The 49,568-nt window shown below is 60.4% G+C and carries 42 protein-coding genes; 30 read left to right on the top strand and 12 right to left on the bottom strand.

Features of this window, described 5'->3' with window-relative positions; genetic code table 11:
- On the top strand, nucleotides 1-589 hold a 589-nt coding region (locus RCH93_RS16920), incomplete at its 5' end, for a nicotinate-nucleotide--dimethylbenzimidazole phosphoribosyltransferase (RefSeq protein WP_306549608.1).
- Entirely contained in the window at nucleotides 586-1,656 is a 1,071-nt protein-coding gene (locus tag RCH93_RS16915; RefSeq protein WP_306549607.1) for a class I SAM-dependent methyltransferase, read from the top strand. The genes RCH93_RS16920 and RCH93_RS16915, both read left to right, overlap by 4 nt.
- On the opposite strand, the gene pstB is transcribed toward RCH93_RS16915, so the two are convergent.
- From pstB to pstC, 4 genes are all read right to left on the bottom strand, one after another.
- Nucleotides 1,637-2,485 (bottom strand): phosphate ABC transporter ATP-binding protein PstB, encoded by an 849-nt coding sequence (gene pstB, locus RCH93_RS16910; protein ID WP_373693315.1) that lies wholly within the window; start codon nucleotides 2,483-2,485, stop codon nucleotides 1,637-1,639. The two genes, RCH93_RS16915 and pstB, sit on opposite strands and share 20 nt — an antisense overlap.
- 263 nt (nucleotides 2,486-2,748) lie before the next feature.
- On the bottom strand, nucleotides 2,749-3,807 hold the full coding sequence (locus RCH93_RS16905; RefSeq protein WP_306549606.1) for a PstS family phosphate ABC transporter substrate-binding protein: 1,059 nt from the start codon (nucleotides 3,805-3,807) through the stop codon (nucleotides 2,749-2,751).
- A 96-nt stretch (nucleotides 3,808-3,903) separates the two neighbouring features.
- Nucleotides 3,904-5,178: a phosphate ABC transporter permease PstA gene (pstA, locus tag RCH93_RS16900; protein WP_306549605.1), complete on the bottom strand. Its 1,275-nt coding sequence runs from the start codon at nucleotides 5,176-5,178 to the stop codon at nucleotides 3,904-3,906.
- A 36-nt stretch (nucleotides 5,179-5,214) separates the two neighbouring features.
- A complete protein-coding gene (gene pstC, locus RCH93_RS16895; RefSeq protein WP_306549604.1) occupies nucleotides 5,215-6,600 on the bottom strand; it encodes a phosphate ABC transporter permease subunit PstC in 1,386 nt (461 codons plus the stop codon).
- Between the two features lie 195 nt (nucleotides 6,601-6,795).
- Here pstC and RCH93_RS16890 point away from each other — a divergent pair, with 195 nt between their 5' ends.
- Nucleotides 6,796-7,929 (top strand): 6-phosphofructokinase, encoded by a 1,134-nt coding sequence (locus tag RCH93_RS16890; RefSeq protein ID WP_306549603.1) that lies wholly within the window; start codon nucleotides 6,796-6,798, stop codon nucleotides 7,927-7,929.
- A 221-nt stretch (nucleotides 7,930-8,150) separates the two neighbouring features.
- Here the strand turns inward: RCH93_RS16890 and radA are convergent, their stop codons facing one another.
- Nucleotides 8,151-9,518, bottom strand: a complete 1,368-nt coding sequence (gene radA / locus RCH93_RS16885) for a DNA repair protein RadA (RefSeq protein WP_306549602.1) — start codon at nucleotides 9,516-9,518, stop codon at nucleotides 8,151-8,153.
- 287 nt (nucleotides 9,519-9,805) lie between these two features.
- Between radA and RCH93_RS16880 the strand changes: the two genes are divergently transcribed.
- From RCH93_RS16880 to RCH93_RS16835, 10 genes are all read left to right on the top strand, one after another.
- Nucleotides 9,806-10,219 carry an acyl-CoA thioesterase gene (locus RCH93_RS16880; RefSeq protein WP_306549601.1) on the top strand — a complete coding sequence of 138 codons (414 nt, stop codon included), beginning with the start codon at nucleotides 9,806-9,808 and terminating at the stop codon, nucleotides 10,217-10,219.
- Nucleotides 10,220-10,260: 41 nt separating this feature from the next.
- Nucleotides 10,261-11,706: a pyruvate kinase gene (gene pyk / locus RCH93_RS16875; protein ID WP_306549600.1), complete on the top strand. Its 1,446-nt coding sequence runs from the start codon at nucleotides 10,261-10,263 to the stop codon at nucleotides 11,704-11,706.
- Nucleotides 11,707-12,049: 343 nt separating this feature from the next.
- Nucleotides 12,050-13,984: a phosphoenolpyruvate carboxykinase (GTP) gene (locus RCH93_RS16870; RefSeq protein ID WP_306549599.1), complete on the top strand. Its 1,935-nt coding sequence runs from the start codon at nucleotides 12,050-12,052 to the stop codon at nucleotides 13,982-13,984.
- A 569-nt stretch (nucleotides 13,985-14,553) separates the two neighbouring features.
- The gene (locus RCH93_RS16865; protein ID WP_306549598.1) at nucleotides 14,554-16,566 is read left to right on the top strand and encodes a CoB--CoM heterodisulfide reductase iron-sulfur subunit A family protein; all 2,013 of its coding nucleotides are present in this window, start codon (nucleotides 14,554-14,556) and stop codon (nucleotides 16,564-16,566) included.
- 13 nt (nucleotides 16,567-16,579) lie between these two features.
- Nucleotides 16,580-17,083 (top strand): 4Fe-4S dicluster domain-containing protein, encoded by a 504-nt coding sequence (locus tag RCH93_RS16860; protein WP_306549597.1) that lies wholly within the window; start codon nucleotides 16,580-16,582, stop codon nucleotides 17,081-17,083.
- 19 nt (nucleotides 17,084-17,102) lie between these two features.
- The gene (locus tag RCH93_RS16855) at nucleotides 17,103-18,020 is read left to right on the top strand and encodes a CoB--CoM heterodisulfide reductase iron-sulfur subunit B family protein (RefSeq protein WP_306549596.1); all 918 of its coding nucleotides are present in this window, start codon (nucleotides 17,103-17,105) and stop codon (nucleotides 18,018-18,020) included.
- Nucleotides 18,020-18,433, top strand: coding sequence for a hydrogenase iron-sulfur subunit (locus RCH93_RS16850; protein ID WP_306549595.1), 414 nt, complete (start codon nucleotides 18,020-18,022; stop codon nucleotides 18,431-18,433). Before RCH93_RS16855 ends, RCH93_RS16850 begins: the two co-directional genes overlap by 1 nt.
- A 2-nt stretch (nucleotides 18,434-18,435) precedes the next feature.
- Entirely contained in the window at nucleotides 18,436-19,437 is a 1,002-nt protein-coding gene (locus RCH93_RS16845) for a F420-nonreducing hydrogenase (RefSeq protein WP_306549594.1), read from the top strand.
- Nucleotides 19,424-20,890, top strand: coding sequence for a Ni/Fe hydrogenase subunit alpha (locus RCH93_RS16840; RefSeq protein ID WP_306549593.1), 1,467 nt, complete (start codon nucleotides 19,424-19,426; stop codon nucleotides 20,888-20,890). The genes RCH93_RS16845 and RCH93_RS16840 overlap by 14 nt, the downstream gene beginning before the upstream one ends.
- A 93-nt stretch (nucleotides 20,891-20,983) precedes the next feature.
- Nucleotides 20,984-21,454, top strand: coding sequence for a hydrogenase maturation protease (locus tag RCH93_RS16835; RefSeq protein ID WP_306549592.1), 471 nt, complete (start codon nucleotides 20,984-20,986; stop codon nucleotides 21,452-21,454).
- 149 nt (nucleotides 21,455-21,603) lie between these two features.
- On the opposite strand, the gene RCH93_RS16830 is transcribed toward RCH93_RS16835, so the two are convergent.
- Complete coding sequence (locus RCH93_RS16830) at nucleotides 21,604-22,434, bottom strand: hypothetical protein (protein WP_306549591.1); 831 nt, start codon at nucleotides 22,432-22,434, stop codon at nucleotides 21,604-21,606.
- A gap of 660 nt (nucleotides 22,435-23,094) precedes the next feature.
- Here RCH93_RS16830 and RCH93_RS16825 point away from each other — a divergent pair.
- Both RCH93_RS16825 and RCH93_RS16820 read left to right on the top strand, forming a co-directional pair.
- Nucleotides 23,095-23,439, top strand: a complete 345-nt coding sequence (locus RCH93_RS16825; protein WP_306549590.1) for a hypothetical protein — start codon at nucleotides 23,095-23,097, stop codon at nucleotides 23,437-23,439.
- A 63-nt stretch (nucleotides 23,440-23,502) separates the two neighbouring features.
- Nucleotides 23,503-24,975, top strand: a complete 1,473-nt coding sequence (locus tag RCH93_RS16820; RefSeq protein WP_306549589.1) for a DegQ family serine endoprotease — start codon at nucleotides 23,503-23,505, stop codon at nucleotides 24,973-24,975.
- Nucleotides 24,976-25,096: 121 nt separating this feature from the next.
- Here RCH93_RS16820 and RCH93_RS16815 read toward each other — a convergent pair whose 3' ends face one another.
- The gene (locus tag RCH93_RS16815; protein ID WP_306549588.1) at nucleotides 25,097-28,354 is read right to left on the bottom strand and encodes a PAS domain S-box protein; all 3,258 of its coding nucleotides are present in this window, start codon (nucleotides 28,352-28,354) and stop codon (nucleotides 25,097-25,099) included.
- A 239-nt stretch (nucleotides 28,355-28,593) separates the two neighbouring features.
- Between RCH93_RS16815 and RCH93_RS16810 the strand changes: the two genes are divergently transcribed.
- The gene (locus tag RCH93_RS16810) at nucleotides 28,594-29,292 is read left to right on the top strand and encodes a type 1 glutamine amidotransferase (protein WP_306549587.1); all 699 of its coding nucleotides are present in this window, start codon (nucleotides 28,594-28,596) and stop codon (nucleotides 29,290-29,292) included.
- Between the two features lie 21 nt (nucleotides 29,293-29,313).
- Here RCH93_RS16810 and RCH93_RS16805 read toward each other — a convergent pair whose 3' ends face one another.
- Nucleotides 29,314-30,258: a ketopantoate reductase family protein gene (locus RCH93_RS16805; protein WP_306549586.1), complete on the bottom strand. Its 945-nt coding sequence runs from the start codon at nucleotides 30,256-30,258 to the stop codon at nucleotides 29,314-29,316.
- Between the two features lie 139 nt (nucleotides 30,259-30,397).
- Between RCH93_RS16805 and RCH93_RS16800 the strand changes: the two genes are divergently transcribed.
- From RCH93_RS16800 to RCH93_RS16785, 4 genes are all read left to right on the top strand, one after another.
- Nucleotides 30,398-30,949 carry a dihydrofolate reductase gene (locus RCH93_RS16800; RefSeq protein ID WP_306549585.1) on the top strand — a complete coding sequence of 184 codons (552 nt, stop codon included), beginning with the start codon at nucleotides 30,398-30,400 and terminating at the stop codon, nucleotides 30,947-30,949.
- Between the two features lie 69 nt (nucleotides 30,950-31,018).
- A complete protein-coding gene (locus tag RCH93_RS16795) occupies nucleotides 31,019-31,783 on the top strand; it encodes a 16S rRNA (uracil(1498)-N(3))-methyltransferase (protein ID WP_306549584.1) in 765 nt (254 codons plus the stop codon).
- A 64-nt stretch (nucleotides 31,784-31,847) separates the two neighbouring features.
- A complete protein-coding gene (dtd, locus tag RCH93_RS16790) occupies nucleotides 31,848-32,297 on the top strand; it encodes a D-aminoacyl-tRNA deacylase (protein ID WP_306549583.1) in 450 nt (149 codons plus the stop codon).
- A gap of 12 nt (nucleotides 32,298-32,309) precedes the next feature.
- Nucleotides 32,310-35,234, top strand: a complete 2,925-nt coding sequence (locus RCH93_RS16785) for an insulinase family protein (RefSeq protein ID WP_306549582.1) — start codon at nucleotides 32,310-32,312, stop codon at nucleotides 35,232-35,234.
- A 14-nt stretch (nucleotides 35,235-35,248) separates the two neighbouring features.
- On the opposite strand, the gene RCH93_RS16780 is transcribed toward RCH93_RS16785, so the two are convergent.
- Nucleotides 35,249-35,635 carry a DUF1992 domain-containing protein gene (locus RCH93_RS16780; RefSeq protein ID WP_306549581.1) on the bottom strand — a complete coding sequence of 129 codons (387 nt, stop codon included), beginning with the start codon at nucleotides 35,633-35,635 and terminating at the stop codon, nucleotides 35,249-35,251.
- A 112-nt stretch (nucleotides 35,636-35,747) separates the two neighbouring features.
- Here RCH93_RS16780 and RCH93_RS16775 point away from each other — a divergent pair, with 112 nt between their 5' ends.
- Complete coding sequence (locus RCH93_RS16775) at nucleotides 35,748-36,620, top strand: hypothetical protein (RefSeq protein WP_306549580.1); 873 nt, start codon at nucleotides 35,748-35,750, stop codon at nucleotides 36,618-36,620.
- Nucleotides 36,621-36,668: 48 nt separating this feature from the next.
- Here RCH93_RS16775 and nadB read toward each other — a convergent pair whose 3' ends face one another.
- The gene (gene nadB, locus RCH93_RS16770) at nucleotides 36,669-38,270 is read right to left on the bottom strand and encodes an L-aspartate oxidase (RefSeq protein ID WP_306549579.1); all 1,602 of its coding nucleotides are present in this window, start codon (nucleotides 38,268-38,270) and stop codon (nucleotides 36,669-36,671) included.
- A 143-nt stretch (nucleotides 38,271-38,413) separates the two neighbouring features.
- Here nadB and RCH93_RS16765 point away from each other — a divergent pair, with 143 nt between their 5' ends.
- From RCH93_RS16765 to bioD, 7 genes are all read left to right on the top strand, one after another.
- Entirely contained in the window at nucleotides 38,414-39,190 is a 777-nt protein-coding gene (locus tag RCH93_RS16765) for a ParA family protein (RefSeq protein WP_306549578.1), read from the top strand.
- A 3-nt stretch (nucleotides 39,191-39,193) separates the two neighbouring features.
- Complete coding sequence (locus RCH93_RS16760) at nucleotides 39,194-40,063, top strand: ParB/RepB/Spo0J family partition protein (RefSeq protein WP_306549577.1); 870 nt, start codon at nucleotides 39,194-39,196, stop codon at nucleotides 40,061-40,063.
- 32 nt (nucleotides 40,064-40,095) lie between these two features.
- Nucleotides 40,096-40,257: a CD1871A family CXXC motif-containing protein gene (locus RCH93_RS16755; protein ID WP_306549576.1), complete on the top strand. Its 162-nt coding sequence runs from the start codon at nucleotides 40,096-40,098 to the stop codon at nucleotides 40,255-40,257.
- Between the two features lie 11 nt (nucleotides 40,258-40,268).
- Nucleotides 40,269-41,183, top strand: a complete 915-nt coding sequence (locus tag RCH93_RS16750; RefSeq protein WP_306549575.1) for a 4Fe-4S binding protein — start codon at nucleotides 40,269-40,271, stop codon at nucleotides 41,181-41,183.
- Nucleotides 41,180-41,641, top strand: coding sequence for an SH3 domain-containing protein (locus RCH93_RS16745; RefSeq protein ID WP_306549574.1), 462 nt, complete (start codon nucleotides 41,180-41,182; stop codon nucleotides 41,639-41,641). Before RCH93_RS16750 ends, RCH93_RS16745 begins: the two co-directional genes overlap by 4 nt.
- A 112-nt stretch (nucleotides 41,642-41,753) precedes the next feature.
- Nucleotides 41,754-42,551, top strand: coding sequence for a malonyl-ACP O-methyltransferase BioC (gene bioC, locus RCH93_RS16740; RefSeq protein ID WP_306549573.1), 798 nt, complete (start codon nucleotides 41,754-41,756; stop codon nucleotides 42,549-42,551).
- A 51-nt stretch (nucleotides 42,552-42,602) separates the two neighbouring features.
- A complete protein-coding gene (bioD, locus tag RCH93_RS16735) occupies nucleotides 42,603-43,304 on the top strand; it encodes a dethiobiotin synthase (protein ID WP_306549572.1) in 702 nt (233 codons plus the stop codon).
- A 113-nt stretch (nucleotides 43,305-43,417) separates the two neighbouring features.
- Here bioD and RCH93_RS16730 read toward each other — a convergent pair whose 3' ends face one another.
- Together RCH93_RS16730 and acnA are read right to left on the bottom strand one after the other, a co-directional pair.
- Entirely contained in the window at nucleotides 43,418-44,944 is a 1,527-nt protein-coding gene (locus RCH93_RS16730) for a B12-binding domain-containing radical SAM protein (protein ID WP_306549571.1), read from the bottom strand.
- Nucleotides 44,945-45,009: 65 nt separating this feature from the next.
- Complete coding sequence (acnA, locus tag RCH93_RS16725) at nucleotides 45,010-47,691, bottom strand: aconitate hydratase AcnA (protein ID WP_306549570.1); 2,682 nt, start codon at nucleotides 47,689-47,691, stop codon at nucleotides 45,010-45,012.
- A gap of 227 nt (nucleotides 47,692-47,918) precedes the next feature.
- On the opposite strand from acnA, the gene pilM reads away from it, so the two are divergent.
- Entirely contained in the window at nucleotides 47,919-48,968 is a 1,050-nt protein-coding gene (gene pilM, locus RCH93_RS16720; RefSeq protein WP_306549569.1) for a type IV pilus assembly protein PilM, read from the top strand.
- A 10-nt stretch (nucleotides 48,969-48,978) separates the two neighbouring features.
- The gene (locus RCH93_RS16715; RefSeq protein ID WP_306549568.1) at nucleotides 48,979-49,554 is read left to right on the top strand and encodes a PilN domain-containing protein; all 576 of its coding nucleotides are present in this window, start codon (nucleotides 48,979-48,981) and stop codon (nucleotides 49,552-49,554) included.
- Nucleotides 49,555-49,568: the final 14 nt, after the last annotated feature.

The raw sequence follows: 49,568 nt of genomic DNA, 5'->3' as shown, positions 1-49,568 counted from the left end.
CGTCAATCAGCTGGCGGATGAAGAAGGGCTGGATCTGCTCGGCGCCGGCGACATGGGCATCGGCAACACCACGCCTTCGTCGGCGATCATCGCCGCCTTCTCGGGGCTGCCGGTGCGCAGCGTCACCGGCCGGGGCACCGGCATCGACGACGCCATGCTGGCCAACAAAATCCGGGTGATCGAACAGGCTCTGGCGCTGCATCGCCCTGATCCCGCCGACGCCCTGGACGTGCTGGCCAAGGTCGGCGGCTTTGAAATCGGCGGTTTGGCCGGGCTGGTGATCGGCGCGGCCGCGCGCTCCATTCCGGTGCTCTGCGACGGGTTGATCTCCACCGCCGGCGCCTTGATCGCCTGCGAACTGGCCCCGGCGGCCAAGGCCTATCTTTTTGCCAGCCACAACTCGGTGGAAATCGGCCACCGCTGCATGCTCGAGCGGATGGGCCTCACGCCGCTGCTGAATCTCGATTTCCGCCTGGGCGAGGGCACCGGCGCGGCGGTGGCCATGCACCTGCTCGACGCCGCCACCCGGGTGCTGGCGGACATCAAGACCTTTGCCGAAGTGGGCATTCGCAACGCCCAGGAGGGATGATGCCCGACTCGGAGCCTGGCTCCGAGTTTCTCCGCTTCTCCGACCTGCTGACCGGCTACCGGATCTCGGCGGTGCTGATGACCGCGCATCGGTCGGGCTTGTTTGCCTGTATGGCGGAGCGGCCCGCCTCAAGCGCGGAGCTTTGCGCCCGACTTGGCTGGGATTCTGCCTACGGCCAACGCCTTCTCGACTGTTTGTGCGCCCTGGGACTGCTCGCCAAAAAGGGAAACCGCTACGACTTCAGCCGCTGCGCCCAACCCTATCTCCACAGCAGTTCACCCTGTCGCCAGCAACAGACCCTGGACTTCGAGCAACAGTTAATCGATTCCTGGAGTCAGCTGGAGACTACCTTGCAGGGGGGAAAACGGATTTTTGCGGCAGACGGTCTGCCTCCGGAAGAGCTGCACCGGGCTCGGCAGCGGTATCTTGGGGCCATGGATGAGGCGGCTGGGGTACGCGCCGGGGAGTTGTGGCAATGCTGCCCCAACCTGGCGGCCAGCGGCGTGATGCTTGATATCGGCGCAGGATCAGGCGCCTACCTGCGGGAATTTTTACAGCGCAGCCCGGGATGGTCCGCTCATTTTTGCGATTTGCCGGACATCGTCGCCGCCGAAGATCTCCACCCGCAACTGCATCCGCTGCGCGCGCGGATCAGCTGGTGCGGCTGCAATCTGCTGGACGACGGCCCCTCGGATTTTGACCGCATTGCCGAACAGAGCTGCGACATTGTCCTGCTGTCCAACGTCCTGCACTGTCAGAGCGCAGAGGAAAGTCTGCGGGCGCTGCGCAAGGCGGCGGCCAAAACCTCGGCCAACGGCGTCCTGCTTGTTCACGATTTCTTTGCCGACGCCGACTGGCGCGGCGCGCTCTACGACCTGCACATGATGCTCAACACCTACAACGGCACCGCCCCTCGCCAAAGCGAGATCGTTGCCGCCGCCTGCCGCTTCGGCTTGCCCCACCACAGCACGCGGCACTTGCCGTCGGGTTCGACCCTGTTGGCCTTTGCCCGCGCCGAAGAAGCCCTGCGGGCCTTTGACCCGCAGATCAGCCGAAACGGCCGGTGATGTAGTCTTCGGTCAGTTGGTGGCGAGGGTTGGTGAAGATGCGGTCGGTGGGGCCGACCTCAACCAGATCGCCAAGATGAAAGTAGGCGGTGCGCTGGGAAACCCGGGCCGCCTGCTGCATGTTGTGGGTGACGATGACGATGGTGTAGTGCTCTTTCAGTTCGGTGATCAGATCCTCGACCGTGGCGGTGGCGATGGGGTCAAGCGCTGAACAGGGCTCGTCCATAAGAATCACCTCCGGCCGCACCGCAATGGCCCGGGCAATGCACAGCCGCTGCTGCTGACCGCCGGAAAGGCCGGTGCCGGGCTGATCGAGCCGGTCGCTGACCTCGTTCCACAGACCCGCTTTTTTCAGTGAATCCTCCACCACGTCGTTCAGTTCGGTTTTGTTGTTGACCAAACCGTGGATTTTGGGCCCATAGGCGACGTTGTCGAAGATGGACTTGGGAAAGGGGTTGGGCTTCTGAAAGACCATGCCCACCTGGGCCCGCAACGGCACCACGTCGACCTTTTTGTCGTAGATGTTGAGCGCGTCGAGCAGGATTTCGCCGGTCACCCGGCAACTGGCCACGGTGTCGTTCATCCGATTGAGACAGCGAAGAAAGGTCGACTTGCCGCAGCCCGACGGCCCGATCATCGCCAAAACCTCGTTTTTGCCCACGTCGATGCTGACGTTGTTGATGGCGTGTTTGTCGCCGTAAAAAACGTTGACCTCGCGGCAGATCATGCGCGGCTCTTCAACAAAGGGCACGCCCACGGTTGTCCGCTGATCGCGGTCCACCTTGCGCGCCTTGGTCGCCACCGCAGCCTCTGCTTCATCCTTGCCCATTATCACGTCACGCATGTCTAAAATCGTGTCCATAGCTGGCGCCATCGTTGTACTCCGTTCGCCTGAACGCGGCCTTGCACGTTCATGCGACATAGTTTCTTCCATTATTCCACCCTCACGCCCCAAAGATCGGCAAGAGCGGGCGGCATGCACGCCGCCCGCTCTTTGGCGCATCTCAACCGCGCTCAACCGTGTTCGCCCGACGGCCGCAAATCGACCAATCCTTCGGGGCGTTCAGGCACGTCGCGCACGGTCCGCGTCGCTTAGAACTTGTTGTTGACGATCACGTTCAGGGCCTTAGCGTCGGCGGCAATGGTTTTCCGCTCATTCTTCGGCGAAGGAATCAGACCCTTCTCGGCCAGGTAGCCTTCCTCGCTCCAAGCCCGCTCGCTGGTGAACTCGGCCAGGTACTCGGCGATGCCCGGAATCACGCCGACATGCGCTTTTTTCACATAGATGAAAAGCGGACGAGAAACAGGGTATTTGCCGTCGGCGATGGTCTCAAAGGTGGGAGCCTGACCGTCGATGCTCGACGCCTGGATTTTGTCGGCGTTCTGATCCAGGAAGCTGAAGCCGAAGATGCCCAGGCTGTTGGGGTTGGCCTCAAGCTTCTGCACGATCAGGTTGTCGTTCTCGCCGGCCTCAATGAAGGCACCGTCTTCGCGCACGGTCTGGCAAACAGCCTTAAACTGTTTTTCATCCTTTGATTTCAAGGCCTTGATCGACTCAAAAGCGGTGCAGCCGTGATCCATGACCATTTCCACAAAGGCGTCGCGGGTGCCGGAGGTAGGCGGCGGGCCGAGCACCTCGATCTTGGCGGCAGGCAATTTGTCGTTGACTTCCTTCCAGGTTTTGTACGGGTTGGCGACCAACTTGTCGCCGCCTTCAGGGCTCGGCACTTCCTTGGCCAGGGCCATGAACAGATCCTTGCGGCTCAATTTGAACTGCTCGGATTTTTTGCTGTTGGCCAGGACAATGCCGTCATAGCCGACTTTGACTTCAACGATCTCGGTCACGCCGTTCTTGGCGCAGGTTTCAATCTCCGCCTTCTTGATCTGGCGGGAGGCGTTGGCGATGTCCGGGGTGTCGACGCCGCTGCCCGAGCAGAACAGCTTGATGCCGCCGCCGGTGCCGGTGGATTCGATCTTCGGAGTTTTGAATTTGGTGGCCTTGCCGAACTGCTCGGCTACGGCGGTGGAAAAGGGGTAGACCGTGGAAGAGCCGACAACGGAAATGTAATCGCGGCCGTCTGCGGCCATTGAAGTGGCGGCGGCTCCGATCAGCATGGTGGCGGTGGCCAGGGAAAGAGCGAATTTCTGCATGGGTGAATCTCCTTTGTAAGAATGAGGTAAAAGGTCAACGAAAGAAAAAATAGCGTGTCATTGTTGGTGTTGTGTTAGCGAATCGTTCTGGTTGCGTTACCAGCGACGCTCAAATTTGTTGCGCAGGAAGACCGCGGCAGCGTTCATGGCCAGCAGTAGGAGGAGCAGGATCATGATCGCCGCCGAGGTCCGTTCGACAAAGGCCCGTTCCGGGGAATCGGCCCAAAGAAAGATTTGCACCGGCAGCACCGTGGCCGGATCGCTGAAGCTGTTGGGCACGTCGACAATAAAGGCCACCATGCCGATCATCAACAGCGGCGCAGTCTCGCCCAGGGCTCTTGCCATGCCAATGATGGCACCGGTCATCATCCCCGGCATGGCCAGGGGCAGGATGTGATGGCTGATGGTCTGCATCTTCGAGGCCCCGACGCCCAAGGCCGCCTCGCGGATCGACGGCGGCACCGATTTCAGGGAAGCCCGGCTGGCGATGATGATGGTCGGCAGGGTCATCAGGGTCAGCACCAGGCCGCCGACCAGGGAGGCCGAACGCGGCAGGTTCATGAAGTTGAGGAACACCGCCAGGCCCAGCAAGCCAAAGACAATCGACGGAATGGCGGCCAGATTGTTGATGTTGACCTCGATCAGATCGGTCCAGCGGTTCTTGGGCGCGAACTCCTCCAGATACACGGCGGCGGCCACGCCGACGGGAAAACTGAGCAGCAGGGTAATCGCCAAGGTGAACATCGAGCCGGCCGCCGCGCCGCGGATGCCCGCCAGTTCGGGTTCGCGCGAGTCGCCGGCCTGGAAAAAGGCGGTGTTGAATTTCAGCTTCAAACGATCGGCGGCGACCAACTGATCGATCCAGGACGCCTGTTTGTCGCTGACCCGCCGTTCGGCTTCAGGGACGTCGCGGGGGATGTGCCCCTTGACGAACATGTCGACCTCGTCGTCGGCCGGGACCCAGATCGGTCTGGTGGAACCGATCAGTTCCGGCTTGCTCGTCACCAGGTCCTGGAGCCGGTACGCGGCGCCGGTGCTGATCAGCTTGCCGATAATGCGCTTGTCCTGCCGGCTTTCGACCTGCGAGAAAAGCGCCAGAGCGGCGTCCCGCACCAGGGCGGCGTAATTGGCGGTGGCCAGGTTGTGGACGTCGAGCACGGCCGGGTCGAGATACACGTCGAGCAGAACTTCGGTTTGGCGGAAGGCGGTGTAGCCCTTGGCGGTGATCGAGGCCAGGAGCAGCGCCAGAAAGAGCAGGCTGGCGACGATGGCGGAGATGCCAAACAACCGGAACCGTCGTTCCTTGCGGTAGCGGGCGGCCAGGCCGACGCTGACCCGGTCCATGGTGGAGATTTGGTGATTTTCGCTCATTGGGGCTTTCCTTGACAGCGTGATGGACGCCGGCGGTTATTCGTATTCTTCACGGTATTTGCGCACCACATAGAGGGCGACGACGTTGAGCGCCAGGGTGACGACAAACAGCAGCATGCCCAGGGCAAAGGCGGCCAGGGTCTTGGGGCTGTCGAACTCCTGATCGCCGACCAGCAGGGTGACGATCTGCACGGTCACAGTGGTCACCGCCTGCAGGGGATTGACGGTCAGGTTGGCGGCCAGGCCGGCGGCCATGACCACGATCATGGTTTCGCCGATGGCCCGCGACACCGCCAGCAGGATCGAGCCGACAATGCCCGGCAGGGCGGCGGGCAGGATCACCAGCTTGATGGTCTCGCTCTTGGTGGCGCCCAGACCGTAGGAGCCGTCGCGCATGGCCTGGGGCACGGCGTTGATCACGTCGTCGGAGAGCGAGCTGACAAAGGGAATGATCATGATGCCCATGACTAGGCCTGCGGCCAGGGCGCTTTCCGAAGAAACCGAAAGGCCGGTCATCACCCCCAGGTCGCGGATGAACGGGGCCACCACCAGGGCGGCGAAAAAACCATAGACCACGGTGGGCACGCCGGCTAAGATCTCCAGTAGGGGCTTGACGGTGGCGCGGAATTTCGGGCCGGCGTATTCGGAGAGATAAATGGCCGACATCAGGCCAAAAGGCACGGCAATGGCCATGGCAATGCCGGAGATGAGAAAGGTGCCCATCAGCACTGGGACCGCCCCGAAACTGCCGGAGCTGCCGGCCTGATCGGCCCGGATGGCCATCTGCGGGCTCCATTTGAGGCCGAAGAGGAAATCAAAAAACGGAATCTGCTGAAAAAAACGGATCGACTCAAACAGCACCGACAAGACGATGCCGATGGTGATGAACACCGCAAAGGTGGAGCAGAGGGTGAGGATCACCTCAATCACCAGTTCCACCTGATTGCGGGCCCGCAGGCTGGGCTTGATCCGCGCATGGACAAGATAGGCGCCTACCGCGGCCGTAACCAGCGCCACCACCGCCAGGGCCATGTGGCTGATGCGGAGCATGCCGGAGTAGCGGTCGGCGGCGGCCTGCAACAGGGGATCAATCTGACTGTCGACCACGCTGCCGGTCACCAGATTGCGCATGTCGTTGACCAGCAGATTCACCTGATCCGGGGTGAGCGCGCCCTTGGCGGCGGCAACGCCGTCCATGGCCATCCGGGTGAGCAGGGAATCGGCGGCCAACTGCCAGACCACCACAATGGTCAGCGCCGGCAGGGCGCACCACAGGGCGGCGAGCATGCCGTAATAGCCGGGCCGGGAGTGCATTTTCACACTGGAGGCCTGGGTGGACAGGGCAAAGGCCCGTCGTTTTCCCTGCCAGAAGGCCAGGGTCGACAGGGCGAGAACAAGGGAAACAAGCAACAAGGGCGGCATGAACACTCCACAAATTGGCGGCGAGACCATCTCGCCTGCACATGTGGGTACGTTACCGGCGCTCTGTTAAGGGCGGGTTCGACGTTTGTTAGGGTTTGATGAGGATTATTGCGCCCTTGGTTTTGTTATGGTTAAGAACAGGTCAGGAGCCGGTTGCATGCGGCGACCGTAAAATTGCACCTATAAGGAGAGCACATGGGAAAATGCATTGGCGTGCTGACGGCGGGCGGCGACAGCCCCGGCTTGAACGCGGCCATCCGGGCCATCGGCAAGAGCGCCCTGAACGCCTACAACATGCAGGCGATTGGCTTTCGCGACGGCTTTCGCGGCCTGATGGAAAACCGCACCGTGCACCTGGAGGGCGAGATTCTCTCCGGCATCCTTACCCTGGGCGGCACCATCCTCGGCACCAGCCGCGACAAACCTCACAAGATGCCGGTGGGCTCCAAGGTCCAGGACATGACCGAAGTGATGCTCGACAACTACCATCGCCACAACCTGGAGGCCCTGATCTGCATCGGCGGCGGCGGCACCCAGAAAAACGCCTATCGCTTGGCCCAGGCCGGGATGAACGTGCTCACCCTACCCAAGACCATCGACAACGACGTGGCCATGACCGACATCACCTTCGGCTTCGACACCGCCCTGTCCATTGCCACCGACGCCATCGACCGCCTCCATTCCACCGCCCACAGCCACCACCGGATCATCGTGGTCGAGATCATGGGCCATAACACCGGCTGGCTGGGACTGGGCGCAGGCGTGGCCAGCGGCGCCGACGTCATCCTCATTCCGGAGATTCCCTACGACGTCAATCAGGTGGCCGAAGCCATCCGCAGACGCCGCCACCGGGGCAAAAATTTCAGTATTGTCGCGGTTTCGGAAGGGGCGCTGTCGCAGGAGGACGCCAAGGAACTGGCGCAATTGAAAGAGAAAAAACTGGCGACCAAGGACGAGAAAAAGCAGAAGAAAGTCATCGCCGCCCTGGAGGCCTTCCAGACCAACCACACCACCAACACCCTGCGGTTGTCGGGTCAACTGGAGGCCCTGACCGGGCTGGAAAGCCGGGTCACCATCCTGGGCCATCTGCAACGCGGCGGCACGCCCACCGCCACCGACCGCATCCTCGCCACCCGCTTGGGCGCCGCCTGCGTCGCGGCCATTGAAGAACGGCGCTTTGGCTGCATGGTGGCGGTCAAGGGCGAGTCCACCGAGTTGGTGGACCTCGCCGACGTGGTCGGCAAACGCAAGGTGGTGCCGCTCGATCATCCCTGGATTCGCGCCGCCCTGGAAACCGGCGCCTGCCTGGGCAACAACCTGGCGGTTTAGGTTGCGGTGGATTTGTTGAAATTGTTTATTCCGCAGTCGCCATCCGGCAACAGAAGGTTGAAAGTGGAAACGATGAAGGATTAAATTTGCGACAGCGACAGCTAAAGGCGCGGAGATTTCCGGGCTGATCACCTATCTGCTCCTGGCAAGGTACTGCCACGAGGAACACAGCGAGCCGGTGTCCATTGTTGGCGCGCGGCAACTCCTCCCTGCGCTCTGCGTCACGGCTTGAACAACCGATCAGCCAGTTCCGCCACTGTCCGCACCGGCAGGATTTTCATCCCTTCCTTGGCCTTGCCCTGGACCTGACGGGTCGAGGATTCGGGCATGAGGAAGGTCTTGAAGCCAAGCCGGCCGGCCTCGCGTAACCGCATCTCCATCTGCCCCACGGCCCGGACCTCGCCGGCTAGGCCGATCTCGCCGCAGACCACGGTGAAGGGATCTATGGGTTTTTCAAAAAAGCTCGACAACAGGGCTGCGACCACCCCCAGATCCAAGGCCGGCTCGTCGATGCGAATGCCGCCGGCAATATTCAAAAAAATATCGTGATCAAACAGGGTCACCCCCAGTTTTTTCTCCAAAACAGCGGTGAGCAGGGCCAGGCGCTGGGGGTCGGCGCCAATGGCGGTGCGCCGCGCCGTACCCAGGCTTGAACGACTGACCAGGGCCTGCACCTCCACCAGGATGGGCCGGGTGCCCTCGACGCTGGGCATGACCACCGATCCCGGCACGTTGACCGGCCGCTCGGCAAGAAACAGCGCCGAGGGGTTGTCGACCCCGGCCAGGCCGCTCTCCTTCATCTCAAACACCCCGATTTCATTGGTGGAACCGAATCGGTTTTTCACCGTGCGCAGGATGCGAAAAACCTGGCCCCGATCCCCCTCGAAATAGAGCACGGTGTCCACCATGTGTTCCAGCACCCGGGGGCCGGCAATGGCCCCGTCCTTGGTGACGTGGCCCACCAGGAGGATCGGCAGATGGCTGGACTTGGCCAGCGCCAGCAGGCGGGCCGTGGCCTCCCGCACCTGGGTGACCGAACCAGGCGCCGAACCCACCTCCTCGCTGAACACCGTCTGAATCGAATCCACCGCCAGCAGGGCCGGCTGCATCTTCGCGGCCAGATCGACAATCGCCTCGACGCAGTTTTCAGTGGAGATGTAGATTGCCTCGTCCTTGATGTTGAGCCGGCTGGCCCGCATGCGGATCTGGCGCACCGATTCCTCGCCGGTGACGTACAACACCTTCATCTGCTTGGCCGCCAGCGAGGAGAGCAGCTGCAGGATCAGGGTCGATTTGCCGATGCCCGGATCGCCGCCGATCAGCACCAGGGAGCCGGGCACGATGCCGCCGCCCAGCACCCGGTCCATCTCGCCGATGGCGGTCACCAGGCGAACGCACTCCTCCTCGCCCGTCGCGGTGAGCGGTTGGGCGGTGGCCGCCTTGCGGCCGTGGCGGACGCTGATCTGTTTTTTCTGTTCGGTGAGGCTGTCCCAGGCCCCGCAATCGGGGCAGCGTCCCAGCCATTTGCGGCTTTCAAAGCCGCATTGGCCGCAGACAAAGAGCAGGGCGTCTTTTTTCGGTGGTTGCATGTTGGTTCCGCAGTGACCAGTGTCTGGCAAAGGTTCAGGGCAAGAGGGGCGGCGCCGGCAAGGCGGCGTGGCCTGTTTTTCCGTGGATTTTTTCCTTGGCGCTCGTATCATGGCCTTATACTCCGCGACGCCGGGCGGCGCAAGGCGTTCGCCGGGGCGGGGCGCGGCCGCTTGCCGGTTCGTTCCGCCGGATCTTTCCCTGACCAAAAACAAACCGTTTCCCAATCTCGACCGCGTAGTGTTGCCGGGTTGGCAAACGGTCGAATACTTTCCCCCACGGAGTTCCCATGCACTACGTTGCAACCAAGATTTGTCGCACCAGCGAGATCGGCCTCAACGGCAACCTGTTCGGCGGCACCATGCTCTCCTGGCTGGACGAGGCCGGGGCGGCCTTTGCCGGCTATCTCTGCCGCGCGCCGGCCATGGTCACCCTGAAAATGGAGGAGGTTCTATTCCGGCGGCCGGTCAAAATCAGCCATCATGTCCGCATCTACGCCCGGGTGTACAAGATCGGCAACACCTCGCTGACCATTGATGTGGAGGCCCGGCGGTTTGATTTTGAAAAGGAGCTGGAGGAGCTGGTCTGCTCAACCCGCATCGTCTACGTCAAGATTGACGCCGACGGCAACGCCGTGCCCATTGAGGAGCGGTTGCGCGCCTCCATGGATCAGTCCCTGGGCGACATGACGCAGCGGGTCTGAGGCAACGCTTTACAGTGACAGCACACATGCAAGGAGATCCCATGTTCAACGCCCCCGCCCTGCCGATCAACAAAACCAAGCTGGTCTGCACCATCGGCCCTGCCTCGGATTCGCCCGAGATGCTGGCGCAGATGCTCGAAGCCGGGATGACCATTGCCCGGCTCAACTTTTCCCACGGCGAATTCCAGGCCCACGGCGAGGTGATCCGCCGCATCCGGCAGGCTGCGGAAAAGACAGGCCTGCCGGTGGCGATCATGGCCGACCTGCCTGGCCCCAAGATCCGCATTGGAACCCTGGCCGTGGAGCCGATTGAACTGATGATCGGCAACCGCTTCACCCTGACCACCGATCAGGTGGCGGGCACGAGCGAGCGGGTTTCCGTAACCCTCAAGGAGCTGCCGCGCGCCGTGCGGCCCGGCGACGTGGTGTTCATCAACGATGGCCTGATCCAGGTGCAGGTGGAAGAGGTCGAGGGGGAGCAGGTGCACTGCCGGGTGATGGTCGGCGGCAAGCTGCGCTCAAGAAAGGGGCTCAACCTGCCGGGGATCGATCTGGGCATCTCCGCCTTCACCGAGCACGACCGGGCCTGCATGCAGTTTGCCCTGGAGCACGGCGTGGACGCGATCAGCCAGTCCTTTGTCAACGACGCCGCCGACATTCGGGCGGTGCGCGAGGCGGCGGCCGCCATGGGCTTCCAGCCGTTCATCATTGCCAAAATCGAACGGGCCTCTATTCTCGACAAGCTCGACGAGATCATGGAGGTCGCCGACGGGGTGATGGTGGCGCGCGGCGATCTGGGGGTGGAAATCCCGATTGAGCAAATCGCCGTGACCCAGAAACTGATCACCGCCCGCGCCAACCTCTTTGGCAAGCCGGTGATCACCGCCACTCAGATGCTCGAATCGATGATCAACAACCGGAGGCCAACCCGCGCCGAATCCACCGACGTGGCCAACGCCATCCTCGACGGCACGGATTGCGTCATGCTTTCCGAAGAGTCGGCCCTGGGCCGCTATCCGCTGGAGGCGGTGCGCATGTTGGTGCAGATCGCGGTGGCCACCGAACCGCACCGCACCAAACACAGCTACCGCAAAACGCCCGAGCACCCCATTTTCTGTGAGATTCGCGAAGTGGACTACATTGCCTCCAGCGTCAACAGCATTGTCAGTCACAACGACACCGTGGCCGGCATTCTCACCCCCACCGACAGCGGACTCACCGCCCGGCGGCTGTCGCGCTACAAACTGCCCAACTGGATTCTGGCGGTGAGTGCGAACACCAGAACCTGCCGGGAACTGCTCTTTTCCTACGGGGTGTTTCCCTTGTTTGAAGTCAATCATCCGCCCGACTGGACCGATTTTGCCCGCGACTGCGCGGTGCGCTACGATCTCAAGGGCAGCTGCATCATCCAGACCGAAGGCCCTTCGCCCGAAAATCCGACCCGCAATCACAAGATGGAAATCATCGATCTCCGGGAGATCGGCTGAGGCCCCGAAGCGTCGCCGTTTCTTCTCCTCTTTGGCAAGGCAAAGCCAGGCAATAACGTGGCGCCGCAGCGCTTGAATTGCGCCATACAACGCTTTAAAATCGCTGCACATCCCCTGCCTTTTCCCTCGCCTTTCCCTCGCCTTTCCCTCGCTTTTTTCGCCGCGTTCCTCCCGCCCTGCGCCGACTGACCTCGGGCGTGCCGGGAAAAACTCAAAAAAAGTGCATTCCTGTTTGCGTATTCTAAAAAATCGAGCTAAATATCGAGGTTTACAAACTTGTAAGCAACTGTTGCACAACAGTTCCCCTATACCCATTCAGAGCGGAAAATCCCACGGAGGCAGGATGTTGGAGTTTAAGAAGGGCGTTGATATTTTATCAGCGGTTGGCGGCGTTACGACCATCGGAGAGGCAAAAAGTCTGTTTGAGCGGCGGCTCGACGGCGAGCATTTCAACCGGCTTGCCACAATCAAGAACGAAGAGGCGCTGTTAAAGGTTGCAAACGCCATTGCCATGTGTGACCCCGATCAGGTGTATGTTCACACCGGCAGCGAAGAGGATCGCGCGAACGTCCGTCGGATGAGTCTGGAGAAAGGCGAGGAAAAAACGCTGGCCATGTCTAACCACACCATCCATTTCGACCTGCCCGAGGATCAGGGCCGCATGGTTGATCAGACCTTTTACATTGTCAACGAGGATGAAAAGGTCTCGTCGCTGGCCAAGAAAGAGTTGCGGGACGTTTCCCACGCCTACATGCGCGACAACATGCGCGGCATCATGCGCGGCAAAACCATGTTCATCGGCTTTTACAGCCGCGGTCCGGTGGGCGCCAAGGCCTCCATACCGGCCATCGAGATCTCCAGCTCCACCTATGTCATGCATTCGGCGGAGCTGCTCTATCGCAACTGTTTTGCCGATTTTGACGCCGAGGTGGCCCGACGCGGCGAATTTTTCACCAATGTGCACTCCGAAGGCCCCAACCGTTCAGAAGACGTGCCCAAGGCGCGCATCTATATGGATCGCAGCTGGCAGACTACCTTCTCAACCTTCTGCACCTACGCCGGCAACACCCTACTGATGAAGAAGGGCAACCACCGGTTCGCCTCCGACTGCGCCATGTACAAGTACAACGGCGACGAACTTTCGGAGCACATGTTCATCACCGGCATGACCGGCCCCGACGGCCGCAAGACCTATTTTGCCGGCGCGGCGCCTTCGGGTTGCGGCAAAACCACCACCGCCATGGTCGGCAGCGACTTTATCGGCGACGATCTTGCCCAGATGTGGATCGAGGCGGACGGCACCCTGCGGGCGGTCAACCCGGAAATTGGCATCTTTGGCATCATTGAGGACGTCAACCTGGAGGGCGACCCCTACCTGATGAAGTGCTTGCGGCAGCCCGGCGCCGAGGTGATTTTCTCCAACGTGCTGGTCGATGAGCAGGGCAAACCGCGCTGGGTCGGCGACGGCGAACCGGCTCCGGCCAGGGGCGTCAACTACCAGGGCGAGTGGACCCCGGACATGACCAAGGTGGCCATGTCCCATCCCAACTCGCGCTGCACCCTACGGGCCGAGGCGGTGGGCAACCACAACAAGGCGGTCAACGCCGACCCGAACGGCATCGTGATCAAGGTCATCACCTATTCCGGTCGCGACGCCAACACCATGCCGCCGATCTGGGTGGCCAAGACCATGGACGCGGGCGTGGCCATCGGGGCCTCGATTGTTTCCAAGGCCACCGCCGCCGAGATCGGGGCCAGCGGCGTCAACCGTCAGCCCTGGGCCAACACGCCCTTTGTCGCCGGCAATCTGGTGGATTACCTCGAGGCCCAGCTCAATTTTTACGGCAACAACCGCATGACGCACAAGCCGGTCATGGCCGGGTTGAATTATTTCCTCACCCACGAGGCGCGCGGCGGCAGCGGCAAGGGTTTGCTCGGCGAAAAGCGGGACGTCCACGTCTGGCTGGGCTGGCTTGAGCTGTTCACCCACGGCGACGTCCAGGCCATCGAGACCCCGATTGGCTGGATTCCCAAGTACGAAGACCTGAAAAAGCTGTTCACGGAGCGGATCAACAAGGAATATCCCGAGTCGCTCTACACCATGCAGTTTTCCCTCTATATCGACAACGTGGTGGCTCGCATCGATCTGCAGGACGCCGCCTGGCGCAAGGAGCAGGGCGCGTCCGAACGGCTGTTTGCGGTCTATGCCGAGCAAAAGGCGGCCCTGTTGGCGCTTAAAGCCGCCAAGGGCGAGATCGTCAAACCGCAGGACCTGTAACCCGCGTCGTTTTTTCCAGTTTCACCGCCCATCCAGCCCCTTGCTTTCCGAGCAAGGGGCTTTTTTTATTTCCGCTCTCCGTCCAGCCGTCCTGTCTTCTCTGTCGCCGCCGGTTGCGCCGCCTTGATTCGTTTTTAGTGCGCTGAAGAGCCTACGAAACACAATTTGTGCCAATTGGGCAATTGTTGATTTGTCGCCCAAGGGCATTGAAAGATAAAAAAATGAGGCGCAATTCAGCGCCGTTTGCCGGCTGCATGCTGTGCCGCCAGTGCGTGTGGAATAAAATGAAAAATAATAATTTCGTGTTTTTGCGCAATCTATCACGGGTGCTTGAAAAAAATTCGAGCCGGCAAACTGTGCAAGCTGTGCAAAATAGAAAATGATTGCAGGGGCAAGGAACCTTCTCTATAGAACGTGCAACCTCAGCGGGTGCCGAACCATTGATCAGTCAATGAGGCGGCAAGCATCAGGAAAATCACACCTTGAGGCTGTCAAAGCAAGAAGCGCGTGGTCGGCGCAGGTTGTGCGCGATCTCTTGGAGCCCTGTCATTTTAGAGAAGGAGGCCTGTATGGCGAAAGTCGGAGTGTACGTCTGTCATTGCGGTTCAAACATTGCCGGCGTCATCGACGTTGCAGCGGTCCGCGACTTTGCGGCAACGCTCCCGGATGTGGTTATCGCCCGCAAAGATCTGTTCATGTGTTCGGATTCAGGGCAGGAAATGGTCAAGCAAGACGTCCGCGACGGCCTGGTTGACCGGGTGGTGGTGGCCGCATGCACCCCGCGCACCCATGAGCCGATCTTCCGAGCGGCGGTTGAAAAGGCCGGGCTCAACAAGTATCTGTTTGAAATGGCCAATATCCGCGATCAGGCCAGCTGGGTGCATGGTCACGACCATGAAGGCGCCACCGAAAAGGCGAAGTTGGTGGTGGCCTCTGCAGTGGGCAAGGCCCGCAACCTCGAGCCACTGGAAGACAAGTTCGTGCCGGTCACCGATGCGGCCCTGGTCATCGGCGGCGGCATTGGCGGCATCAGCGCCGCCCTGGAACTGGCCAACATGGGCCACAAGACCTATCTGGTCGAAAAAAGGCCCTCCATCGGCGGCGTCATGGCCCAGTTGGACAAAACCTTTCCCACCAACGACTGTTCGGCCTGCATCCTCACCCCGATGATGGTCGAGGCCTTCAATCATCCCAACATCGAAACCCTGACCTACTCCGAAGTCGACGACGTCGAAGGCTACATCGGCAACTTCAAGGTCAAGGTGCGGCGCAAGCAGACCTATGTCGACTGGAACAAGTGCACCGGCTGCGGCGACTGCGCCAGCAAGTGTCCGTCCAAGACTCCCGACGAGTTCAACGCCGGCCTGTCCGACCGGCGGGCGGCCTACATCATGTTTCCCCAGGCGGTGCCGAAAAAGGCGGTGATCGACCTTGACCACTGCATCAACTGCGCCGGCCGGGAAATCGGCACAGCCCCCAAGATCAACCAAAAAACCGGCAAGCCGATCCTCGCGCCCTGCGAGCGCGCCTGTCCGGCCGAGGCAATTGACCGCTCCCTGGTCCACGACCCCCAGGGTGCGATCAAAGAGATCGAGGTCGGCTCGATTGTGGTCGCCACCGGCTATCAGGTGATGGAAAAGGATTGGTTCAAGGAGATGGCCCCGGCCTCGCCCAACGTCGTCACCGCCCTGCAGCTGGAGCGGATCATCTCCGCCACCGGGCCGACCGAAGGCAAGCTGCTGCGTCCCTCGGACCGGGAAAAGCCGCACACCATCACCTTTGTCTCCTGCATGGGCTCGCGCGACGAGCATTTCCACAGCTATTGCTCGCGTTTCTGCTGCATGTACATGATCAAACAGGCCCGGCTGATCAAGGAGAAGTATCCGGACATGGTGATCAACATGCACTTCATCGACGTCCGCGCCGCCGGCAAAGGCTACGACGAGTACTACACCGGCGCCCGCAAGATGGGGATCAACTTCTTCAAGGGCAAGGTCGGCGGCCTGGAAATGCTGCCGGGCGACAAACTGCGGGTGCTGGCCTACGACATGGAGTCCGCAACCAGCATTGATTACGCATCCGATCTGGTGGTGCTGGCCACGGCGGTCGAACTGCCGCAAGACGCCGTGAGTCTGGCGCAGAAGCTGGGACTGCAGTTCTGCGGCTCCAACTTCTTCCGCGAGCTGCATCCCAAACTCGGGCCGGTCGAAACCGCCACCGAAGGCTTGTTCCTGGCCGGCTGCTGCCAGGGTCCCAAGGACATCCCGGACACCGTCAGCCAGGCCAAGGGCGCTGCGGCCGCCGCCGCCGTGCCGCTGGCCCAGGGCCGGGTCAAAATCGAGCCGATTATTTCCGAAGTTCGCGCCGAGGTGTGCAGCGGGTGCGGCATCTGTGCGCCGCTCTGCCCCTACCACGCCATCAGCATGAAGCGCGCCGGCGAAGAGCGGCCCCGGGCCGTGATCGAGATGTCGGCCTGCAAGGGCTGCGGCGTCTGCACCTCGGCCTGTCCGTCCGGGGCGATTGTCCTCCACGGCTATGAAGAAACGCAGATTTTTGCGCAAATCGAGGCCCTGACGGCCTAAGGAGCACAGCACCATGATCATCGACCAGCAAAAAATCGACGAGGCCGTCAACACCATCATTGGCTACGGCGGCCATGGCATCCTCAACTGCGTCCAGTGCGGAGCCTGTTCCGCGATCTGCCCTGGCGTCCGGGCCGGCTTTCCGCTCCTGTGCCGCAATCTGATCCGCCATCTGCTCAACGGCGAACTCGAGGAAATCATCGAGGATTCGTCCAGTTGGGGCTGCCAGGCCTGCAACCGCTGCACCGAGGTCTGCCCGCGCGACGTGCGGCCCCAGGAGGTGGTGTTTGCCTTCCGCCGCTATCAGGCCAACGAACTGGCCTTTTCGACCAGTTCCATCACCAGCCAGATGAACCTGTACGAAACCGGGCACGCGGTCTACACCGACCCACGGGCGGCGCGCAAACGGGTGGGGCTGCCGGAGGAAACGCCGACCTCGGCCTTTGACGAGCAGGCCAAACAGGAAATCCAGACCCTGATCAACAACAGCCCTATGGGCGAGTTGGGACTTTTTTAGAGCACAGGAGACACAACGCATGGAAAAAATTGGCTTATATCTCGGATGCAACATCCCGCTCAAAGCCCCGGACATCGAGCAGTCGTTCCGCAAGATCCTGCCGGCTTTGGGGATCGAGCCGGTGGATCTGCAGGGCGCTTCCTGCTGCCCGGCCTGGGGCACCGCGCCCTCGTTTGACCTCAACACCTGGTGCGCCCTCTCCAGCCGCAACCTCACCATTGCCGAGGCCCTGGGCGTGGACGTCATGACCGGCTGCAACTCCTGCTTTGGCGTGCTCTCGGAGGCCAAGCATTTCCTTGAAGACGCGGATCGGCGCAAGGCGGTCAACGCCAGCCTGGCGACCATCAACCGCGAATTCAAGGGCACCTCGGACATCTATCATGTCGCCCATGTGCTCCATCGCAAGGTCGGGGCAGAGAAGATCCGGGAAAACCTCAAGTATTCTCTCGACGGGCTGAAGATCGCGGTGCAGCCCGGCTGCCACACCCTCTGGCCTTCGGACGTCTACAAGGTCAAGGAACAGAACCCGTATTACCCGACCATCCTGCGCGAACTGTGCGAGGCCACCGGCGCGACCGTGCCCCACTATTCCCGCCTGGAGAGCTGTTGCGGCATGGGGGGCATGCGCTCCACCGACGTGGAAAAATCGCTGCGGCTGTTCAAGGACAAACTGCAGTCGATCAAGGACGAGACCGACGCCGACCTGATCGTCACCACCTGTTCGTCCTGCTTCCTGCAATTCGACATGTCCCAGCCGATTCTCAAGGAGCGGGGCTTGATCGATTTTGAACCCATTCCGACCCTCTACTACACCCAACTGCTGGCCCTGGCCATGGGCTTTGATCCCTCCCAGGTGGCCGCCGTCTCGCAGATTGACCGCAGTGCGATCATCGCCGAGATCCAAAGCGAAAAACGTCTGATCAAGGAGGTGGCCTGATGTCCTTTCTTCCCAATATCGTCGGCTTTGCCTGCCAATGGTGCACCTATGCCGGGGCGGATCTTGCCGGCAACCTGCGGGCCAAATACCCACCCTCGATCAAGCTGATCAAGGTGCCCTGTTCCGGCCGGGTCGAGCCCGAGCACGTCATGGAGGCCTTTGCCAAAGGGGCGGACGGGGTGATGATCGGCGGCTGTCACTTCGGCGACTGCCACTACAAAACCGGCAATTATAAAACCGCCAACCGGATGAAAATCCTGGCCAAATTGCTCGAAGACAGCGGCTTTGACGCCCGCCGTTTCCGTCTGGAATGGATATCCGGGGCTGAAGGATATCGTTTTGCCGAGGTGGTCGAGGAATTTACCAAAGAGTTGCAGCAACTCGGTCCCAACCCGCTCAAGGGAGGAGAATAATCATGGCCGATAAAGTAAAAACCGCCTTTCTGCTCGCCGGCGGCTGCGCGGGCTGTGAAATGAGCGTGGTCGATCTTTCGGAGAAACTGGTCGACGCCCTGGAGCATCTGGAAATCGTGTTCTGGGCGCCCACTGTGGCTGACGTCAAGTATGCCGATCTGGAAGAGATGCCGGACAAATCGATTGATCTGGCCTTTGTCGACGGCATGATCCGCAACACCGAGAACCTGCACACGGTCAAGGTGCTGCGCCAGAAATCCAAGGTGCTGGTGGCCTTCGGGGCCTGCGCCAGCCTGGGCGGCATCGCCGCCATGGGCGACCTGCACACCAAGGAGGAACTGTTCAGCCAGGCCTACAAGACCTCGTTTTCCACCGACAATCCGGACGGCGTCTACCCCACCCCGGAATACCTCCTGGACGGCAAGTACGACCTGACCATTCCCGCCATCCTCGACCACTGCTCGACCATTGATCAGGTGGTGGACGTGGAGTACTATGTCGGCGGTTGTCCGCCCCACCCGTCCTTTGTCGGCAAGCTGGTCGGCGCCATCCTGGCCGGCGACCTGCCCCCGGTCGGTTCCTGGCTGACCAGCGGCAAGGCGGTCTGCGACAGCTGCACGCGCAACCCGGCCCTCACCGGTCAGGAGCGTTTGCCGGTGGGCGAGATCAAACGCACCATCGATGGCCGCCCCGATCCCAACGCATGCCTGCTCCAGCAGGGCTACATGTGTTTTGGCCCGGTCACCCAGGGCGACTGCGGCGGCTCCTGCCTCAACGTCAACATCCCCTGTCGCGGCTGCGGCGGCCCGATTCCCGGCATCAAGGATTTCGGGGCCCGCTGCGTGTCCACCCTGGCCTCGAGCATGGCCAGCGAAGAGGTTGCGGCCCAGTTCATCGAAAAATACAACGACATGGCGAAGATGTTCTATCGCTACAGCCACACGGCCTCGAAGCTCAACCACCGGGTTGCCGAAATGAAGGAGACGCAGCATGCGAAAAATTGAAATCAGCCCGATCACCCGCCTGGAAGGGCACGGCAAGATCGCCATTTTCCTTGACGATGCCGGCAATGTCGACGACGCCTTTTTCCAGACCGTGGAATTCCGCGGCTTTGAAAAATTCCTCCAGGGCATGCCCATGGAAGAGGTGCCCCGGACCGTGTCCACGGTCTGCGGCGTCTGTCGCGGGGTGCATTTCACCGCCTCAATGAAGGCCTCGGACGGCGTTTTCGGAGTCACCCCGCCGCCGGCCGGACGCAAACTGCGCGAACTGTTTTTCAACGCCCACTATGTCGAGGATCACTCGGTCATCCTCTACGCCCTGGGGCTGCCCGATTTCGTGGTTGGCCCGGAATCAAATCCGGCCGAGCGCAACGTGGTCGGCCTGATCAACGCGGTCGGCAAAGAGGTCGGCCGCGACGTCCTGCGTCGGCGCGGTCTGGCGGTCAAGATCTTCGAGCTGCTCGGCGGCAAGCCCAACCACCCGGTGGCGGCGGTTCCCGGCGGCTGGTCCAAGCAACTCTGCGAAGACGAGCGCAAGCAGATCGAGGAGTGGTCCAAGGAGTTGGTGGGGTTGGGCGAACTGACCCTGAAGGTGTTTGACGACGTTGTGCTGAAAAACGACAAGTATATGGAGCTGGTCACCGGCGACATGTACCGGGTCGAGGTGGGCTACATGGGCTCGGTGGACGAGCAGGAGCGCATCACCTATTACGACGGCACCCAGAAGATCATCGACAGCGACGGCAAGCTGGTGGGGACCTTCAAGGGCAAGGAATACCTGGATTTCATCTCCGAACGGGTCCAGCCCTGGACCTACCTCAAATTTCCCTATCAGAAGAAGATCGGGCCGTGGAAGGGCATCGTCGAGGGGCCAGGGACCAACATCTACGCCGTTGGCCCCCTGGCGCGGATGAACATCGTCAAAGGCATGGACACGCCGCTGGCGCAGCTCCATTTCGAGAAATTCCACGCCACCTTTGGCGCCAAGCCGGTGCACAATGTGCTCGCCTACCACTGGGCTCGGGCCATCGAACTGCTCAACGCCGCGGAAAAATGTCTGCAGCTCTCCCGCGATCCGGAGATCACCAGCAAAGACATCTGGAACAAGCCGACCTCCTGTCCAGGCGAAGGCGTCGGCGTCATCGAGGCCCCGCGCGGCACCCTGATCCACCATTACTGCACCGACGGCAAGGGCATCGTCACCGACGCCAACCTGATCGTGGCCACCACCCACAACAATGCGCCGATCAACCTGGCGGTGAAAAAGGCGGCCAAGCACTTCATTAAAAACGGCGACGTGTCGCCGGCCATGCTTAACTATGTGGAGATGGCCTTCCGCCCCTACGACCTCTGCCTGGCCTGCGCCACCCACACGGTGACCGGCGGCCAGTCGCCGCTGTTGGTCGAGATTTTCGACGCCAACGGCGCCCTGTACAAAACCTTGAAGAATTTCTGATTGTTCAAGGCAAGCAGTTCGCGGGTGGGCGTCGGTCGGAGAAATGCTCTGGCAGGCGCCCGGCTCGCCAATCTTTCACCCTAAAGAGGCGCAATGGATACGCAATGCGTGGTGGTCGGCATCGGCAACCCCTATCTCCAGGACGACCGGGCCGGCGTGGTCGTGATCGAGCGGTTGGAACAGGAGAACCTGGCCTGCCGCACCGAGGTGGTCTACACGGTGGGGTTCGAGGTGATGGACAAGATTCGGGGCTGCGAGCGGGCGATCATTGTCGACGCCTGCATGCTCGGCAACGAGCCGGGATCGATCCTTGAGGTCGGGGTGGACGACATCTTTTCCACCCACGCCCTGATCAATTCACACGCCATCACTCTGGGCACGACCCTGAAGACCGGCTATCTCTGTTTTCCCGAGGAGATGCCGGCGGATATCCGCATCCTGCTGATTGAGGTCAAGGAAATCAAAGAGTTCACCCAGCAGATGTCGCCCGAGGTCGAAGCGGCGGTGGAGATTGTGGTGGAACGGATCAAGAGCTTGATCGCCGGCAAGGTTGCGGCAGGATAACCGGGAGACGTGGGGCAATTGTCCCTGCCGGTTTGTCAAGGATTGCTGCCATTGTTTCTTCCTTTCCGCTGGCGTTGTCCGCCCAGCCCGCCGAGGACCGGCCACCCCGGATCTGATCCGGCTCGAACCGGGGGGGGGAGCCCTGGCGGTTAGTCTTTGTCGATATCAGTTTCCTTTATCGGGCGATAGATATAGACATTAATGCCTTCTTTCAGGGTGACCATCTCCTCGGCTATGCTTCGATACTGTGCGAGAAAGGCATCCCGGAACGCACCGACCTCGGTCGTCATCAGGCTTTGCAAACGAAGATTTTCTTCGCGGTCTTTTTCGGTGGGAGCGTAATTCATGTCCTTCATGCCGCTCTGTTCAAAGGCCTTCAGCTTGATGTCTATGCCCCTGAGTTGAACCTGTAGATCAATCAGATTGGGCACGACGGCGTTAATGAGCGGGTAATAGATATGTCGGATCTTGAGGATGGTGTTCATCAACTGCTCTTCCAATTCTTTGCGTCGCAGGTAAGTGCCGGCCCTGACGACAGCCACCCGCACCTCCAGAAACAGATCCCGGTCACTTGCATAGAGAGTCCGGACGTCCGCCTTGGCCGGGTCCATCATCGTGAAATCGATAACGGCCGACTGGAGGAAATATTCCCATTTATCCACGGCGATCCGCAGAGCCACCAAGGCTTCGCGTTCTGCTTCGCGTAGACCTTTCTTGACGTCGAGTGAGGTGCGACCAATCTCCTCAACCTTTTTCGCGATCTCGTCAGCCCTGCGCTCAGCCTGCTTTGCCAACGCTTCAGCCTGGCTCTGTGCCTGACGTGCCGTTTCTTCCGCCTTCTGTTCGAGACGCTTGAAACCAAGGTCCAGACTCTTTTCAAAAATGGACTTGAGCAGATACAGGAAGACCGACAGCAGGAGCAGGATAGGCGCCGACACGCTGAGGGTGCTCGTTAGCAGATCAAATAATTTGTCGATCATCAGTTTTTCAGGCTCCCTATATTTCAGTTCGGCGCAAGCTTTACCATAAAGGCCAAGCGGCTCCCGGCGGTGGTTACTGCTCGTTGTCCGCCCAAAACATACTGCTGATTCCCTGATTTTCGTTGCATGTCATAACGGCAAGGGGAGGCCGACATTTTAGCGCTTGGCAATGTTTTTCCGCCGCGCTGTGCCGCCGAGGGCCAAGCAGACCGAGGCCATCAAGCAAAGTGCCACATTTTCTCAACTTCCTTGGGCATAGCCTGTGAAAGTTCTCAAGCGAGCACCGCCAACTTTTACCCATTGATTTTACATGCAAAAATAAGGCTTGTTTGCCGCGAGCCGATGGTCGCCGATTAATCAATTGAAATTATTAAACTTTTAAGAATTGTTAATCCGGCGACAGATTGCGGGATGATGAAAAACCGGTTTTGTGGAATTATTTCCGGAATTAACAATATTGTGTAACAATTCAGAAGAGTCCTCGAAAATTTCGAGAAAAGTTCTTGATAAAATTTTGGAGTGATTTTTCAGATTCCCACCCCTCCGGGCACTTGCCCTGTTTCGTCCCGAAAACGTGGCCCGTGCGCTTCTGGTCGACAGCGAACAGGAGTAGTGCCGGGGCGCGCAGAAAAAAGAATGCGGCGGCGGTCAACAGGTCAATTGAAACGCAAAATTTCCGGTTTTAAAACCCGTGGCATACTGCGGCATGATACAGACGCCGGGGGATGGCGTGACCTCGACAACATCAATGTGGCAGAGACGATGCAGCGGGTTGCCGAGCTGATTGCTGCGGAGAAAGGAATTTCGCCAGCGCTCAAGGATAACTCCACGGCCAACGAAACCTATTCCGCTCCAGCGTCGTCCATCTGCGTCCATTGCAGCGGTGTATCCCTTGGGAGCAGCTCACGCGGTGGCGCTTCAGCGTTGAATCAGCGGCGGGCTCTTGACGAACCGAACGGCCGGTATAATTATCTCAAGCACTGTTGTTCACCGCCTGTTGTTTGATCGTCAGACCGTCATTCGTCTCGAATGACATACCCCTTCCATGTCCCAGTGGAGTTTCACACCATGCACACCCTCTCGAAACCAAACAAGAAAACCGTCTTCGCCTCCTGCCTGCTGTGCCTGACGCTGTTGGCCGGCGGGTATCACCCCGTCCACGCCCAGACCGAGGAAGACCTGGCCCTGCTGGATCGTTCCGCCAAGGCCTTCTCCTCGGTGGTCAAAAAAGCCGGGCCTGCGGTCGTCCACGTTGGGGTGGAGAAGGAAACCGCTGCCAAAAACATGGGCCAACTGCCTTCCGATCTGTTCAACGATCCCTTCTTTGAACGCTTTTTTGGTCCGCAGTTCCGCCATCCCCGCGCCAACCCCAGACAGGACAAGCAGACCTTTAAGCAACAGGCCGCCGGTTCCGGTTTTATCATCGCCAGCGACGGCTACATCCTGACCAACAACCATGTGGTGGAAGAGTCCAGCAAGATTACGGTTCGCCTGGCAGATCAGCGTGAATTTCCCGCCAAGGTGGTGGGAACCGATCCGCAGTCGGACGTGGCCATTATTAAAATCGACGCCAAGGATTTGCCGGTGCTGCCCCTGGGCAATTCCGATTCTCTGGAGGTGGGCGAATGGGTTATCGCCATCGGCAGTCCCTTTGAGCTGAGCCAGACGGTCACAGTCGGCGTGGTCAGCGCCAAGGGCCGCAACCGCATGGGCATCACCGACTACGAAAATTTCATTCAGACCGACGCGGCCATCAACCCCGGCAACTCGGGCGGACCGCTGCTCAACATCCGCGGCGAGGCCGTGGGCATGAACACTGCCATCTTTTCACGCAGCGGCGGCTACATGGGCATTGGCTTCGCCATTCCGATCAACATGGCCAAGAGCATTGAGCAGCAGTTGCGCAAGAGCGGCAAGGTGACGCGCGGCTGGCTGGGCATCCTCATTCAGGACGTCAACGAGGAGCTGGCCAAGTCCTTTGGCGGCAAGGTCGGCGGCGGAGCGCTGATCTCCGAGGTGACCGACGGCTCGCCCGCCCAGAAAAGCGGTCTGCTCCAGGGGGACATCGTCACTGCCATCAACGGCGAGCAGGTCAACGATGTGGCCGATTTGCGCAACAAGATCGCCATGACCCCGCCCAACACCGAGTTGAAGCTGCGGATTCTCCGCGACGGTCAGGAAAAAGAGCTGGCGGTGGCTGTAGGCGAACAGCCCGCCGACATGGCCTCGGTGGCCAAGAAGATGACCGGCGCCGCCTTGAACGAACTGGGCCTTTCGCTCCAGGATCTGACCAAGGAAGTGGCCGAGCAATTTGGGTACAGCAAGGATCAGGGCGTGTTGATTGCCGATGTTGAGGAAGGCAGCGCCGCCGCCCAGTTGGGCCTCCAGGCCGGCCAGTTGGTGGAGGAGGTCAACCGGATCAGGGTCCGCAACCTCAAAGAGTTGCAGCAGGCCCTGAAGAAATCCAACAATCCCAAGCAGGTGCTGTTGCGAATCCGTTCCGGTGAACACAGCCAGTACGTGGTGCTGCAGAGCGAATAACCTTTCCCGCCTGCACAGGCTCTACACCAACGCAAACAGCCGGCACGGATCATCCGTGCCGGCTGTTTTGTTATGCCATTTTCATTTCAACAGTGAATTGCCCCTCCCGCGCCCAGCGCGTTCAGTCGCGCGATGGCGTGTTCACGCCGATGTGGTGTTCGATTTTTTTCAGCAAATCCTGGACGCTAAACGGTTTTTTAATAAGCACCGTTTCCAGGTTTTCGGTCTCCTCGGGCAGGATGTCGGCCGCATAGCCGGACATGAACAACACCTTGATTTCAGGCCGCATCTCTCTGATCTTACGGCTCAGTTCCCTGCCGTTGATCTCCGGCATGATCACGTCGGTGAGCAACAGATCGATTGCCTGTTCAGGGTTGGCGCAGATCGCCAGCGCTTCCTGCGGGGTGGCCGCAGCCAACACCGTATACCCGCCTTCCATGAGGATGTCGGTGGCCATCTGGCGCACCGTGTCCTCGTCCTCGACCAGCAGGATTGTGCCGCACCGTTGGACCGTCAGCAACGAGGACGCAGGCTCGACCGGGTCCTGCGGAACCGCCTCGCCGCGGGGGAAAAAGACCTTGAAGGCCGAACCCCGGCCCAATGCGCTTTCCACCAACACCAGTCCCTTGTTCTGGGAGACAATGCCGTACACCGTGGCCAGGCCAAGGCCGGTGCCCTTGCCGGTCTCTTTGGTGGTGTAGAACGGCTCGAAGATGTGCAGCAAGGTGTCCGGGCCCATGCCGCTGCCGGTGTCGCTCACCGTCAACTGCACATAGTCGCCTGCCGCGATCTCGGGATAACGTCGGGCAAAGGCGGCGTCCAAAACAACGTTGCGGGTGTCGACGAGCAATTGGCCGCCGTTGGCCATGGCGTCGCGGGCGTTGACGATCAGATTCATGATCACCTGGTCGACCTGGGCGGGATCCATCAGGATCGGCCACAAATCCTTGGCCAGCCGCAGTTCAAAGCGGATGTCCTCGCGAATCAACCGCCCCAACCCCTTTTTCACCCCTGTGACCAAGGCGTTGAGATCAAGCGCCTGGGGCGCAATCACCTCCTGGCGGGAAAAGGCCAGCAGTTGGCGGGTAATGTCCCGCGACAAAGTCGCCGCCTTGAGAATTTGATTAACGTAACTGCGCAATTTGTCCGGGGTAAGGGGCGCGCTGAGCATCAGATCGGCGTAGCCGAGGATCACCGAGAGCTGGTTGTTGAAATCATGCGCCACTCCGCCGGCCAATCGGCCGACGGCTTCTATTTTTTGGGCCTGGCGCAGTTGCGATTCCAGATTGCGGCGCTCTCTTTCCTCCTCTTTTTTGCTGGTGACGTCGACCATAACGCCACGCCGCCATCGGGGCGCACCGTCCTCGGCAACCACGGTGACGAAATCCTGCATCCAGAACACCTTGCCGTTGGGGTCGAGGAATCGGTACTCAAGTTGGTGATCCTTGCCTTGCGCGGTCAAGGCGACGGATTGGGCCTGGGTCTGTTCTCGATCATCCGGATGCAGATGTTCCAGCCAGAACCCCTCCCGGCGCCAGTCCGCCGCTGGATAACCCAGCAAGCGTTCCGCCTGCTGACTGACATAGGTGAAGGTCAAGGTCTTGGCGTCGGTTTCCCAGACAATGCCGTCCACCGAGTCGACCAGATTCAAAAACCGGGCGCGTTCGCGGCGCAGCTCCTCTTCGGTGCGCTTCTTTTCGGTGATGTCCCAGGCTATGCCGAGCACGCCGAGGAGATTGCCGGCGGTGTCGTAGACCGGCGTCTTGATCGTTTCTAGCAGTTCCCGGTGGCCGTCGTCGGCATAGGCCACCCACTCTTCGTTGACGCTGGGCTGACCGTTGGCGATGGCCTTTTGGTCATTCGCGCGAAAATGATCGGCCTGATCCGCCGAGACGAAGTCATAATCCGTCTTGCCGACGATCTGGCCCTCCAGCGCGCCGAAGAACCGTTCAAAGCGGCTGTTGCAGCTCAGATAGACGCCCGCCGGGTCTTTCATCCAGATCATGGCAGGAACGGTCTGGAGGAGATTGCGCAACCGCGCCTGTTCCTGAAGGAGGACGTTTTGCGCCTGCTTCAGTTCAGTGACGTCGCGGGCCATGAAATAGAGGCAAAGCTCTTCCTGGACTTTGATTGGGGTCAAAAACATCAGGGCGTGGCGTTGTTCTCCCGATTTTGTGCCGAGGCGAAACGCATAATTTTCCAGCCTGCCCTGGGCGTGAACAATCGCCAGCGCCTCAGTTCGGGCCTGCGTGGTCCATAAGCCCAGCTCCAGCGAGGTGTGGCCGAGCACCTCTTCCCTTTGCCACCCGGTGATGCGGGTGAACCCGTCGTTGATTTCCAGAAAGCAGCCGTCCTCCAGGCGGGTGATTCCGACCATGTCCGGCATTAGCTGAAAGATAGAGGCGTATTTTCGCTCGGAAAAACGCAAGGCCTCCTCGACCCGGCTCCGCTCGTCGACCTCCCGTTGCAGTTCCCGGTTGCGCGCCCGAATCCGCGACGGCCGGGCCGTCAACCACCAGATGAAGACCGCGACGCAGACGCTGTTGAGCGCGCCGATCAGGAACTGCGGCGAGCCTGCGGCCGTCATCCGCGGCCAGCCGCCTTTGCGCGTTGCCCCGAGCTGCCAGGCGCCGCCCGGAATGACCACCTCCATGCACACCGGCTGCCGCGCAAACAGGTCGGCGTCGCCGCGAATCATCTCGCCCGGCGCGCCTTGACCGTCGATCTTCCGCAACCCGACCTCCAGGGTCGCCGTTGAACGCACCTGGCTGGCGTCGAGCAGGGCGTCGACATTGGTCACCACCGACACAATGCCCCAATATCTGGGCGCGGATCCGGGATCGACGCCGACCAGGGTGAAAATCGGGACGCGGGCGATCAGGCCGAGCCCGCCCTGCACTAGTTGATGGGGCCCGGAGAACACCGCCGTGCGGGTCTCCATGGCTTGCCGCACGGTCGCGTACTGTTCTGGCATTGAGGCGTAGCGCAAGCCGATGGCCTGACGGTTGCCCTCCAGGGGATAGATCATGGCCAGGATGTTGTCCGGCGCAACGCCAATGATGCGAATTTGGGGATGCCCCTTGATGGCCTGCCGCGCCAGGGCGTCGAACAGATTCTGCTGAATGCCGCCCTGGTGGGCAATCACCTCGGCAAGCCCCGAGGTGGCGCTGAACACCGTGTTGACGCCCCCCTCCAGGCGGGCGCGGACGGCGGCAAGGTCGTTGATTGTCTGACTGCGGGCCTCGCTGACCTGCCGCTCGGTTTCCAGCAAGCCGACGCGCCAACTGACCGCCAGGCCCAGAATCAGGCTCAAGCCGGCCATTATCCAGGGATTCTGGGTCAGCCGGGCAATGAGGGTTGCTGTCTTTTTTTGCGGCACCTGCACCTCCAAAACGTCTTGGTTCTGAGGACCGACATCGGAGAACTGCCGTGAAACCCTTGGAATCTATAGCCTGAAGAATAGCAGGGGCGGAGTCAATGTCAAGCCGCTTGCCAAGCCGCTTGCCAAGCCGCTTGTGAATGGCGCGCACCGCCTTTTTTCCGTTGCCGGGCGCGGCGGCCTGCAATAGTATGGCAGCCTGGATGGAAACGGTTTGGCGAAGAGCAAAGGAGAACACAATGCGCATCCACGCCTTGCAGCACGTTGATTTTGAAGGACTGGGCCATATCGGCGCCTGGATCGAACATCAGGGCCATCCGCTGACCCTGACTCGCCTGTTTGCCGGCGAGCCCTTGCCCCGGCTGGAGGACTTTGACCGGCTGGTGATCATGGGCGGGCCAATGAACATCTACGAAGACGACCGCTACCCTTGGCTGGCTGAGGAACGGGCCCTGATCCGGGCGGCGGTTGAGGCCGGCAAATCGGCAATCGGCATCTGTTTGGGGGCGCAACTGCTGGCCGACGCCCTGGGGTCCAAGGTTTATGCGGGGGCGAACAAGGAAATCGGCTGGTGGCCGATCAGACTGACCGGGCCGGCCGGCGACGGCAAAGATGCTGGCCTGCTGGCCGGCCTGCCCGAGCAGCCGACGGTGTTTCACTGGCACGGCGACACCTTTGACCTGCCCCAGGGCGCGGTTCATCTGGCCGAGAGCGAGGGCTGCCGCAGTCAGGCCTTTGTGTTCGACAACCGCATTCTCGGCCTCCAGTTTCATCTGGAATCCACTCCGGACACCGTGCGCGCCATCCTGGCTCACTGCGGCCATGAACTGATCCCGGCGCGCTACGTCCAGAGCGAGGCCGAGATCCTGGCGAGCGATCCGGCGCTGTTTGCGCACATCAACCGGATGCTGGAAATCCTGCTCAACCGCTTGGCATAGCCTTGAAGAAGAAGGGCGGCGTTATTTTTGCTGCTCTTTGAACCGCACCAGGGAGGCGAGCAGATCGCAGCAGGGCGTCCCTACCCCGTATTTTCGGCCCTGGGCCGCCACATAACCGACCATGGCCTCGACCTCGGTCGGTTTGTTGTTTTCCAGATCCTGGAGCATGGAGGCGCGGTGGTTATAGGTGGCCGGAACCAGTTGGCCGTAAAACACCTTCTGATAGGCGGCCGCATTGGGCCAGGGGGTGGTCCCGCCCATTGCTGCGATCACGGCAAAGGTTTCTTCGATCACCTGATCCATGATCATCCGGGTTTCAACGCTGTCGGCCAGGGCGCCGTAATGAACGCCAAGGACCGCGCCCAAGGGATTGAGGGCGCAGTTGTAGAGCAGTTTGGCAAAGAGCGACTGGTAGACGTCGTCCACGGCAATGCTGGGCAGGCCGGCATGGGCCAGCGCCTCGGCCAGCCGTTTGGCCGCTCCGGGGATGGCGCCGCGCACGCAGCCGCCGACATGGACGGCATCGGCGGACACCGTGATTCGCACCGATCCGGGCCGCTCGATCTCAAAGCCGGTGATCACCCGACCTGCCAGGCTGCGTTCACGGCCCAACCGTTCCCCCAGTTTTTCCAGGTTGCCGCACCCATTCTGCAGCGACGCCACCGGGCAGTAGCAGTCCCGCATGCCGGCAATCTCGGTGATGGCCCGGTCGGTGTCGTAGGTCTTGGTGGTGAGCAGGACGGCGTCATATTCACCGCCTTTTCGCCCCTTGAGGCTGGCGAGTAGACCCAGCTGGTTGGCGGAAACCCTATATTCGCCAAAGATGCCGGTTACTTCCAGGCCCGATGTTTTCAGCGCGTCGACAAAGCGCGGCCTGAGCAGCAGATCGACCCGGTGGCCGTCCGCCGCCAGCATGCACCCGATGGCCTGGCCCAACGCCCCGGCCCCATAAATCAAAAAACGCATTGCATTCTCCTTGGCGCTCCTCGTCGCTCTTGCCGGAACACCTGAAAAACCGTACATTCAACTCCCAAACATCCCGGCCGGCGCGGGCGTATTGCGATGTCCGGCCTTTGCTTTTGCCTTTGCTTTGCGGACGACCAACGTGGAACTGATCATCATCGCCGCTGTTGCCGGAATGGCCGGAATGACCGGACTGACCTGTATGCCCGCCAACCGGGGGGTCATTGGCCTGCATAATACCATCCCCTGGCGGATACCGGAAGACATGGCCCATTTTAAAGCGACCACCATGGGCCATCCCCTGATCATGGGCCGCAAAACCTACCTCTCGCTCGGCGCGCCCCTGCCGGGACGGCGCAACATCGTGGTCAGCGCCAATCCCCGGTTCCGGCCGCATCCGGACTGCCTGTCGGCGTTGTCCCTGCCTGCCGCCGTCGGCCTCTGCGCGAACGCGGACAAGGCCTTTGTCATCGGCGGCGAGCAGCTCTACCGCGCGGCCCTGCCCCTGGCCGACACCCTGATTCTCACCCTGATCGACCGGGAATATGAAGGCGACGCCTTTTTCCCTGATTTTGCCGATCTCCCCTTCCGGCTGGTCGACAGCCGTCCGCTGGGGGCCGCCGTGCCGGCACGCGTCAACACCTACCGCAGGGAGGCGCCTGCTCCTCGCTCCGGCGACTTCCAGATCGGCTGATCGACTTTTCCCCGCCATCCCTGGGAATGGGGTGGGCATTTGCCCTGCTTTTGTGCTACACAAGGAACCATGCGACGATTTTTTCTTCCAGCCCATGCCCGCACCGACGACCGAATCGCCCTGACCGGACCCGAAGCCCGCCACATCGCCTCGGTGCTGCGCCTCAGGCCGGGGCAGGCCGTTGAGTTTTTCGACGGCCAGGGCGGCGTCTACGCTGCGGTGCTGCAGACGGCGGACAAAAACCAGGTAACCGCAACCATCACCGGGACGCGACAGGAAGACACGGATGTCCGCTTGCCGCTGACCCTGGCCCAATGCCTGCTCAAGGGCAAGAAAATGGATCTGCTGGTGCAGAAGGCCACCGAACTCGGCGTGCAGTCCTTTCAGCCGGTGGTGTCCCGGTACTGCGAAAACCACGGCGACCGCGACCATCAGGAAGAGCGCTGGCGCCGGATCATGATCGAGGCCTGCAAGCAGAGCCATCGCACCCTGCCGATGACCATCCTGCCGGCCACGGAGCTTGCGCAGATCGATTTTGCGCCCTTTGTCCATCGGTTGGCCGCCTGGGAGGAAGAGCAATTGGCGCCGCTGCCGACCAATTTTGCCGATCATCCCGGGCCGATCTGCCTGCTGCTGGGGCCTGAAGGCGGCCTGCACGCCGACGATCTCCAGGCGCTGCGCCAGGCCGAGTTCACCACCTTTTCCCTGGGACCGCGCATCCTGCGCGGCGAGACGGCCGCCCTGGCCGCGGTGTCCATTGTCCAGTACCTCGCCGGGGCGCTGCAACCGGCCGCAGGCTGCAATCCAGACTCCAATCCGTCTGCAATGCTGTGAACAACCGCCTGCGCGCGGCGGCGCGCTTCCCGCAACCCTTGCCGTTTTCCCTGTCCGCACGCCCATGAGAGCTGTTGTCCAACGCGTCAGCACCGCACAAGTCGAGGTCGACCAGCAGACCACCGGCGCCATTGCCGAGGGGTTGCTGGTCCTGCTCGGCGTCCACCGCGCCGACACCGAAAAGGATCTGACCTGGATGGTCGAAAAAATCCAGCATCTGCGCATTTTTGAAGACGACCAGGGGCTGATGAACCGCTCGCTGACCGACATTAAGGGCGAGCTGCTGGTGGTTTCCCAGTTCACCCTCTACGGCGATTGCCGCAAGGGCCGCCGCCCCTCCTGGAACGAGGCGGCGCCGCCCGAACTGGCCCGGAGTCTCTACGATCAGTTCATCGACTGCTGCCGCTTGCGCAACATCCCGGTCCAGGCCGGCGTTTTCCAGGCCATGATGCAAGTTTCCTTGACAAATTCCGGTCCGGTCACCATTTTGTTGGATTCCCATAAAACTTTCTGAAAACGGAGCATTATGACCTCGTTTGCCCTTGGCTCGACCTACCACGGCTTTGTCCTTGAACGGAAGGAATTCATTCCTGAAATTCATTCCACAGTGTTGCTTTTTACCCACGCGGTGTTGGGCTGTCAGGCCCTGGCGATTAAAAATCAGGACGTCAACAAGACCTTCTGCGTCTCGTTCATGACCGTGCCCGAGGATTCCACCGGCGTGGCTCACATCCTGGAGCACTCGGTGCTGATGGGGTCGGAGAAATATCCGGTTCGGGACGTGTTCGGCGAGATCAACAAGGGCGGGCTGATGACCTTTCTCAACGCCATGACCGGATCGGACACCACCTGGTATCCCTTTGCCACCCGCAACCTCAAGGAATACTTCAGCATCATGGACGTCTACTGCGACGTGGCGTTCAACCCGCTGCTGCTCAAATCAACCTTTGAGCAGGAGGGCTGGCATTACCACCTCGAAAACAGCGACGACCAGGTGCAGTTCATGGGCGTGGTGCTCAACGAGATGAAGGGCGCCTTTTCCGATCCGATCCGGGCCCTGTTCCACCACACCTACCAGGGGCTGATGCCGGAATCGACCTATGCCCACGAATCGGGCGGCGATCCCCGTCGCATCCCCGAGCTGAGCTATGAGCAGTTCGTTGCTTTTCACCGCTCCCACTACCATCCCTCCAACAGCACCTTTTTCTTCTACGGCGATGCGCCGCTTGACCAGGAACTGGCCTTTGTCCAGGAGAATTTCCTGGACAAATTCCCGCAGCCGGTGGCCAAAGCCCGGATCAAGGAGGGCTTGGACGTGACCGCGCCGCTGAACATTGAAGACAGCTATCCGGTGCAGCCGGGCAGCCCCCTTGAGCAAAAAACCTTCATGGCCATCAGCTCGGCCGTGGGCACGGTCCAGGACCGCAAACTCAACGCCGCCTTTCAGATCATTGCCAACATCCTGTTCAACTCCGACGGCTCGCCGCTCAAAAAAGCGGTGATTAACGCATCTTTGTGCAAAGATTTCGGCGGGTTGTTTCTTTCGAACTCCAGCATCAAAACCCTGATGATCACCTACCTGGTCGGCACCGACCTGGAAAAGCGGGAACATTTTCGCGCCCTCTACCAGGCCACCCTGACCCGGATGGTTGATCAGGGACTGGACCGGGATTTGATGCTCTCTGAATTGAACAAATATGAATTTTCGGTGCGGGAGGAGATGAACAAGGCCCAGCGCGGCCTGGATCTGATTGGCAAGGCCCTGCCCGCGCTCAAGCACGGCATGACGCCCTTTGACGCCCTGCAGATCGACGCCCTGCTGGCGGAAATCCGTAAGGACGCCACTGAAAACGGCTATTTCGAGCAGCTGATCCGGACCCACCTGCTGGACAACCCGGCCACGGTCACGGTGACCCTCGCCCCGGACCCGGAAAAAATGGCGCAGAATCTGGCGGATGAACAGCAGCGGCTGGCGGCCTTTGCCCAGTCGCTTGACGCCGCCGGACGCACCCAGTTGGTTGAGCGCACCCAGGAACTGATGGCCCTGCAGGCCGAACAGAATTCAGCCGAGGATCTGCGCCGCCTGCCCCGGCTTTCGCTCGACGATCTCGACGCCCGCCCGCCCTTTCACGCGGTGCAGCCTTCAACCCTCGGCGGGTCGGAATTGCTGATCAACGATCTTGAAACCAACGGCATCTGCTATCTGGACTTCGGCCTCGACTGCTCAGCCCTGCCGCTGGAACTGCTGCCGTATCTTGATCTGTTCGCCACCGTTCTCACCGAGATCGGCACCGAAACCAAAGACTACATGCAGTTCGCCAAGGCGATCAACCTTTGCACCGGCGACTTCTCGCACGCCTTCCAGGTCTACGTGCGGGCCGACGACCGCAACACGGTCCGGCCGATTCTCTGGCTGCAGATCAAGGCCCTGTCGTCCTATCTGGAGCAGGCGATTGCCCTGCTCACCGAGGTGCTGACCTCGGTTGATTTCTCCGACGAGCATCACATTGAGGAGATCGTCCACCGGGAATACGCCTGGGCGGAACATTCGGTGCAGAGCGAAGGGTACAGCCTGGCCTCGACCCGGGCCTTTTCCCACCTGAGCCGGGCCGGACAGTACAACGAGCATGTCCATGGCGTCCGGGCCTATCTGCACCTCAAAAACCTGGCCGGCAACTATGAAGCCGAAGAGGCCAAACTGCATGCGGCGCTCAAACAGATTCGCGAGCTGCTCTTCCGGCGGCAGGGGCTGATTGTCTCGGTCACCGCTGAGGACAAGGACATCCGCCGCTTCCAGGATCTGGGGCTGTCGGTTGTCCAGTCCCTGTCCGACCGGACGCTGCCGGCGGCGCAACCGCAGTTCGCAGCCACGCCCACCAGCCAGGGTTTCACCACCTCGGCCGAAATGGTCTACAACGTCCAGGCCTGCACCCTCTTTCCGGACACGGCGCGCTACAACGGCTCGTTTGAGGTGCTCAGGACCTGGCTTTCGCGGGATTATCTGTGGAATACGGTGCGGCAGATGGGCGGAGCCTACGGTTGCTTCATCCAGTTCAACCATCTGACCGGCAATTTCGGCATGGTCAGCTACCGCGATCCGCAGGTGAAAAAGACCTTCGAGGCCTACGAGGCCCTGCCCGGCGTGATCAGCGGCCTGGAATTGTCTGCGGAGTCGTTGCAACAGCTGATCGTTGGCGCCTATGGTTCGGCCACCCCGCATCAGGGCCCGGCCACTAGGGGCGCCGCCGCCCGCAACGACTATCTGGCCGGCATCACGCCCGCCTGCCGCCAGCAGCGCATTGAGGAGATTGTCCGCACCAGCGCCGGCGACCTCCGCAGCTTTGCGCCGCTCTTTGAACAGCTGCAGGCCTGCCGCTATCGGGCGACCATCGGCAGCCGCGAGAAAATTGAACAGGACAAAACCCTGTTCAGCGACATCGCCGAGCTGTAACCGGCAACCGGCTGTCAGCCCGCCTTGGGGGTTGACAGCCGGTCCACCACCTGGCCGTAATACGGCCCATCCTCGCCAAGCTCCATCGCCCTGCCCATACGGCATTCCAGCTTGGTCCGCAAGCAGCTGATCTTCTTCAACTGCCTCACCTTCTCTCGTTCATCCGTGCAGGTTGCCAGCAACTGCTCAAGCCGGGTAATCTCCTGTTGCACCGCCACTTCCTCGGGCACGTAGCCGGCGTTTTTCAGCAGCCGGTAGGCCATGCGCAGGTCTGCCGGCACATGGGCCATGTCGTCCGGCGGCAGGGGTTTGTTTTTCCAGTGGCTGAGGTCGGGGATCGTGCCCTCTTCCATGGCCTGCTGAATTTTTCGTTCCGCGATTTGCTGTATTATCGAAAGCATGGCCTCTTCTCTCTTTCCCTTGTGTCTCTGTTGCCAGTCGTTACAATAGAAATGTTTACCCTGTAACCGCAGCGCTGCTGCCCGAATAGTTGAGCACAAAAAGGAGATGTGTATGAAAAAAAGAAGTGTGCTGGTTGTCGCCGTGAGCCTGTTTGCGGCCGGGTCTCTGGCCTGGGCCGATGACCTGCCCTGGGAGATGAAGCTGCCGTTCAAAGAGGCCGCCATTCATTACGAGCTCACCGGCAGCGAGCAGGGCAAGGAAACCCTGTACGTCAAAGACTACGGTCAACGGCGGGCCGAACACCACAAGGCGACCACCATGGTCATGGGGATGAGCAACCCGTCTGAGACCCTTGAGCTCACCGACCCGGACTGGATCACCACCTACAACCTGATCGACAAGACCGGCGAAAAGACCTCCAACCCCCGCAAAATTTACCAGGCCGAATATAACAAATTCAGCGCCGCTGAGAAAAAGAATTTTGAGAAGAACGCCAAGGAGCTTGGCGCCGGCATGATGGGCTCGTTCGGCGGTTCGGTCAAGCAAAAGGCCGAGAAGGTGCTGGGCTATGACTGCGACGTTGCCGCCATCGGCGGCGGCATGTCCACCGTTTCCATGATCCACAACACCGACGTGCCGCTGCGTTCGGAAGTTTCGGTGATGGGCATGAAGAGCGCCAACGTCGCGGTTAAGGTCGACACCGGCGCCGTGCCCGACAGCGCCTTTGCCCCGCCCGCCGGCATTACTGCGGTGTTCAACCAGGAGGCGGAAACCATGATGACCGGTATGGTGCAGCAGGCCATGGACACGCTCAAACAACCAGACGGGGCAAAGAAAATGCAGCAGATGGGACAATCCATGGTCCCCGGCGGCATGCAGCAAGGGATGGAGGCCGAGGGGATCAGCAAGGAGGATCAACAGGCGATGATGCAACAGATGCAGGAAGCGATGCAGCAAATGCAGCAGGTGAAGCCGCAACAGTGAACAAGCGACCAGCCCCCGCCAGCAGCAGCCAGCGGGGGCTTTTTACGGTTACTTCTGGAGAATGGTGTCCCGCTTAAAGTCCTGATCGTTCTTTTCAGGATAGTCGAGAATGTAATGCAGCCCGCGCGATTCCTTGCGCTGGCTGGCGCTCTGCACAATCAGATCGGCGATCACCGCCAGGTTGCGCAACTCCACCAGATCGGGGGTGAGCAGGTAATCGTAGAAATGCTCTTTGATCTCTGTGAGCATCCAACTTAAGCGGGTCTGGATCAGGTCCAGCCGCTTTTTCCGCCGCACAATCCCTACATAATCCCACATCAACTGTCGCACCTGATCCCAGTTGTGCTTGATCAGAATTGACTCGTCGAGCAGGGCGGCGCCGCCGGTCCGCCAGGGCTCAATCTCGATTTTTTCCAAGGTCCGGGTCGAGGCGATCTGGCCTTCGAGCAGATGGGCGGCGCGATGGGCAAAGACCACCGCCTCGAGCAACGAGTTGGAGGCCAAGCGGTTGGCCCCGTGCAGGCCGGTGCAGGCGGTCTCGCCCAGGGCCATTAGGTTGGTGATGGAGCTGCGGCCCCACTCGTCCACCAATACCCCGCCGCACATGTAGTGCGCCGCCGGCACCACCGGAATCGGCTTTTGGGTCAGGTCCACCCCGTACTGTTTGCAAGTCTGGTAGATGTTGGGGAACCGCTCTTGGAGAAAGGCGGCCGGCTTGTGGGTGATGTCAAGGAACACGCAGTCGGCGCCGGTGGCCTTCATCTCGGCGTCGATGCCGCGCGCCACAGCATCGCGGGTGGCGAGGTCGCCGCGCGAGTCGTACTTCTTCATAAAGGGTTTGCCCTGCTGATTAACCAGGACGCCGCCCTCGCCGCGCACCGCCTCCGAGATGAGGAAATTTTTCGCCTCCCGGTTAAAAAAGCAGGTGGGATGAAACTGAATGAACTCGAGATTAGCCACCTTGGCCCCCGCCCGGTAGGCCATGGCCACGCCGTCGCCGGTGGCGATGTCCGGGTTGGTGGTGTAGAGATAGACCTTGCCGCAACCGCCGGTGCACAGCACCGTGACCCCGGCGCAGCGCGTCTCGACCTCGCCGGTCAACCGGTTGAGCACATAGGCTCCCAGGCAGCGGTCGCCGTTGGTTCGCTCCTGACCGCGCGCCTTGGACTCAATCAGCAGGTCAATGGCCAGATGATTTTCCAGCACTTCGATGTTGGGATTGACCGCAATCTGCTCGAGCAGCGCCCGCTCGATCTCCTTGCCGGTGAGGTCAAAGGCGTGGGCCACCCGGCGCGCCGAATGGCCGCCCTCCATGCCCAGATCAAACCCCTTGCCGTCCTTGCCCTTTTGAAACCGGACCCCCAGATCCATCAACTCCCGCACCCGATCCGGGCCTTCAGTGGTGACGATGCGCACGATCTCTTCATTGCACAGGCCATCCCCCGAACACAGGGTGTCGGCAATGTGGGCGTCGACCGTATCCTCCACCGACAACACCGCCGCCACCCCACCCTGCGCCAGGTTGGTTGCCGTGTCGGCTTTTTTCTTTTTGGTGATCAAAGTGACCTTGGAAAACTGCGCAACCTTCAACGCAAACGAAAGCCCCGACACACCACTTCCAACAATGAGTACATCGCTATAATCCGTCATACAAGGGTCCCGCGCCGGCAATGTTTCACGTGAAACATGGGCAAAGTGATTAGGAAAGCAAGAGAACTGTTCTCTGGGAAGCGAGAGTATAGTATACTCTTCGGATGTTTCATCAACAAAGAGCCGTCAGGAGAAAAATTACATTGGACACACAAATTGTCGCGCTGGCGAACCAGAAAGGCGGGGTGGGCAAGACCACCACGGCCTTAAACCTTGCCGCCGTATTGGCGGACAAGGGCAAGAAGGTGCTGCTGGTCGATTCCGACCCCCAGGGCAACGCATCCAGCGGGGTGGGCGTTTTCAAGACCAACGAAGACAAAAACATCTACAGTTGCTACACCGGCGCCAAAGAGGCGGCAGACTGCATCCTACCCACCCAATTGAAAAATCTCTCGATCCTACCAGCCTCGATCAATCTGGTCGGGGTTGAGGTGGAGCTGATCAGCCAGGACAATCGAGAAAAACGCCTCAAAACCATCCTCCGATCGGTGAAGGAAAATTTTCAGTACATCCTGATCGATTGCCCGCCGTCATTGGGCATCCTCACCATCAACAGCTTGACCGCCGCCGACTCGGTGCTGGTTCCGTTGCAGTGCGAATATTTCGCCATGGAGGGGTTGGCGCAACTGATCCAAACCATCCGCAAGGTCAAGAAAAATCTCAACCGCGAGCTGTTCGTTGAAGGGCTGCTGCTGACCATGTATGACCGGCGCAACCGGCTGACCCATTCAGTGGCCAGCGAAATTCAAAAACATTTCGGCGAGCAGGTCTACGATACGGTGATTCCGCGCAACGTCCGGCTGAGCGAGAGCCCCAGCCACGGGCAAACGATTATCGAATATGACCCGGGATGCAGCGGCGCCAAGGCCTACAAGCAACTGGGCGCAGAATTCCTCAAACGAGCCAAAGCGAGGGCCTGAGGTATGGTGAAAAATGTGTTGGGCCGGGGCGTTGGCGCATTGCTGCCCGAAGACAGCCTGGACGAGGCAGATAAATTTTTCATGTGTGATATCGACAAGATATCCCCAAATCCCAACCAGCCGCGCAGCCATTTCGACGCCGACAAGTTGCAGCAGCTGGCCGATTCCATCCGCGAGAAAGGGGTGATTCAGCCGTTGCTGGTCGTCCGGGCTCACGGCAACCGCTACACCCTGATTGCCGGCGAGCGGCGGCTCCGGGCCGCCAAGCTGGCGGGCCGCGACGAGGTGCCGGTGGTGGTGATGGACGAGACCAGCGACAACGAGAGCCTGGAATTGGCCCTGATTGAAAATATCCAGCGCCATGATCTCAATCCCATTGAAGAGGCCCAGGCCTATACGCGCCTGATGGAGGAGTTCCGACTCACCCAGGAAGAGGTGGCCAAAAAGGTGGGCCGCCAGCGCTCCACGGTCGCCAATGTGCTGCGCCTGCTCCATTTGCCGAAAACCCTGCAGGACGACGTCGTCCTGGGGGTGATCAGCGAGGGCCATGCGCGGGTGCTGCTGCGGATCAAAGATCAGCCGGAGCAGTTGCAGGAGGTCCGCGACCGGATCGTCAACGAGGAGTTGTCGGTGCGGGCGGCGGAACGGCTGTGCAATAAAAAACCGCAGCCGCCCGAGCCCAAGGCAAGCGAAACGCCGACGCCGCAACCGGAAGGGGTGCCGCAGGCCTACTGCGCCGCCCTGCTCAACCAGTTGACCAACCAGTTGCACACCAAGGTCCGGATTGTCCAGCAGGGTCAGCGCGGCAAGTTGGAGATCGAATACTACTCCAGCGACGACCTCGACCGGCTGGTCAGCCTGCTGGCGCGCTAGCCTCCCATGCAGCCGGATCGCAGAGCGCACGCATGCCATTGACCACGGAGACCACGGTCAGGCTGCGCAGAACGCCGCTGGTTTTGCTGGTCGTCTTCCTGGCGCTGTTTCTCCTTGGCGTCGCTCTGGACGAACCGCTGCGGGTATTGGAACAGGCCCGCTCGATCTGCCTGGAATGCATCGGCATCGGATGAGCGCGCCGCCCATGGAAACCCTGCGTAAATGGATCCAGGTCCTCTGGTTTTTCCTCACCAACGGCTTCTGGGGCTTTCCGGTCAGCGGCACGCTGTATCAGGGGCCGTTGAAGGTGCTCTGCTCGCCCGGCCTCAACTGCTATTCCTGCCCGGCCGCCACCACCTTCTGTCCCATCGGCAGCCTGCAACAACTGCTCATGGGCGTGCGGCTGTCGCTGCAGGCCGGGCAGATCTATGTGGGAACCTATGTCCTGGGCTGCATGGGCCTCTTGGGGACCCTATGCGGCCGATTCATCTGCGGTTGGGCCTGCCCTTTTGGGTTGCTCCAGGAGTGGCTGCACCGGATTCCCTCGCCCAAATACAGCGTTCCTAGGATGCTGCGGTGGGGCAAGTACCTGGTGTTGCTGCTGATGGTGGTGGTGCTGCCGCTGGTGGTGGTCGACAGCTTCGGCATGGGCAAACCCTGGTTCTGCAAATTCCTCTGTCCGGCCGGCACGCTTGAGGCCGGCGTGCCCATGCTGCTGCTGAGTCCGGATCTGCGGCCGGCCGCCGGCCTCCTCTACCTGCACAAGTTGATCGTGCTGGCGGCGGTGCTCCTGTGGAGCGTCGTGTCCTCACGTCCCTTCTGCCGCACCCTGTGTCCGCTGGGGGCTTTTTACGGCCTGTTCAACCGGTTCAGCCTGATTCAGTTGAAATTTAACGTGGATGCCTGTACAAAGTGCGGGGCATGCCGCCGGGTCTGCCCGGTGGACATCCGGGTTGAGCAAACGCCCAACAGCGCCGAATGCATTCGCTGCCTGCGCTGCTGCACCGAGGCATGCCCAACCGGCGCGCTCACCCTCGACATCGCCGGTTTTGGCGTGCGCATGACGCCAGGCGCGCCGGCGTCGTCCGATGAACCCATGCAGCAAGGATCCCGGTCATGACCATGCGACACACCGTTTTTTCCCTTGCCTTTTCGCTCCTCTTGGTGGCGCGGGCAGCCTTCGCCGCCGAGATGGTTTCGATTGCCGGCGAGGACATCAACATGCGCTCCGGCCCTGGAACCGAGCAGGAAATCCTGTGGAAGATCGGCGACGGTTTTCCGGTGGAGGTTGTTGACTCCAAGGGCGAATGGCTGCAGGTCAAAGATTTTGAAGGCAGCACCGGTTGGGTCCACAAAAAGACCACCCAGAAAACGCCGCACATGATCGTCAAGGCCAATAAAGGAACCGAGCAACAGATCAATGTCCGCAGCGAACCGAACACCAAGGGGCAGGTCGTGGCCAAGGCCAATTACGGGGTGGTGTTTAAAACTGTAGAGAAGAAGGACGGCTGGGTCAAAGTGGAGCACGGCCAGGGCGTAACCGGGTGGGTGGAAGGCAGCCTGCTCTGGGGTTTTTAAGCAACAGCTTGTTTTTTGGTGTAGAGGCAGAGGTTAAGCGTTTTAATTTTCATCGTTCCATTCTATCCGCTCGGCGCCGTTTTGCTCGGTTGGGTTGCGAGGCTCTGGAAATATGTACGACGTAACCCGATCCATTCCCATGATTCCCGATAAACAGCTCATTCGGCTCCGCTTCGAGCAGGCCGCAGCCACCTATGAACAGCAGGCCACCGTGCAGCAGCGGGTGGCTGAACGATTGCTGACCTTGCTGGCCGACGCCGCGCCCGGATTGCAGCCGCAGCACATTCTCGAGATCGGCTGTTGCACCGGGCTGCTCACCGAAAAGGTGCTGACCCGCTATCCGGGGATTGTCCACCTCACGATCAGCGATCTGGTGGCCGCCTTTGAACAGTGCGTGTGCCGCAAGATCGGCGCCCTGGCCGACAACATCACCTTCCTGGCCGGCGACATTGAAACCGTCCGCCTGCCGTCGCGCTACGACCTGATCATCTCCTCCTCAACCCTGCACTGGGTCTACGATCTGCCGGAACTGTGCAGAAAATTCCACCATCACCTGCAGCCCGGCGGCGTCCTCGCCTTTTCCCTCTACGGCAAGGACAACCTACGGGAAATCCGTTCGGTGACCGGCGTGGGCTTGGCCTACCGCGATCTGGAGCAACTGCAGACCGTGGTCGGCGAGAAGTTTGAGATCCTGGCCGCCGAAGAGGCGCGGGAAACCCTGTGGTATCCTGAACCCATCGCAGTGCTGCAGCACCTGCGGGCCACCGGCGTCAACTCCATTGGCCAGCAGGCCTGGACGCGACGGCAGGTCAACGCCTTCATCGCCGACTACAAAAGCCAATTTTCCGGCGACCAGGGCGTCCGGCTGACCTATCACCCCATGTTCATCGTGGCGCGCCCCCGGTCATAGGCTTGGCCGTGGCGGATCGCGCCGCCAACATCCAGAGCAACAGGCACGCGCATGACCCCTCCCCATTACACCATCGCCGTGGGCGGCATCGACACCGACGTCGGCAAATCCTACGTCACCGGGCTGTTTGCCCGTTGGCTGGTTCAGCAGGGTCGCAACGTCACCACCTTGAAACTGGTGCAGACCGGCTGCAGCGAAACCTCGGACGACATCCTGCTGCACCGCAAACTGATGGGCCAGCCGCTGAGCGAATTCGACCGCGACGGCACCACCTGCCCCTACCTGTTTCCCTATCCCGCCTCGCCGCTGTTGTCGGCGCGCATGGTGGGCAAAGAGATTGACCCGGCGGTGCTGGACCAGTCCCTAACCACCCTGCAGGCCCGCTATGAATGGCTGCTGGTGGAAGGCGCCGGCGGCCTGTTGGTGCCCCTCAATCCCAACCTGTTGCTGCTGGACTATTTCGCCTCCAGAAAGCTGCCCCTGCTCCTGGTCTGCTCGCCGCGCCTGGGCTCGATTAACCACACCCGCCTCAGCCTTGAGGCCGTCAAAAACCGCAACATCCCCCTGCTTGGTTTGGCGTACAATCTCTTTGGCGACCATCCACGGGAGATCGTTCAGGACACGCTGCGCGAATGCCGCAAGGCCCTGGTTGATTACGGATTTGCCGACACCCTGGTCCTGGTGCCCGATCTCAAAGAAAGCGCCTCCGCCGCCTGGCAAACACTGGCAACCGCCGCCGCTCACATCGCATAAGCGTTCCATCGCACCGTTTCCCATCTCTGCAAGGGACGGGAAACGGCTGTACCTGTCCGTCTTCCGATTGAAACCATCCCGTCCGCGCGCTTTGAGCATCGAATCGCGTGGAATCAACCGCGATGCTGCTCCTCGCGGCGGCTCTGCCGTTTGGTCAGGCCGGCGCCAAGGTTGCGGCGTTCGTCGGGCAGACGGGTGACATGGGCGCTGATCGCCGGCGGCAAGACCCTTCCCTTGATCACCAGAATGTCGGCGGCCAGTCTGTCGGCCGCCTCGCCTTTGTCCCAACCCTTGTGTTCCACCAGATAGCGAAACAGCAGTTCAGCCAGCCGGGGCAGGCCAATCTGCCAGGTGGCGCGGGTTTCCTGGTAGAGCCAGCGGGAAAAATCAAGGAAACCGTGGAACACGTCGTTGTCCGGCCAAAGCAGCCGGACGGTCCGGCCAAAATTGCCGCTGTTGTAAACCAGATCCCAGAACCGGGCCAGCCGCTTCATTTCCTGCATCCGGGCAAAGGGGATCAGGTCGTTGCGCAGGATTTCGTAGGGCGGATCCGGCGAATAGACCATGCCGTATGTGTGGTCATGGCGGCTAAGGGTTGTGCCGGAGAGTTTTTTGAGGATGCCGATCTGGATCTCGCCCCGGGTCAGACCGGCCAGGGCGTTGAGATTGGCGCCGAACTGGTCGATGGATTCGCCGGGCAGGCCGACGATGAGATCAACATGGAGGTGGGCGGTGGTGGCCTGTTCGAGGAAGGCGAGATTTTCCCGAATCCGGTCGAAATCAAGCCGCCGGCTGATGTTGGCGGCGGTCGGGGGATGCAGGGTTTGAATGCCCACCTCCAGTTGCAGGGCGCCGGCGGGAAAACGCTGCAGCCGCTCTTTGAGGGCCTCGGGAAAATGGTCCGGAATCACCTCGAAATGAACGTGAAAGGGCGGCTCCTTGGCGAGAAAAAAGTCAAGGATGCGGCCGGCGGCGACCAGGTTGCTGTTGAAGGTCCGGTCAACGAATTTAAAGGTCCGCGCCCCCCGGCGCCAGAGCTCTTCCATCTCAGCCAGGAAGGCGTCGACGGCAAAGGGCCTGACCTGTTTGTCGATGGAGGAGAGGCAGAACTCGCAGGTAAAGGGACAGCCGCGCGAGGCCTCGACATAGGTGAGCCGGTGGGCCAGGTCCTCGTCGGTGTAGAAAGGGTACGGCGAGGTCAGGTCTTCAACCGCAGGCGGCGCGGCCGGGATCAGCTTGTCCGGGGGCGGCGCGCCGCCGAGCAGGGCCGCGCAGAGCGTGTGAAAGGCTAGCTCGCCTTCGCCTTGAAGGAGATAATCGGCCTCGCCCAGATCCACCCGCAAGGGCAGGTGGCTGACCTCCGGCCCGCCGAGAACCACGCATACCTCCGGGGCCACCCGTTTGAGCATCCCCACCAACTGCCGCACCTGGGCCGCGTTCCAGATGTAGACGCCGATGCCGACAATCGCGGGCTGCGAGGCGAGAATTTTCTCCGCCATATCACCGATCTGATCGGTGAGGCAGTACTCCTGAATGCAGGCCTGCGGCTGCAGTTCGCGCAAATTGGCGTAGAGCCAGCGAAGGCCAAGGCTGGCGTGGATGTAGCGGGCGTTGATGGTGGTGAGAACGATTCCGGGCATGGGCGTACCGCAGGGTGGGAACAGGTTGACCTTGATGCGGTCCCCCTGCTCCGGAACCGGTTGGCTCAATGGGCCGCCATTCGTTGCCGGAGCACCTTGTGGAGGATGCCGCCGTGCCGGTAATAGTCGATTTCCATGGCATTATCAAGACGGAGGATCACCGGAATGAGCCGCCTCCGACCGTCGGCCCGGTCAATGCGCAGCTCCACCGTTTGCCCGGGCGTCATGGGGCCGGCAATGCCGCTCAGACTGATGATTTCGCGGCCGTCCAGCCCCAGGTTGGCGGCGTCCGTGCCCTCGGGAAACTGCAGCGGCAGCACCCCCATGCCCACCAGATTGGAGCGGTGGATGCGTTCAAAGGAGGCGGCGATCACCGCCTTGACCCCGAGCAGCATCGTCCCTTTGGCGGCCCAGTCGCGCGACGAACCGGTGCCGTAATCCTTGCCGGCAAAGACCACCAGCGGCACGCCCGCCTGCTGATAGCGCATGGCCGCGTCATAAATCGGCGCCTCCGTACCCTCGGGCCAGACCTTGGTCCAGCCGCCCTCCCGATCCACCATCTGATTTTTGATGCGGATGTTGGCCCAGGTTCCGCGCATCATCACCTCGTGGTTGCCGCGCCGCGAGCCGTAGCTGTTGAAATCCGCCGGCGCGATCCCCAGTTCCTGCAAATAGAGACCCGCAGGGGTCTGCGGCCCAATGGCGCCGGCCGGGCTGATGTGGTCGGTGGTGATCGAATCGCCGAACACGGCCAGAATGCGCGCGCCCTCGATGTCGGCGACCGGTTGGGGCACTGAGCTCATGGCCTGGAAAAAAGGCGGTTCGCGGATATAGGAAGAATCCGGGTCCCATTGATAGAGGTCGGAACTGCCGCCGGAAAGCGCGTTCCACTGGGCGTCGCCGGCAAACACCGATCCGTAGCTGACGGTGAACAGATCGGGCTTGAGGCTGTGCCGCACTGCTTCCCGAATTTCTTCGCTGCTGGGCCAGATGTCGCGGAGGAAGACCGGCGCGCCCTGGGGATCAAACCCCAAAGGCTCGCTGTCGAGATCAATCAGCATCGTGCCGGCCAGGGCATAGGCCACCACCAGCGGCGGCGAGCCAAGGTAGTTGGCCCGGACCTGGGGATGGATGCGGGCCTCGAAGTTGCGGTTGCCGCTGAGCACTGCGGCCGCCACCAGATTCTGGTCGCGAATTTTGGCGGCGACCTCGTCGCTGAGCGGCCCGCTGTTGCCGATGCAGGTGGTGCAGCCGTAGCCGACCACCTGGAATCCCAGGGCTTCGAGATCGGGCAGCAACCCGCTCTGCTCCAGATACCGGGTGACCACCCGGGAGCCGGGCGCCAGGCTGGTTTTGACCCAGGGTTTGGTGGTCAGGCCCCGTTGCCGCGCCTTGCGGGCCAGCAGGCCGGCCCCGATCATCACATCCGGGTTGGAGGTGTTGGTGCAGCTGGTGATGGCGGCGATGACCACCGAGCCGTTGGTCAAGGCCGCATTCGGTTGGTCGGTGACGTCGGGGGTGCTGCCCACCAGCTGTTGCTCGAATTGACGACCGAAATCGGCGCGCGCCTCGGCAAGCGGTAGCAAATCCTGGGGCCGCTTGGGGCCGGCCAGACTTGGGACCACGGTGTCGAGACAGACGTCGTAGACCACCGAGTATTCCGGCTCCCGGCTGTCCGGGACAAAGAAAAATCCCTGCTCGCGGCAGTAGCGCTCGACCAGATCGACCAATCCTTCCGGCCGGCCGCTGACGCGGAGATAGCGCAGGGTTTCCCCGTCCACCGGAAAAAAGCCCATGGTGGCGCCGTATTCCGGGGCCATGTTGGCGATGGTGGCCCGGTCGGGCAGGCTTAAGGCGGCCAGCCCTGGTCCGAAAAATTCGACAAACCGGCCCACCACGCCCTTGGCGCGGAGGAAGCGGGTGATGGTCAGCACCAGGTCGGTGGCCGTGGTTCCCGGCCGCAGCGCGCCGCTGAGCCGCACGCCCACCACCTCCGGAATCTGCAGGGAATAGGGCTGGCCGAGCAGGACCGCCTCGGCCTCAATGCCGCCCACGCCCCAACCCATGACGCCAAGGCCGTTGATCATGGTGGTGTGCGAATCCGTACCGAGCACGCTGTCCGGATAGAGCACGGATGCGCCGTCCTGCTCGCCGGTGGCGACCACCGAGGCCAGGTACTCCAGGTTCACCTGATGGACGATGCCGGCGCCCGGCGGCACAACCCGGAAATTGCGGAAGGCCCGCTGCCCCCAGTGGAGCATGGTGTAGCGCTCGCGGTTGCGTTCCATCTCCAGGCCGACATTGACCCCGAGGGCGGCGCTGTCGCCGGCGCGGTCCACCTGGACGCTGTGGTCTATGACCAGATCGGCCGGCACGAACGGATTCATGGTCGCGGGATCGCCGCCGGCCCGCGCCAGGGCGGAACGCATCGCCGCCAGATCGACCAGGGCCGGCACTCCGGTGAAATCCTGGAGGATCACCCGCGCCGGCATGAAGGGCACAGCCGCCGGGCTGACCGCGCCGGCGCACCAGGAGGCCAGATTGTCAATGTCCTCGTCGCTGGCCAACCCCTGTGGGTAATGCCGCAGCAGGTTTTCCAGCAGGATGCGCAAGCAATAGGGCAAACGCGCAATCGGCCCATAACCAAGCTCTTCCAGGGCCTTGACCGAATAGAGAACATATTTTTCATCGCCTGCCTGCAGGGTGGTCCGGGGATCGAAACGGCTGAAATCCTTGGTTGTCGTCATATGGGTCTCCTCTTGGTACGGGGTGTGTATCTGTTGAGAATAAATCTTTATGCACGATTATACCAGATTATCCCAGCGGCAGGGAAAGTCGAGAAAAGCTGGTAAAATCCAGTTCCCGCCTTGACAAAGAATATATTTTGTGTGCTTAATACTACACGGGTAGAAAAGGCATTTAATTTCTGCTGTTACCAAAGTCTGCCATCCCACAAGAGAGCTAAAAGAGAGAAATGGCAAAGAAAGAAAACCTCATTGTAGGTGTCGACATTGGCTCCCATGCCGTCAAAATCTGTCAATTACAGAAAACAGGTCAAACATACAGGCTCTTGGCGGTCGGAAGCGCTGCTATTCCACCGGGAGCCGTTGAAGACGGCGTCCTCCAGGAACCCGAAGAGGTTGGGAAGGCTATTGCAGCACTTTTGAAAAATCTAAAAATCAAGAGCACAAAAGTCGGCATCTCCATATCCGGCTATTCGGTCATCGTAAAAAAGATTAATTTGGAATCAATGGATGATGAAACCCTCGCTTCCTATATCAAGGCTGAGGCTGAACAATATATTCCCTTTGATTTAGATGACGTGTACCTCGATTTTCAAAAACTCCCCTCGAAAAAAGAAGGGAGCGACAGGAACGACGTTATGCTCGTTGCCGCCAAAAAAGAGGTTATTAACGATTACATCGACATGTTGACGAATTTGAAACTAACAACTGTCTTGGTCGATGTCGACGGCTTTGCTTTGGAAAATATATGGGAAACAGTTTCCGAAAAGATTGAGAACATAGCTCTTGTCGACATCGGAGCCTCAAAAATGAATATTAACATCATTTCTGAAGGTGTCTCCGTTTTGGCGCGAGATATCGTAGTGGGTAGCGAACAATTAACCGATCAGTTGGCGAGTGCGCTTGATGTTGATTATGCCAATGCGGAAAAAGTTAAGCTGGGAATTGTTCCGCCCCCGCCTGGCGACGAGGAAAGCATTGAAAGAATTTTCAATAAAACGTGTACCCAATGGGTTCTCGAGATCAAGAAAGCTCTTGACCTTTACCTCGCGAACAATCCTGAGAAACCTATTCATTCTATAGTATTAAGTGGGGGTGGGTCAAAGGTGAACGGGCTGAATGAATATATCGAACGAGAGACGGGGTTGCGAGTGTTGGCCTTTAACCCTTTTGATAAAATGATATGTGACGATAAAACATTTGATCCAAATTACCTCAACTCAATAGCACCTGAAATGGCTATAGCTGTAGGTCTCGCTATCCGCCAAGCTGATTTTTGATAAATATACCATGATATATATAAATCTAATCCCGGTAAGGGATATAAAACGGCGCAGGAAAGCAAAAAAGGAAATATTATTTTCAGCAGGATTGCTAGTTTGTCTCCTCCTAATCTTAGGCCTATGGGCTGGGTATCAATCTAATGCAATCGCAAATATCACGGACACAAATAATAAACTTCAGGAAGAAAAAAAGAAATATTCTAAAATATTAGAAGAAATTACAAAGTTGGAACAGGAAAAAAAAGATCTATTGGCTAGGATTGAAGTAATTAACAAGCTGAAAGAATCCTCATCACTTACTGTTCGCGTTTTGGACGAAGTCGCGCGCTTTACGCCTTCTGATCGGATGTGGCTAAAAACATTAAGCCAAAGCGCTAACACGTTAAGCTTGACGGGGATGGCGATGGATGACCAAACCATTGCCAGATATATGGAAGATCTTGAAAAATCTCCATTCGTCAACAATGTCGTTCTTGTCAGTTCAGCCATGGAAAATTTTGCAGAAAGACAGTTGAAAACGTTTTCTATCTCTTGCACCGTCGGTTTTGAAAAATCAGAAAAAACGGTAGAAAACCTAAAATAAAACAAGGGTCTACA

It is taken from the genome of Desulfobulbus sp., assembly GCF_030824455.1.
Taxonomy (GTDB): domain Bacteria; phylum Desulfobacterota; class Desulfobulbia; order Desulfobulbales; family Desulfobulbaceae; genus Desulfobulbus.
The sequence above is the reverse complement of the archived record's forward strand: the minus strand, read 5'-3'. Positions and strand labels throughout refer to the sequence as shown.

Excerpts from the sequence above, each read along its gene's own strand:
- RCH93_RS16915 (WP_306549607.1), top strand. The coding sequence starts at position 586 with ATGATGCCCGACTCGGAGCCTGGCTCCGAGTTTCTCCGCTTCTCCGAC.
- pstB (WP_373693315.1), bottom strand. The coding sequence starts at position 2,485 with ATGGGCAAGGATGAAGCAGAGGCTGCGGTGGCGACCAAGGCGCGCAAG.
- RCH93_RS16905 (WP_306549606.1), bottom strand. The coding sequence starts at position 3,807 with ATGCAGAAATTCGCTCTTTCCCTGGCCACCGCCACCATGCTGATCGGA.
- pstA (WP_306549605.1), bottom strand. The coding sequence starts at position 5,178 with ATGAGCGAAAATCACCAAATCTCCACCATGGACCGGGTCAGCGTCGGC.
- pstC (WP_306549604.1), bottom strand. The coding sequence starts at position 6,600 with ATGCCGCCCTTGTTGCTTGTTTCCCTTGTTCTCGCCCTGTCGACCCTG.
- RCH93_RS16890 (WP_306549603.1), top strand. The coding sequence starts at position 6,796 with ATGGGAAAATGCATTGGCGTGCTGACGGCGGGCGGCGACAGCCCCGGC.
- radA (WP_306549602.1), bottom strand. The coding sequence starts at position 9,518 with ATGCAACCACCGAAAAAAGACGCCCTGCTCTTTGTCTGCGGCCAATGC.
- RCH93_RS16880 (WP_306549601.1), top strand. The coding sequence starts at position 9,806 with ATGCACTACGTTGCAACCAAGATTTGTCGCACCAGCGAGATCGGCCTC.
- pyk (WP_306549600.1), top strand. The coding sequence starts at position 10,261 with ATGTTCAACGCCCCCGCCCTGCCGATCAACAAAACCAAGCTGGTCTGC.
- RCH93_RS16870 (WP_306549599.1), top strand. The coding sequence starts at position 12,050 with ATGTTGGAGTTTAAGAAGGGCGTTGATATTTTATCAGCGGTTGGCGGC.
- RCH93_RS16865 (WP_306549598.1), top strand. The coding sequence starts at position 14,554 with ATGGCGAAAGTCGGAGTGTACGTCTGTCATTGCGGTTCAAACATTGCC.
- RCH93_RS16860 (WP_306549597.1), top strand. The coding sequence starts at position 16,580 with ATGATCATCGACCAGCAAAAAATCGACGAGGCCGTCAACACCATCATT.
- RCH93_RS16855 (WP_306549596.1), top strand. The coding sequence starts at position 17,103 with ATGGAAAAAATTGGCTTATATCTCGGATGCAACATCCCGCTCAAAGCC.
- RCH93_RS16850 (WP_306549595.1), top strand. The coding sequence starts at position 18,020 with ATGTCCTTTCTTCCCAATATCGTCGGCTTTGCCTGCCAATGGTGCACC.
- RCH93_RS16845 (WP_306549594.1), top strand. The coding sequence starts at position 18,436 with ATGGCCGATAAAGTAAAAACCGCCTTTCTGCTCGCCGGCGGCTGCGCG.
- RCH93_RS16840 (WP_306549593.1), top strand. The coding sequence starts at position 19,424 with ATGCGAAAAATTGAAATCAGCCCGATCACCCGCCTGGAAGGGCACGGC.
- RCH93_RS16835 (WP_306549592.1), top strand. The coding sequence starts at position 20,984 with ATGGATACGCAATGCGTGGTGGTCGGCATCGGCAACCCCTATCTCCAG.
- RCH93_RS16830 (WP_306549591.1), bottom strand. The coding sequence starts at position 22,434 with ATGATCGACAAATTATTTGATCTGCTAACGAGCACCCTCAGCGTGTCG.
- RCH93_RS16820 (WP_306549589.1), top strand. The coding sequence starts at position 23,503 with ATGCACACCCTCTCGAAACCAAACAAGAAAACCGTCTTCGCCTCCTGC.
- RCH93_RS16810 (WP_306549587.1), top strand. The coding sequence starts at position 28,594 with ATGCGCATCCACGCCTTGCAGCACGTTGATTTTGAAGGACTGGGCCAT.
- RCH93_RS16805 (WP_306549586.1), bottom strand. The coding sequence starts at position 30,258 with ATGCGTTTTTTGATTTATGGGGCCGGGGCGTTGGGCCAGGCCATCGGG.
- RCH93_RS16795 (WP_306549584.1), top strand. The coding sequence starts at position 31,019 with ATGCGACGATTTTTTCTTCCAGCCCATGCCCGCACCGACGACCGAATC.
- dtd (WP_306549583.1), top strand. The coding sequence starts at position 31,848 with ATGAGAGCTGTTGTCCAACGCGTCAGCACCGCACAAGTCGAGGTCGAC.
- RCH93_RS16785 (WP_306549582.1), top strand. The coding sequence starts at position 32,310 with ATGACCTCGTTTGCCCTTGGCTCGACCTACCACGGCTTTGTCCTTGAA.
- RCH93_RS16780 (WP_306549581.1), bottom strand. The coding sequence starts at position 35,635 with ATGCTTTCGATAATACAGCAAATCGCGGAACGAAAAATTCAGCAGGCC.
- RCH93_RS16775 (WP_306549580.1), top strand. The coding sequence starts at position 35,748 with ATGAAAAAAAGAAGTGTGCTGGTTGTCGCCGTGAGCCTGTTTGCGGCC.
- nadB (WP_306549579.1), bottom strand. The coding sequence starts at position 38,270 with ATGACGGATTATAGCGATGTACTCATTGTTGGAAGTGGTGTGTCGGGG.
- RCH93_RS16760 (WP_306549577.1), top strand. The coding sequence starts at position 39,194 with ATGGTGAAAAATGTGTTGGGCCGGGGCGTTGGCGCATTGCTGCCCGAA.
- RCH93_RS16755 (WP_306549576.1), top strand. The coding sequence starts at position 40,096 with ATGCCATTGACCACGGAGACCACGGTCAGGCTGCGCAGAACGCCGCTG.
- RCH93_RS16750 (WP_306549575.1), top strand. The coding sequence starts at position 40,269 with ATGGAAACCCTGCGTAAATGGATCCAGGTCCTCTGGTTTTTCCTCACC.
- RCH93_RS16745 (WP_306549574.1), top strand. The coding sequence starts at position 41,180 with ATGACCATGCGACACACCGTTTTTTCCCTTGCCTTTTCGCTCCTCTTG.
- bioC (WP_306549573.1), top strand. The coding sequence starts at position 41,754 with ATGTACGACGTAACCCGATCCATTCCCATGATTCCCGATAAACAGCTC.
- bioD (WP_306549572.1), top strand. The coding sequence starts at position 42,603 with ATGACCCCTCCCCATTACACCATCGCCGTGGGCGGCATCGACACCGAC.
- RCH93_RS16730 (WP_306549571.1), bottom strand. The coding sequence starts at position 44,944 with ATGCCCGGAATCGTTCTCACCACCATCAACGCCCGCTACATCCACGCC.
- acnA (WP_306549570.1), bottom strand. The coding sequence starts at position 47,691 with ATGACGACAACCAAGGATTTCAGCCGTTTCGATCCCCGGACCACCCTG.
- pilM (WP_306549569.1), top strand. The coding sequence starts at position 47,919 with ATGGCAAAGAAAGAAAACCTCATTGTAGGTGTCGACATTGGCTCCCAT.
- RCH93_RS16715 (WP_306549568.1), top strand. The coding sequence starts at position 48,979 with ATGATATATATAAATCTAATCCCGGTAAGGGATATAAAACGGCGCAGG.